At 71.0% G+C, this 50,576-nt stretch carries 40 protein-coding genes and 5 pseudogenes; 24 read left to right on the forward strand and 21 right to left on the reverse strand.

Going from position 1 to position 50,576, the window contains the following annotated elements; all coding sequences use genetic code 11:
- Positions 1-1,166: tyrosine-type recombinase/integrase (locus ACFYW5_RS34315; RefSeq protein ID WP_389421058.1), on the forward strand; the 1,166-nt coding region annotated here is incomplete at its 5' end.
- Between the two features lies 1 nt (position 1,167).
- Complete coding sequence (locus ACFYW5_RS34320) at positions 1,168-1,677, forward strand: hypothetical protein (protein ID WP_389421059.1); 510 nt, start codon at positions 1,168-1,170, stop codon at positions 1,675-1,677.
- 92 nt (positions 1,678-1,769) lie between these two features.
- On the opposite strand, the gene ACFYW5_RS34325 is transcribed toward ACFYW5_RS34320, so the two are convergent.
- Positions 1,770-2,018, reverse strand: coding sequence for a hypothetical protein (locus ACFYW5_RS34325; RefSeq protein WP_389421060.1), 249 nt, complete (start codon positions 2,016-2,018; stop codon positions 1,770-1,772).
- A 577-nt stretch (positions 2,019-2,595) separates the two neighbouring features.
- Between ACFYW5_RS34325 and ACFYW5_RS34330 the strand changes: the two genes are divergently transcribed.
- Entirely contained in the window at positions 2,596-2,829 is a 234-nt protein-coding gene (locus ACFYW5_RS34330) for a recombinase (RefSeq protein ID WP_389421061.1), read from the forward strand.
- A gap of 69 nt (positions 2,830-2,898) precedes the next feature.
- Here ACFYW5_RS34330 and ACFYW5_RS34335 read toward each other — a convergent pair whose 3' ends face one another.
- Positions 2,899-3,624 (reverse strand): dienelactone hydrolase family protein, encoded by a 726-nt coding sequence (locus tag ACFYW5_RS34335; protein ID WP_389421062.1) that lies wholly within the window; start codon positions 3,622-3,624, stop codon positions 2,899-2,901.
- A gap of 705 nt (positions 3,625-4,329) precedes the next feature.
- Here ACFYW5_RS34335 and ACFYW5_RS34340 point away from each other — a divergent pair.
- The 13 genes and pseudogenes from ACFYW5_RS34340 (at position 4,330) to ACFYW5_RS34400 (ending at position 28,609) form a co-directional block, all read left to right on the forward strand.
- Positions 4,330-4,686, forward strand: a complete 357-nt coding sequence (locus ACFYW5_RS34340; protein ID WP_389421063.1) for a phosphopantetheine-binding protein — start codon at positions 4,330-4,332, stop codon at positions 4,684-4,686.
- Between the two features lie 8 nt (positions 4,687-4,694).
- Complete coding sequence (locus ACFYW5_RS34345) at positions 4,695-6,146, forward strand: glycosyltransferase (RefSeq protein WP_389421064.1); 1,452 nt, start codon at positions 4,695-4,697, stop codon at positions 6,144-6,146.
- Positions 6,143-7,594: a glycosyltransferase gene (locus tag ACFYW5_RS34350; RefSeq protein WP_389421065.1), complete on the forward strand. Its 1,452-nt coding sequence runs from the start codon at positions 6,143-6,145 to the stop codon at positions 7,592-7,594. Before ACFYW5_RS34345 ends, ACFYW5_RS34350 begins: the two co-directional genes overlap by 4 nt.
- Positions 7,595-7,814: 220 nt before the next feature.
- Positions 7,815-9,851, forward strand: coding sequence for a dehydrogenase E1 component subunit alpha/beta (locus ACFYW5_RS34355; protein ID WP_389421066.1), 2,037 nt, complete (start codon positions 7,815-7,817; stop codon positions 9,849-9,851).
- A gap of 20 nt (positions 9,852-9,871) precedes the next feature.
- Positions 9,872-11,173: a 2-oxo acid dehydrogenase subunit E2 gene (locus ACFYW5_RS34360; RefSeq protein ID WP_389421067.1), complete on the forward strand. Its 1,302-nt coding sequence runs from the start codon at positions 9,872-9,874 to the stop codon at positions 11,171-11,173.
- A gap of 209 nt (positions 11,174-11,382) precedes the next feature.
- Positions 11,383-13,191 carry a condensation domain-containing protein gene (locus ACFYW5_RS34365; RefSeq protein WP_389421068.1) on the forward strand — a complete coding sequence of 603 codons (1,809 nt, stop codon included), beginning with the start codon at positions 11,383-11,385 and terminating at the stop codon, positions 13,189-13,191.
- Positions 13,184-16,534 carry an amino acid adenylation domain-containing protein gene (locus ACFYW5_RS34370; RefSeq protein ID WP_389421069.1) on the forward strand — a complete coding sequence of 1,117 codons (3,351 nt, stop codon included), beginning with the start codon at positions 13,184-13,186 and terminating at the stop codon, positions 16,532-16,534. Before ACFYW5_RS34365 ends, ACFYW5_RS34370 begins: the two co-directional genes overlap by 8 nt.
- The gene (locus ACFYW5_RS34375) at positions 16,531-22,539 is read left to right on the forward strand and encodes an amino acid adenylation domain-containing protein (protein WP_389421070.1); all 6,009 of its coding nucleotides are present in this window, start codon (positions 16,531-16,533) and stop codon (positions 22,537-22,539) included. The genes ACFYW5_RS34370 and ACFYW5_RS34375 overlap by 4 nt, the downstream gene beginning before the upstream one ends.
- Before the next feature lie 216 nt (positions 22,540-22,755).
- A complete protein-coding gene (locus tag ACFYW5_RS34380; RefSeq protein ID WP_389421071.1) occupies positions 22,756-23,874 on the forward strand; it encodes a glycoside hydrolase family 88 protein in 1,119 nt (372 codons plus the stop codon).
- A gap of 79 nt (positions 23,875-23,953) precedes the next feature.
- On the forward strand, positions 23,954-26,563 hold the full coding sequence (locus ACFYW5_RS34385; protein ID WP_389421072.1) for a discoidin domain-containing protein: 2,610 nt from the start codon (positions 23,954-23,956) through the stop codon (positions 26,561-26,563).
- Positions 26,559-26,769 (forward strand): annotated as a pseudogene (locus ACFYW5_RS34390) (ISL3 family transposase); the annotation flags it as partial. The gene ACFYW5_RS34385 and the pseudogene ACFYW5_RS34390, both read left to right, overlap by 5 nt.
- 331 nt (positions 26,770-27,100) lie before the next feature.
- Positions 27,101-27,667 (forward strand): DoxX family protein, encoded by a 567-nt coding sequence (locus ACFYW5_RS34395; RefSeq protein WP_389421073.1) that lies wholly within the window; start codon positions 27,101-27,103, stop codon positions 27,665-27,667.
- Positions 27,668-28,219: 552 nt separating this feature from the next.
- On the forward strand, positions 28,220-28,609 hold the full coding sequence (locus ACFYW5_RS34400) for a restriction endonuclease (RefSeq protein WP_389421074.1): 390 nt from the start codon (positions 28,220-28,222) through the stop codon (positions 28,607-28,609).
- Positions 28,610-28,827: 218 nt separating this feature from the next.
- On the opposite strand, the gene ACFYW5_RS34405 is transcribed toward ACFYW5_RS34400, so the two are convergent.
- Positions 28,828-29,535 (reverse strand): hypothetical protein, encoded by a 708-nt coding sequence (locus ACFYW5_RS34405; protein ID WP_389421075.1) that lies wholly within the window; start codon positions 29,533-29,535, stop codon positions 28,828-28,830.
- Between the two features lie 324 nt (positions 29,536-29,859).
- Between ACFYW5_RS34405 and ACFYW5_RS34410 the strand changes: the two genes are divergently transcribed.
- Entirely contained in the window at positions 29,860-30,510 is a 651-nt protein-coding gene (locus ACFYW5_RS34410; RefSeq protein WP_389421076.1) for a hypothetical protein, read from the forward strand.
- A 1,282-nt stretch (positions 30,511-31,792) separates the two neighbouring features.
- Here the strand turns inward: ACFYW5_RS34410 and ACFYW5_RS34415 are convergent.
- Positions 31,793-32,185, reverse strand: coding sequence for a MerR family transcriptional regulator (locus ACFYW5_RS34415; RefSeq protein ID WP_389421077.1), 393 nt, complete (start codon positions 32,183-32,185; stop codon positions 31,793-31,795).
- 61 nt (positions 32,186-32,246) lie between these two features.
- On the opposite strand from ACFYW5_RS34415, the gene ACFYW5_RS34420 reads away from it, so the two are divergent.
- A complete protein-coding gene (locus ACFYW5_RS34420) occupies positions 32,247-33,533 on the forward strand; it encodes an MFS transporter (RefSeq protein ID WP_389421078.1) in 1,287 nt (428 codons plus the stop codon).
- Here ACFYW5_RS34420 and ACFYW5_RS34425 read toward each other — a convergent pair.
- Positions 33,430-33,852, reverse strand: a complete 423-nt coding sequence (locus tag ACFYW5_RS34425) for a transposase (RefSeq protein WP_389421079.1) — start codon at positions 33,850-33,852, stop codon at positions 33,430-33,432. The genes ACFYW5_RS34420 and ACFYW5_RS34425 overlap by 104 nt on opposite strands.
- Before the next feature lie 68 nt (positions 33,853-33,920).
- Here ACFYW5_RS34425 and ACFYW5_RS34430 point away from each other — a divergent pair, with 68 nt between their 5' ends.
- Positions 33,921-34,301, forward strand: coding sequence for a hypothetical protein (locus ACFYW5_RS34430; RefSeq protein ID WP_389421080.1), 381 nt, complete (start codon positions 33,921-33,923; stop codon positions 34,299-34,301).
- Here ACFYW5_RS34430 and ACFYW5_RS34435 read toward each other — a convergent pair.
- Positions 34,285-34,584 (reverse strand): hypothetical protein, encoded by a 300-nt coding sequence (locus ACFYW5_RS34435; protein WP_389421081.1) that lies wholly within the window; start codon positions 34,582-34,584, stop codon positions 34,285-34,287. The two genes, ACFYW5_RS34430 and ACFYW5_RS34435, sit on opposite strands and share 17 nt — an antisense overlap.
- Before the next feature lie 668 nt (positions 34,585-35,252).
- On the opposite strand from ACFYW5_RS34435, the gene ACFYW5_RS34440 reads away from it, so the two are divergent.
- Complete coding sequence (locus ACFYW5_RS34440; RefSeq protein WP_389421082.1) at positions 35,253-35,756, forward strand: hypothetical protein; 504 nt, start codon at positions 35,253-35,255, stop codon at positions 35,754-35,756.
- A gap of 6 nt (positions 35,757-35,762) precedes the next feature.
- Here ACFYW5_RS34440 and ACFYW5_RS34445 read toward each other — a convergent pair whose 3' ends face one another.
- The 12 genes and pseudogenes from ACFYW5_RS34445 to ACFYW5_RS34500 all read right to left on the reverse strand — a co-directional run bounded on the left by ACFYW5_RS34445 (position 35,763) and on the right by ACFYW5_RS34500 (position 42,281).
- Positions 35,763-36,092, reverse strand: coding sequence for a DUF6248 family natural product biosynthesis protein (locus ACFYW5_RS34445; protein ID WP_389421083.1), 330 nt, complete (start codon positions 36,090-36,092; stop codon positions 35,763-35,765).
- A gap of 44 nt (positions 36,093-36,136) precedes the next feature.
- Positions 36,137-36,256, reverse strand: a pseudogene (locus tag ACFYW5_RS34450) (transcriptional regulator); the annotation flags it as partial.
- 141 nt (positions 36,257-36,397) lie between these two features.
- Positions 36,398-36,667, reverse strand: a complete 270-nt coding sequence (locus ACFYW5_RS34455; RefSeq protein WP_389421084.1) for a hypothetical protein — start codon at positions 36,665-36,667, stop codon at positions 36,398-36,400.
- A 20-nt stretch (positions 36,668-36,687) separates the two neighbouring features.
- Positions 36,688-36,837, reverse strand: coding sequence for a hypothetical protein (locus tag ACFYW5_RS34460; RefSeq protein ID WP_389421085.1), 150 nt, complete (start codon positions 36,835-36,837; stop codon positions 36,688-36,690).
- Between the two features lie 316 nt (positions 36,838-37,153).
- Positions 37,154-38,074 carry a zinc-binding dehydrogenase gene (locus ACFYW5_RS34465; RefSeq protein WP_389421086.1) on the reverse strand — a complete coding sequence of 307 codons (921 nt, stop codon included), beginning with the start codon at positions 38,072-38,074 and terminating at the stop codon, positions 37,154-37,156.
- Positions 38,075-38,117: 43 nt separating this feature from the next.
- A complete protein-coding gene (locus tag ACFYW5_RS34470) occupies positions 38,118-38,462 on the reverse strand; it encodes a hypothetical protein (protein ID WP_389421087.1) in 345 nt (114 codons plus the stop codon).
- Positions 38,456-38,854 carry a hypothetical protein gene (locus tag ACFYW5_RS34475; protein ID WP_389421088.1) on the reverse strand — a complete coding sequence of 133 codons (399 nt, stop codon included), beginning with the start codon at positions 38,852-38,854 and terminating at the stop codon, positions 38,456-38,458. The genes ACFYW5_RS34470 and ACFYW5_RS34475 overlap by 7 nt, the downstream gene beginning before the upstream one ends.
- A gap of 65 nt (positions 38,855-38,919) precedes the next feature.
- Positions 38,920-39,060 (reverse strand): hypothetical protein, encoded by a 141-nt coding sequence (locus tag ACFYW5_RS34480; RefSeq protein ID WP_389421089.1) that lies wholly within the window; start codon positions 39,058-39,060, stop codon positions 38,920-38,922.
- Between the two features lie 57 nt (positions 39,061-39,117).
- Positions 39,118-40,116, reverse strand: a pseudogene (locus tag ACFYW5_RS34485) (NADP-dependent oxidoreductase).
- A 162-nt stretch (positions 40,117-40,278) separates the two neighbouring features.
- Positions 40,279-40,575, reverse strand: a pseudogene (locus ACFYW5_RS34490) (NADPH-dependent FMN reductase); the annotation flags it as partial.
- Between the two features lie 121 nt (positions 40,576-40,696).
- Positions 40,697-41,566 carry a class I SAM-dependent methyltransferase gene (locus tag ACFYW5_RS34495; protein WP_389421090.1) on the reverse strand — a complete coding sequence of 290 codons (870 nt, stop codon included), beginning with the start codon at positions 41,564-41,566 and terminating at the stop codon, positions 40,697-40,699.
- Between the two features lie 124 nt (positions 41,567-41,690).
- Positions 41,691-42,281, reverse strand: a complete 591-nt coding sequence (locus tag ACFYW5_RS34500) for a helix-turn-helix domain-containing protein (RefSeq protein WP_389421091.1) — start codon at positions 42,279-42,281, stop codon at positions 41,691-41,693.
- A 96-nt stretch (positions 42,282-42,377) separates the two neighbouring features.
- On the opposite strand from ACFYW5_RS34500, the pseudogene ACFYW5_RS34505 reads away from it, so the two are divergent.
- Together ACFYW5_RS34505 and ACFYW5_RS34510 are read left to right on the forward strand one after the other, a co-directional pair.
- Positions 42,378-43,386: pseudogene (locus ACFYW5_RS34505) on the forward strand (NAD(P)/FAD-dependent oxidoreductase).
- 141 nt (positions 43,387-43,527) lie between these two features.
- Complete coding sequence (locus tag ACFYW5_RS34510; RefSeq protein ID WP_389421092.1) at positions 43,528-45,120, forward strand: MFS transporter; 1,593 nt, start codon at positions 43,528-43,530, stop codon at positions 45,118-45,120.
- A gap of 215 nt (positions 45,121-45,335) precedes the next feature.
- Here ACFYW5_RS34510 and ACFYW5_RS34515 read toward each other — a convergent pair whose 3' ends face one another.
- Positions 45,336-45,887, reverse strand: coding sequence for a hypothetical protein (locus tag ACFYW5_RS34515; RefSeq protein ID WP_389421093.1), 552 nt, complete (start codon positions 45,885-45,887; stop codon positions 45,336-45,338).
- A 171-nt stretch (positions 45,888-46,058) separates the two neighbouring features.
- Positions 46,059-46,421 (reverse strand): hypothetical protein, encoded by a 363-nt coding sequence (locus ACFYW5_RS34520; protein WP_389421094.1) that lies wholly within the window; start codon positions 46,419-46,421, stop codon positions 46,059-46,061.
- 1,293 nt (positions 46,422-47,714) lie between these two features.
- On the opposite strand from ACFYW5_RS34520, the gene ACFYW5_RS34525 reads away from it, so the two are divergent.
- Both ACFYW5_RS34525 and ACFYW5_RS34530 read left to right on the forward strand, forming a co-directional pair.
- Complete coding sequence (locus tag ACFYW5_RS34525) at positions 47,715-48,020, forward strand: hypothetical protein (RefSeq protein ID WP_389421095.1); 306 nt, start codon at positions 47,715-47,717, stop codon at positions 48,018-48,020.
- Between the two features lie 895 nt (positions 48,021-48,915).
- A complete protein-coding gene (locus tag ACFYW5_RS34530) occupies positions 48,916-49,590 on the forward strand; it encodes a restriction endonuclease (protein WP_389421097.1) in 675 nt (224 codons plus the stop codon).
- Positions 49,591-49,888: 298 nt separating this feature from the next.
- On the opposite strand, the gene ACFYW5_RS34535 is transcribed toward ACFYW5_RS34530, so the two are convergent.
- Positions 49,889-50,380 carry a DUF5949 family protein gene (locus ACFYW5_RS34535; RefSeq protein ID WP_389421096.1) on the reverse strand — a complete coding sequence of 164 codons (492 nt, stop codon included), beginning with the start codon at positions 50,378-50,380 and terminating at the stop codon, positions 49,889-49,891.
- Positions 50,381-50,576 lie beyond the last annotated feature (196 nt).

Below are 50,576 nucleotides of genomic sequence, written 5' to 3' on the forward strand. Positions count from 1 at the left end.
CCAAGCAGCAGAGTGCCGAGCAGCAGGTCTCAACGCATCAGCAACTGTCCCTTTTCATCCGTACGCGGGTGGGGACGTTCAGGTGTACGCCGACAGCTGGGCACATGACCTGGGCCGAGGAGACCTCGACCGGGCGGCGGCGGAACCTCACCTACGAGGAGGCTGAAGCCTTCTGGGCCTTCGCCGCGATCGAGGTCCTACGCCTGACCGGCATCCGCAACGAGGAGCTCCTGGAGCTGACCCACCACAGCGTCACCGAATACCGGCTCCCGAGCACCGGCGAAGTCGTGCCCCTGCTGCAGGTCGCCCCGTCCAAGACCGACAGCGAACGGCTCCTGCTGGTCAGCCCGGAACTGGCGGACGTCCTTTCCACCATCGTCCGCCGCCTGCGAGGAAGCAGCCGTGCGATCCCGCTGGTGACCTCCTACGATGTCCACGAACGGGTCTGGAACCCACCAATGCCGCTGCTGTTCCAGCGAGATATCGGCACCGAGCACCGTGCTTTCACTCCGACCGCGCTCCGCAAGCTTCTGATCAACGCGCTGGCCGCCACGGGCCTGACCGATGCCGGCGGAGAACCGCTCGTCTTCTCCCCGCACGACTTCCGCAGGATCTTCGTGACCGACGCCATCATGAATGGTCTGCCACCGCACATCGCCCAAGTGCTCTGCGGGCATCGGAGTCTTGATACGACGATGGGCTACAAGGCGATCTACCCGGCCGAGACCATCGAGGCCCACCGCGCCTTCATCGCCCGTCGCCGGGCCAGCCGACCCAGCGAAGAGTATCGGACGCCGACCGAGGAGGAATGGGACGCTTTCCTCGCACACTTCGAGAAGCGCAAGGTCTCCATCGGCACCTGCGGTCGCGCCTTTTCAACCCCTTGTGTTCATGAACACGCTTGCGTTCGTTGCTCGCTTCTCCGGCCGGACCCGGCCCAGCGCGGCCGGTTGGAGGAGATCCGCGACAACCTCGTCGCCCGCATCGCCGAGGCCGAGCGCGAAGGCTGGCTGGGCGAAATCGAGGGACTCCAGGTCAGCCTCACCGGAGCAGAGGAGAAACTTGCCCAGCTCGACCGCCGCCGCGGCAGTCACGCCGTCGTCGACCTCGGCATTCCCACCCCATCCAGAGGCGCGAAGGACTCAACAGCAAAGGGAGACTGCTGAAATGGCTTCTGCAATCTTCGGCTTCGTGGGGGTCCTACTCGGCTCCTTCATTACGTCCGTCTTGACGATCTACAAGGACAGGCTCGCCGCCAGGCACGAGATCAAGATCCGCGACGAGCAGTACGAGCGAGATCGCCAAGCCGCTCGGGATGCATTCCAAAGAGAGAGCACCCTCGCCCTGCAGACAGCGGTCTCGAACCTGTTCAAGGCCGTCTACGAAGAACTTGACCGGATGCTCATCGAGTTCCACGAATCAGGCTCGTGGCCTACCCGCGAGTGGGAGACACCAACGGCTGAAGGCTGGTCGGAGGCTCTGCTCCAACTTCAACTCTCGGCAGCTCGGGTCCATAACGAGGGTCTGCGTGAACTCGCCCAGGAAATTCAGCATGCCGCGGGTGACGCGATCTGGGCGGCCGACCTCAACACCGCGCGCCAGCACTCCGAGCGCCTAGAGCCGTTGCATGTCCGATTCAACGACACCGCTAGCAGGATCTTCGCTTCGCTCTTCTAAACCAATCCTGGCGGGGCTGACAGTGCGTGCCGACGTCGCAAGCACTCGAACCACGGTCTTGGCGGTGGTTCAGAGAAGCTTGTGTCAGATACTCACTCCTCCGACCAGATCCAGCCCAATGGGCACGGCTCGTCGACATCCGCGACAACCTTATCGCCCGCATCGCCGAAGCCGAACGCGAAGGCTGGCTCGGCGAAGTCGAAGGGCTGCGGGTCAGCCTCGGCGGCGCCGAGGACAAGATCGCCCAAGTCGATCGTCTCCGCGGCAACCACACAGCCGTCGACCTCAGCACGCCAATCTTCCAGCGAAGGGAAGTGACAGATGAATGACACTATCTTCACGAGCCGAGATTCTCGTTACAACGACTCCCAGGCAGAGTGAGGGCCAAGTGCAGCTGTTGATCGGACTCATAGGGGGTCTCATGGGATCCTTGGTCGGCGGTGTTCTTACATGGCTGACTACTCGTTGGACGCTTCGACAAGAGCTCGAGCACGGCTACGACAAGGAGCTACGAACGGAAAGACTTGCTGCCTACCGGAAACTTTGGCAACTAACCGGAGCACTGCCACGCTATCCCTGGCCCGCCAATCCGACACGGTCGGATCTTAGAGATCTCATCGAGCGATGCCATTCGTGGTATTTCGAAGTCGGAGGACTCCTTTTCTCGCAGAACACCAAGGACGCGTACTTCGAAATGATGGATGCTCTCGATAGGGCTGCGGGAAGGCAGGTTAGCGACGATGCCCAGGTCGCAGATCAAGTCTTTGAGGACCTCTTCATCGCTGGTGAGCGACTCCGCCTCCACTTGGCAGCAGACATCGGAACCAGCCTGCGGCCGAAGGTCCTTTCCCCGCAACTACGGCCAGCCGAAGCTCCCGAGTAGTTCCTGAACTGGTAGTTCAGAGAAGCCTGCATCCGGTGCCCGATGCTCCACGTCAATCCCAGATGCTCGCCCGACTTTCCGAGCTGGAAGCCGACCTTCTGCAACGAAGGACGCAGGCCGAGGAGGAAGGTGGGATCGGTGAGATCGAGGGTATCGACCTCGCCCTCACCTTCCTCCGCGCGGAGCGCGACGAGACCCGACGCAGAGCTCAGCGACCAGCCGTCCACCTCGGCATCCCCGCACGCCGCCGTCTGCAGGAATCCGAATGACGCTCCCCGGAGCGATGCCTTGAAGCAACGAGCTGTCAGACTCGCTGAACAAACCCCAGCCTGCCCAGATCACTCCGTGATGGGCAGGCACTCGGCGAGCAGGTCGACGACGTCCCGCCAAGCCCGCTGCGCGTGCTGAGGGTGGTAACCGACCCCGGGAAGCACGGTGTGGTCGACCGGTGGGTGATGGAAGGCGTGCAAGGCGCCGCCGTAGACCACGAGGCGCCAGTCGACGCCCGCAGCCTGCATCTCGGCGGTGAATGCGTCCCGTTGCGCGGGCGGCATGATCGGGTCTTCCGACCCGACCCCGGCCCACACCGGGCAGTGAATGCGCGCCGCCTCGCCTGGTCGGCCCGTGATCAGTCCGTTGACTGTCGCGATCGCGCGCAGGTCGACGCCGTCGCGCCCGAGTTCCAGCGCGACTGCGCCCCCGGTGCCGTAGCCGACGGCGGCGATCCGGTCCGGGTCGGTCCGCGGCTCGGCGCGGAGCACGTCGAGTGCCGCGTGGCCGATGCCTCGCATTCGGTCGGGATCGGCGAGCAGCGGCATGCAACGGGCCAACATCTCCTCAGGGTCGCCCAAATAGCGCCCGCCGTGGAGGTCGAAGGCCAGCGCCACGTATCCCAGTTCGGCGAGCGCATCGGCTCGGCGGCGCACGACGTCGCTGAGCCCCACCCCCTCGGGCCCGACCAGGACCGCGGGCCGGCGGCCGACACCGGCCGGGAGCGCGAGGTGCCCGATCATCGTCAGGCCGTCGGCCGCGTATTCGATCGTGCGCGTTGTAACTGTCGTCATGAGCCTGGACTGTAGTGATCGTCGAGCCCGGTCGGGCCGGTGCTCTGCTGTTGGCAGAAGGCAGGTCTTTGGCGTATTCCGGAACCACCGCATCAGCGGTTCAGCTCAGAGCATGGGTTGCAGGCCGAAGCAGGGTCGCGGCGTACGACGTCCTTTCGCATCGCGTCCGGGGGCGGAGGCGTACGCATGCCAGGCGAGTCAAAGTGGGGACGGTCGAACGTGCTCGTCCGGTGTGACCGTACGGTGTCCTGCCACCGAAGTGTCGCCAGCCGCCGGCGCAAGAAGGCCGCCTCCGGCGCCTGCCGCCCGCTGCTATGCCGCCTCCGTCGCCTGCTGGAATGCCGCCAGCCGCCCCCCGCGCCAGGGGACGTGGCGAGCGCTGCGAGCGGCCAATCGCGGTCGCCTGTGGCGCAATTCAACCTTGCGTATGCATTGACAGGTCCGTCGGGCCGCTGCTGAACTACCGTCGGGGACGGGGGGAAACAGCAGCTTTGGGCCATCGTGGGAGCGCTCCCACTCAAGGGAATGGCCCCGGGTGAGCAGTCGACTCCCCGGTCTCTCTTTCAATCTGCACGCATCGGTACGTCGCGGGCCCGGCCGGTTCCGGTGGCGGATCCCACTGTCAGTCATGTGCAAGTGCGCAAGGAGAACCACGATGGACGTCCCGTACGCCCGTGTCCGTTCCGTAGTGGGCGGAGGGGCCCGATGACGCCGACCGAGGAGTGCGTGGCGGCCCTGTGGGCCGAGGCGCTCGGCACCGCTCCCGAAGACGTCGGCACCGACTTCTTCGCGGCCGGCGGCACCTCGCTGAACCTGGTCCGGTTGCTCGCCGGGGTGCAGGACACCTGGGGTGTCGAACTGCCCCTCGATCGCCTGTTCACCGAGGGCTTCACCGTGCGCGGCGCCGCAGCCGCGGTGGACGAGCTGCTGCTGGGCGCGTTGGACGCCGACGAACTGCGCGCCCTGGAGGCCGAGTTGGACGGCATGAGCGAGGAGGAGCTCAGCGTCCTGCTGGCGGACTCCACCGGCGCCGGCGGTGGCGTCGGCGCCGAGTCGGCGTAGGTGGGCGGATGTCCCTCTTCCTGCTGGTGACGCACGGCAGCGACGGCGACGTGCTGCCCTTCGTGGCGGTGGGCGCCGCCCTCGCCGGGGCGGGCCACCGCGTGGTGCTGCTGACGCACGCGCCCTACCGGGACGCCGCCGTCGCGGCCGGTCTCGGCTTCCGGGCCATCGACGACGAGTCCGCTTTTGAGCGCACCCTGGCCGATACGCCGGGACTGCTCGGCTCCGCCCCCGGCCGCCTCGGCTGGGAGGCCTTCTACCGGCGCAACGGCATGTTCGAGCAGATCGCCCGGGAGTGCGCGATGCTGCGGGAGCTGTACCGTCCCGGCGAGACGGTGCTCGTCGGCCGTCACACCTCGGGGGTGTCGGTGCGCTTCGTCGGCGAACTGCTCGGCGCCCCGGCCGCGTGGCTGGCGCTGGCGCCGACCCAGGTGATGGCGGCGCCCGTGGCCGCCCACACCTACGGGACCGAACTGGTCGCCGGCTTCGCCGAGGTGCGGGCCGGTCTCGGGCTGCGTCCCGTCCGCGACTGGCGGCGTTGGTTCGACGCCTGCGACGCCGTGATCGGCCTGTGGCCGCGCTGGTTCGACGAGGCCGGGCCGCGCTCCCCGTACTGGGTGCGGCTGACGGGGTTCCCCCTCGCGGACACCGCGTCCCGTGCCCTCGGTGAGAGGGCCGGGGCGCAGGACGCGGCCGGGGGCGCCGACGCCCCGCCGCCCGGCTCCGTCCTCGCCACCGGGGGAACCGGCCGGATGCTGCACCCTCGCTACTACCCGGCGCTCGCCGAGGCCGCCGGGCTGACCGGTCTGCCCACCACCCTCGTGGTGCGCCACCGTGACCTGCTGCCGGACCGGCTGCCGCCCAACGTGTGCTGGCAGCCCGGGATCCGGTTCGCCGACGTGCTGCCGCAGGCTGCCGCGCTGGTCCATCACGGCGGCATCGGCACCTGTGCGCGGGCGCTGGCGGCCGGCTGCCCGCAGGTGGTGATGGCCGACGGCATCGACCGCCCGGACAACGCCGCCCGCCTGGCCCGCCGCGGTCTGGCCCGCGTAGCTCCCGCCGAGGGGTGGGGGCCCGGGGAGCTGGCGGAGGCCATCGTCGCGGCGGCGGCCGACGAGGGGTACGGCGAGCGGGCGGCCGGTGTGGCGGCCGGCGTCGGTCGTGGCGAGCGGGTGCCGGGCGCCACGGTCGGCGACGGCACGTGGGATCGCGCGTACGAGGTGCCGGTCCGCGGCGACGCAGCCGCCGTGACCGCCCGCACCCGTGATCACCGCGCGACGGACGTCCCCCTCGCGGAGGGGGGCGCCGTGGCTGCGGCCCGGCAACTGGCCGCGCTGGAAGGGCCGGTGGCGGGTGCCGTGGCCCGGCTGCGCACGCTGTCCGCACCGGACCGGGCCCGGCTGCACGCCCGGCTGCGCGCCGCCCGCGCCGCCGCGTCCCCCGACGGAGCGGCCCGGTGAAGATCCTGCTCGCCCAGAACCTCATCCACCTGCCCTCGCACGGCGGCGCGAACCGTTCCAACCGACTGCTGATGGAGGAGCTGGCCCGCCGCGGTCACACCTGTCTCGTGGTCGGTCCGCTGACCGGCGCGCTCGCCACCGGCCCGGTCACCGGCCCGGACGCTGCCGTGGCGGCGCTGCGCGAACGCGGCGTCACCGTGCTGGACGACGCTCCCGACGCCGTCGTCTACCGGTACCGGGGCGTGGAGGTGCACGCCGTGCGCTCGCCCTCCCTGCTGCCGGGCCGGATCCGCGCCGCCGCCCGTGTCCTCGGCCCCGACGTCACGCTGACGCCCAGCGACGACCCGGGCCTGATGGTGCTCGGCGCGGCCCTCGCGGCCACCCCCGACCGCGTCGTCTATCTCGTGCACACTCTGCAGCAACTGCCTTTCGGGCCGGGGGCGTTCTACCCCAGCCCGGCCGGGACGGCGCTGGTGCGCCAGGCCGCCGCGGTCGTCGCGGTCAGCCGTGCCGCCCAGCGGTACGTCGCCGAACACGCGGGCCTGGACTCGGTGTTGATCCACCCGCACGTCTACGGGCCGGGGCCCTTCCCCGACCACGGCGCCGCCGGTCCGCACGGCCGCGCGGTCACGTTGATCAACCCGTGCGGCTACAAGGGCATCACGGTGCTGCTGGGTCTGGCCGACGCACTGCCCGACGTGCCCTTCCTCGCCGTGCCGACATGGGGCACGCAGCCCGCGGACCTGGAGCAGCTGCGCCGTCGCCGCAACATCGAACTGACCGCGCCCGTCGACGACATCGACGACGTCCTGAGCCGCGCCTCAGTGCTGCTGATGCCCTCGCTGTGGGACGAGACCTTCGGCTACAGCGCGGTGGAGGCGCAGCTGCGGGGCATCCCCGTGCTGGCCTCTTCGGTCGGCGGACTGGCGGAGGCCGAGCTGGGCGTGGCCGGGACGCTGCCGGTGCGCCCGGTGACCGGTTACGCGGCACGGGCCGGCCAGGCGCGTCCGGAGCCGGTGATCCCGCCGCAGGACGTGACGCCCTGGCGGACGGCGCTGCTCGCCCTGCTGGAGGACGAGACGGCGTACCGCGCCAGGTCGGGGGCTTCCCGGCGGGCGGCGCACGCCTTCGTCGCCGGGCTCGACCCGGGCGCGCCGGAACGTTTCCTGACCGCTTTGTCCACGGCCCGGCGAGCCGCTCCGGCCGTCCCCGGAGCCGTATCGGGACCGGGGGCTGTATCCGCAGCGGGCACCGTATCGGGACCGGGGGGTGTATCCGGAGCGGGAACCGTATCGGGACCGAGTGCCGCACTACGGCCCGACCGGACCTCCGGTCTCACCGGCGACGTCGGCTCGTCGCCCGCGAGGGCGGCGGCGCTGCGCGCGCTGGCGGCCCGCCGGGCACGGACCGCGCCGCGGCCGGGGGACGGGGGAGCTCCCACCGGCTGACGGGCGGCCGTGATCTGCACGCTTCCGGCCGCTCCGCCGCGCCCTTTCCTTGCCGCGGGCAGCAGCCCACCAGACGCGACGGCGAGGGCGTCCGCCCCGTCCGTCACTGTCCGCCGCAGGACGCCGCCCTGCACCGAGCCGTCCGTCCGCGAACCGCCTATGCCGCCGTCCAGTACGCCGGCAGAACCGACACCGCACTCATCACCACATGGGGGAACCGATGACCGAGCCCGAAGACGACGATCTCGCCGCCCTGCTGCTGATCCGCCACTTCGAAGAGGCGCTGCTGCGGCTGTTCGGGGAGGGCCGGATCGCCGGCACCACGCACACCTGCCTCGGACAGGAGTACATCCCCGTCGCGCTCGCGCCGCTGCTGGGCCCCGACGACTTCGTGTTCAGCAACCACCGTGGCCACGGGCACTACCTCGCCCTCACCAAAGACGCCGAGGGACTGCTCGCCGAGGTGATGGGGCGGGCCGGCGCGGTGTGCGGCGGGGTCGGCGGCAGCCAGCACCTGTACACCGGCCGGTTCCTGTCCACGGGCGTGCAGGGCGAGAGCCTGCCCGTGGCCGTCGGCGCCGCCCTGCACCGGCAGGGTCTCGCGGCCGGTGGCCTCGCCCTGGCCTTCGTCGGCGACGGCACCTGGGGCGAGGGCGCGGTGTACGAGGCGCTCAACATGGCGGCGCTGTGGCGGCTGCCCGTCGTCGTGGTCGTGGAGCACAACGGCATCGCCCAGTCCACCCCGACCGAGGCCCAGCTGGCCGGCACGATCCGGGGGCGGGCGGAGGCGTTCGGCATCGCGTACCACCACTCGGCCACGACCGATCCGGCCGTGCTGCGCGCCGAACTGGCGCCTCTGCTGGCGGCCGTGCGGGACGGCGCGGGTCCGCTGGTGGTGGAGCTGGACACGGTGCGGCTGGGACCGCACAGCAAGGGTGACGACACCCGCCCCGTCGAGCGCGTCGCCGAGCTGCACCGCCGGGACTGGTACCGCCGGTACGCGCAGGCTTTCCCGGAGCGGTTCCGGGAGGCCGACGCGCGGCTCGCCGCCATGGTGGCACGGCTGGTGACCGAGGTCTCCGCCCGGCCGCCGTCGGACGGCCACGCCGCCGCCGTAGCGCCGCCGCCCGCGCCCGTACCCCTGCTGCGGACGACCGGCCCGGCGGACGCCGCCGGACCCGTGGCCCGTACGGCGGGACGGCCGGAGCGGATCGGCGAGCACCTCAACGACGCCCTGCACACGCTGATGGCCGCCGATCCCGCCGTGCGGCTGCTCGGCGAGGACGTCACCGATCCCTACGGCGGGGCTTTCGGCGTCACCCGGGGACTGTCCACCCGCTTCGGGGAGCGGGTGCGGTCCACGCCCCTGAGCGAGGGAGCGATCGTCGGCGCCGGGGCGGGGCTGGCGCTGGCCGGCGGCAAGGCCGTGGTCGAGATCATGTTCGGTGACTTCGTGACGCTGGCCGTCGACCAGCTCGTCAACTTCGCCGCCAAGTCGGTCACCATGTACGGCCGCCGCGTCCCGGTGCCGCTGCTGGTCCGCTGCCCGGTCGGCGGGCGCCGCGGCTACGGCCCCACCCACAGCCAGAGTCCGCAGAAGCACCTGATGGGCGTGCCCGACCTCGATCTGTACGAGCTGAGCCCGTTCCATGACGTCGCCGCGCTGCTGGCCCACGCGCTCGGCACGGGGACGCCGTCGGTGCTCTTCGAGGACAAGATCCTCTACACCGCCCGCCGTTGGACCGGGGGAGTGGTGGACGACGTCCTGGGGTTCCGCGTCACCGAGGCACCGGACGGCGGTCCGGGCGTCGCCGTGGTCGAGCCCGCCGGCTCTCCCGAGCCGGACGCGGTGCTGATCGCCCCCGGCGGCCTGGCGCACCGGGCGGTCGAGGCGGCCCGCGACTTGCTCCTGGAGGACGAGATCGGCGTACGGCTGCTGGTGCCCGCCCGGCTGTGGCCGGTCCAGGCAGACGAACTGGCGGCGCTGTGCGGGGCCGCCCCGGCCGTGTTCGTGCTGGAGGACTGTACGCCCGGCGCGGGCTGGGGCGCCGAAGTGGCCCACGGACTGCACACCCGTCTGTGGCACACACTGCGCGGGCCCGTGGAGCTGCGGTGCGCGGCGGACCGGGTGATCCCGGCCGCGCCGCATCTGGAGGACGAGGTGTTCCTGAGCGCCGGGGACATCCGGCGCGCCGTCGTGCGCCGGGTGACCGGTACGGCGGCGGGAGCCGGTGCACGACTGGAGGCGCACGTATGACCGGGGCCGCGGAAGTCCGCATGCCGAAGCTCAACAGCAACGACGCCGTTCATCTGCTGGTGGCGTGGGCCGTCGCGGACGGCGGCAAGGCCGTGGCCGGGGAGCCGCTGCTGGAGGTGGAGACCTCCAAGGCGCTGGAGGAGGTGGCCGCGCCGGCGGACGGACTGCTCGAACAGGTGGCGGAGCCGGGCCGGGAGTACCCGCCAGGCGCGCTCCTCGCCCGCCTGCACGCGGACGAGGAGGCGCTCGCCGCCGCCCGTGGCCGTACGGCCGCCGGTCCGGAGCCGGTCCGTGCCGCTGGTCCGGAGCCGGTCCGTGCCGCCGGTCCGGAGCCGGTCCGTGCCGCCGCCGGCGTCACTGCGGCGGCGCCCGGCCTGGTCGTCACCCAGCCCGCGCGGGCCCTGCTGGCCGAACTGGGTATCCCTGAGTCGCGGGCACGGGAGCTGGGCGTGCCCGTCGTCCGCCGGGCCGACGTGGAGCGCCTCGCGGCGGAGACCGGCCACCCCGGTGCGGACCTTGAAACGTCGACAACAGCCGCCCAAGCAGCGGTAATTGACGAGGCGTCATCCCGTGTGTCCGCCCCCGCCGCCGTGGTAACCGACGCGGTCCCGGCCGCCGACCCGCCCGGAACCGTCGTCACCCCCCTCACCCGAGTGCAGCGGGCCGTGGCCGCCACCGTCACCGTCTCTCACCGGACGGTGCCTGCCGCGTTCACCGTCGTGGAGGCGGACCTCACCGACGCGCTCGCCGCCGGACGGGAGTTGAGCGCCGCCGTCGGCTCCCTCGTCGGACCGGCCGAGCTCACGCTCGCCGCCCTGGCCGTACGGCGTGCGCACGACCCCGCCTGCTTCGCCTCGCTCACCCCCGACGGCGCCGCCACCCGCCTGCTCCCCGGCGCCCACATCGGCGTCACCTTCGACGTCGGCACGGGACTGTACGTGCCCGTCGTACGGGACGCCGACCGGGCCGGGCTAGGCGAGATCTCCCGCACGCTGATGACGTTCCGCATGGCGGCAGTGCGCGGCGCCTTCCGCGAGAGCGACCTGAACGGAGCCAACATCACCCTCACCCTGCACACCGAACCCGGCGTGGTCTTCGCCGTGCCGGTGGTCTTCCCCGGGCAGGCCTGCGCACTGTCGCTCGCGGCGCCGCGAGCCGTGGCGGTCCCGGACGGCGCCGGAGGCTTCCGCGAGCGCAGCCTCGTGCAGCTCGGTGCCGCCTACGACCACCGCCTGGTCAACGGCCGGGACGTGACGGCACTGCTCACCGGAGTGCGCGACCTGCTCCAGGACCCGGCACGGCTGGCGGAGGCGACGGAATGAGCGACCAGGACACCGCCGTACCCGGGACCGGGACCGCCATCGGGGCCGCGCCCGGCAGTGGAACCGCGCCCGGCACTGGAACCGCGCCCGGCATTGGAACCGCACCCGGCACTGGAACCGCACCCGGCACTGAAACGGCACTGGGCACTGGAACCACGCCCGCCGACACAACCCGCACCGCCCCCGGCACCCCACCCGACCGCCGTGAGATGGCCCTCCGCCTCCTCGCCGCGCGCCGGCGCACCACCGCCCCCGGCGGTTCCACGGGGCTGCCGCGGGCGCCGAGGGACGGCCGTCCGCTGGTGTGCTCGGCCGAGCAGCGGCGGATCTGGCTGGCCGAACTCGTCGCCGGACCGGGCGCGGTCCCGCCGGTGACCGCCGGGCTGGCGCTGGACGGGCCGCTCGACCCGGACCGGCTCACCGCGGCGCTCGCCGCCGTCCTGGGCCGCCACCCGGTGCTGCGCGCCCGGTTCGCCGCCCGCACCGGCCCGGACGGCCGGCCGGACGCCGAGCCGTGGCAGACCCTGCCCGCAGATCCGCCCACCGCGGCCGAGACGGCCACCCTGGTCGAGACGCTGGACCTGACGCCGTTCCCGGAACCCGAGCGGGAGGACATCGCCCGCGGCATGGCCGTATCTGCAGCCGGACAGCCCTTCGACCCGACCACGGGCCGGCTGGTGCGGCTGACCGTCCTGCGCCTGGCGGGGGACCGGCACCGGCTCCTGCTGGCCTGCCACCACCTCGTCGCCGACGGCGCCTCCGTCGCGGTCCTGCTGGACGGGCTCGCCACCGCCTACCGGGCCGGGCCGCACACCGTGCCGCCCGGCCCGGAGATTCCCGACTACGCGGACTACGCCCAGTGGTCCAGGGACCGGCTGGAACGGGTGCTGCCCGACCGGCTCGCCTACTGGCGTCACCAGCTCGCCGGCGCCCCGCCGCGCCTGTTGCCGGACCTCGCGCCCCCCGCCCGTCCGGTTCGGGCGGGCGGACGCAGCACCGCCACGGCCGTCGCCCGGGTGGACGCCGCCACGCTGGAGGCGCTGCGCGGGGCCGGCGGGGGAGTGCCGCTGACCGCGCACACCGCCCTGCTGACCGGCTACCTGATGCTGCTGGCGCGTGCCGCCCGCACCGCCGAGGCGACCGTCGGCGTGGTCTCCGGAGGCCGCCCGCACCCGGAACTCGCCACCACCGTCGGCTGTTTCACCGACCTGCTGCCGTTGCGGGTCAAGCTGCACGGCGACCCCGACTTCCGCACCCTGGCGCACCGCGTCCGCGACGCGCTCGCCGCCGCGCTGACGCACGCGGCGCCCTTCGACCGGATCGTCTCCGCGGTCGCACCGCGCCGCGCTCGGGGCGTGCACCCGCTGTTCCAGGCGCTGTTCGTGGAACGGGAGGAGGGCGCCCGCGCGACCACGGGCGCGGCCGGAAGCGGCTGGGGCCCCGGACTGGCCTCCCGCCCGTGGGGCCAGGAGGTCGACGGCACCGCGTACGACCTCACCCTGGCCGCGACCACCGGCCCGGGCGGCGCCGAACTGGTGCTGACCTACCCGCGCGACCGGTTCGCCCCCGGGGCCGCTGGCGCTTTCACGGCCGAACTGGCCGATTTGCTAAGCCTGTTGGCGGAGGATCCGGATGCTCCCGTGAGCCGGCTGCGCACCCCGGAGGCGTGGCGGCCCGCCCCGGCCCCCGACGACGCCCGGCCCGAGCACCGGCCGACTCCCAGCTCGGACACCGCCGCCGTGGACGCCGCCGACGCGTTGCCGCAGGCCCCCGCGGCCGGGTCGGTCACCGACGCGGTGTGCGCGCTGTGGGCCGAGGTGCTGGGCCGCCCCGGGATCGGCCCGGACGACGACCTGTTCGCGCTCGGCGGCGACTCCCTCGCCGTCGTACGGATCGCGGCCCGGACCGAGGACCGCTTCGGCGTGCCGGTGCCCGCCGGCCTGTTCTTCGAGACTCCCACCCCGGCCGCGTTCAGCGCGGCCCTCGCCCGGCTCGTCGAGGAGCACCACCATGGCTGACCGCGAGTACCCGCTGACCCCGGTACAGGAGCGGATGTGGTTCCTGCACCGGCTCGACCCCGACGACACCTCGGAGAACCTGACCACCGTCCGCCTGCTGCGCGGGCCCCTGGACGCGAGCGCGCTGCAGCGCGCCCTCGCCGCCGCGGCGGACCGTCACGAGCCGCTGCGCGCCTGCGTCACCGACACGGACGGAACACCCGTGCAGCGCGTCACCGCGACCGGCCCCGTCCTGGTCCGGCACGACCTGCGCGGCACGCCCGAGGCCCGCCGGGAGGCCGTACGGCGTGCGGAACTGCGCGGCGCCGAGCCCTACCGGCTGGAGCGCGCACCGCTGGTCCGCGCCGAGCTGTACCAGGTGGCCGACGACGAGCACGTGTTGCTGCTCGGCGCCCACCATCTGGTCTCCGACGGCTGGTCCATCCAGCTGCTGCTGCGCGAACTGGCCGACTGCTACGCCGCGTTCGCCGCCGGAGGCGAGCCGCGGCTGCGCCCGCTCACGGCCGGCTACGGCGATCACGTCATGTGGCGGCGTTCCCGGCTGGCCGGTCCCGAGGCGGACCGCGCCCTCGCCCACTGGACGGCCGAACTGGCCGAGCCGCCCGGCCCGGGACTGCCCCCTGGCTCACCCGTCCTGCCCGGCACCGCGGAGGTCGGCGCGCAGCGGCTGTACGGCGGAACGGAGCCCGGACCGTGCGCCCCGGCCCGCGCACGGGTGGACGCCGCGACCGCGGACGCCGTCGCCGCACTGGCGGGGCGGCACGGGTGCACGCCCTTCATGGCGTGGCTGGCCCTGTTCCAGGTCCTCGTCGGACGGCACACCGGGCAGGAGGACGTCGTCGTCGGCACGGCCTTCGCGGGTCGAGAGCGCGCCGAGGACGAGGAACTGGTCGGCTGCTTCACCGCCGTACTGCCGCTGCGCGCCGACCTCGGCGGCGAGGTGACGTTCGCCGGGCTGCTGTCGCGCACCCGGCGCACGGTCACCGGCGCGCTCACCCATCCGCACGTGCCGTACGAGAAGCTGCTCGGCACTCTCGGGACCGCGCGCGGGGCCGGTCAGCCGCGGCTGTTCCGCTCCTGGTTCAACCTGCACACCGAGAGCGCGGCGCCCGGAAACGGCGACGGCGGCGAGGAGTTCGGGGCGGGGACCGGGCTGCGCATCGAGCCGCTGCGCACCGACCCGCCGCCGACGCCGTTCGACCTGTCCCTGGACGCCTGGCCCGCACCGGACGGCATCGACCTGGTCCTCATGCACGACCCCGCGCTGCTCGCGCCCGAGGCCGCCCAGGCGCTCCTGGACCGGCTGCCGCTGCTGGCCCGTGCCGCGGTCGCCGACCCGGACACGCCCGTGGACCGGCTGCCGCTGCTCGCCCCGGACGAGACCGGCGCCCTGCTGCGCGGACCGGACGCCCCCGGGACGGCCGCCGGGGAGACCGTGGTGACGTGGCTGCTGCGTCAGGCCGCCGCCACACCCGACGCGCCCGCCCTGGAGGACGAGGCGGCGGGCCTGGTGCTCGGCTACGGCGACCTGCTCGCCGCCGCCGACCGGGTCGCCCGGCTGCTGCGCGCGGCCGGCGCGCTACCGGGCACTCCGGTCGGCCTGGCCGGCGCCCGGTCGGCCGAGACCGTGACCGGACTGCTGGGGATCCTGCTGGCGGGCTGCGCTTATCTGCCGCTGGACCCCGGCCTGCCCGAGGCCCGGCTGGCCGCCATGCTGCGACAGACCGGCGCGACGGCGGTACTGGCGGGCGCGGGGAGCCGTACGGTCCCGGGCGGCCCGCCCACGGTGGAGCTGCCCTCCCTCACCGCGGCCCCGGACCGGACGGCCGACCATGCCGGGGACCGGGCGGCCGAGCCCGCCGGGAACCGGGCTGCCGACCCCGCCCCGGAGCAACTCGCCACCTCCGCGCCCGGCGACCCCGCCCCCGCGCCCACCGACCCCGCCTACGTGCTGTACACCTCCGGCTCCACCGGCGAGCCCAAGGCGGTCGTGGTGCCGCACCGGGCGCTGGCCGTGCGGGTCGGCTGGATGCGCGAGGCCTACCGGCTGGGGCCGGGGGAGCGCGTGCTCCAGTTCGCCTCGCTCGGTTTCGACACCCATGTCGAGGAGATCTTCCCGGCGCTGTGCTCCGGCGCGACCGTCGTCCTACTGCCTGTGCCGTCCGCCGAACTGCCGGACTGGCTGGCCGGACCCGCGGGCGACCGCATCACCGTCCTCGACCTGCCCACCGCCTACTGGCAGGAACTCGTCGCGGCCGGCGACCGCATCGCCTGGCCCTCCGCGCTCCGGGCGGTCGTGCTCGGCGGCGACCAGGTGCACTCCCGGGCGGTCGCCGCCTGGCGGGAGCGCTTCGGTGACCGCGTCGAACTGTGGAACACCTACGGCCCCACCGAGGCCGCCGTCATCGCCACCGCCGCCCGCCTCGGCCCCGACGACGCCCTGGTACGGCCCGGCATCGGCCGACCGATCACCGCGACCGGCGCCTATGTACTCGACCCGGCCCGCAGACCGGTGCCCCCCGGCGTACCCGGCGAACTGTGGCTGTCCGGCGACGGGCTGGCCGACGGATACGCCGGCAGCCCTGAGCTGACGGCCCGTCGGTTCACCGAGGACCCGTTCGGCCCGCCCGGCGCCCGCATGTACCGCACCGGCGACCTGGCCCGCCAACGACCCGACGGCGCACTGGAGTTCCTCGGCCGCACGGACCGTCAGCTCAAGGTGCGCGGGCACCGGGTGGAACCCGCCGAGGTGGAGGCCGCCCTGCTCGGCCACCCGGCGGTCGCCGAGGCGGTCGCCGGACTGCACGACGTCGCGGGTCGGCAGAGCCTCGTCGCCTGGGTCGTGCCGCGGCCCGGCGCCGAACCGGAATCGGCGCAGCTCCTGAACCACCTGCGCGGCCTGCTGCCCGGCCACCTCGTGCCCAGTGCCGTCGTGGTACTCGCCCGGATGCCGCTGACCTCGCGCGGCAAGATCAACCGCGCCGCGCTGCCCGCGCCCGGTTCCGCTGCCGCCCCCGCCGCCGGGCGCACCGGTTCCGGTACCGCGCCGCGCACCGAGGCCGAACAACTGGTGGCCGAGGTGTGGGAGGAGGTGCTCGCGGTCCATGGGATCGGCGCCGACGACGACTTCTTCGCCCTCGGCGGGCACTCCCTGCTGGCCCTGCGGGCCGTGGCCCGGCTGCGTGCCGCCCTCGGCGTCGACGTCCCGGTGCGCACCCTGTTCACCGCGCCCACCGTCGCGCAGACCGCCGTGGCCGTGGAGGACCTGCTGCTCGCGGACATCGCGGCGCTGAGCGACGCCGAGGTCGAAGAGATGATCAAGGAAGGGGATCCGGCCGTATGAGCATCGTCGACGACAGGCCGCAGCCGGAGGACCGCCACGACGCCCGCGGTACGTCCGCCGCCCGCGCGGAACTGCTGGCCCGCAGACTGAGCCGGGCCCGTACCGCCGCCCCGGTGCTCACCGTGCCCCGGCGTCCCGAGGGCACCGAACCGCCGCTGTCCTTCGCTCAGGAACGCCTGTGGTTCATGGACCGCTTCGTCCCGGACACCACCGCCTACACCGTGCCGCAGGCGGTTCGGCTGCGCGGGCCGCTGGACCCGGAGCGGCTGGAGCGCGCGCTGCGCCGGGTGGTGGCCCGCCATGAGAGCCTGCGGATGCGTTTCCCGTCCGACGCCGACGGCCGCCCCCGCGTCGAGGTCACCGCGGACGGCGGCGTCCGCCTGAACGTGCGCACCACACCCCCGGAGGCCGACCCCGCCCGGCGCGAGGCCCTTCTCGCCCGCTGGATCGACGAGGAGATCTCCCGCCCCTTCGACCTGGCCACCGGCCCCGTGCTGCACGCCGCGCTGCTGCGCGCCGCACCGAGCGAGCACGTGCTCGTCCTCGTGCACCACCACATCGTCTCCGACGGCTGGTCCAGCGAACTGTTTCTGCGTGAACTCCTCGCCGCCTGCGCCGACGACGCCCCCGAACCGCAGGCCGACCCCGAACCGACTGTGCGCTACGGCGACTTCGCCGCCTGGCAGCGGGAGCGCTACCGGGGCGAGGTGCGGCAGGCGGACCTGGACCACTGGCGCGCCCGGCTGGCCGGAGTACGACCGCTGGACCTGCCCGCCGACCTGCCCCGCCCCGCCGAGCCCACCTTCCGCGGTGCCGGGCGGGGCATCGCCCTCGACGCCGACCTCTCCCGCGCGGTGCTCGACCTGGGGGCCGCGCACGGCGCCACCCCGTACATGACCCTGCTCGCCGCCTACCAGGCGCTGCTGGGCCGCTGGTCAGGCCAGGACGACTTCGCCGTCGGATCCACCGTCGCCGGCCGTACCCTGCCCGAACTGGAGCCGCTGGTCGGCCTGTTCGCCAACGTCCTGGCCCTGCGGGCCGATCTGTCCGCAGACCCCGACTTCGTCACCCTGCTCGGCCGGGTCAGAGACGGCTTCCTCGCCGACCTGGCCCACCAGGAGATGCCGTTCGAACAGCTCGTGGGCGAGCTGGCGCTGCCCCGCGACCCCAGCCGCACCCCTGTCTTCCAGACCGCCTTCACGCTGCTCAACTACGAGCGCGCCGAGCACGGCCGCGGAGAGCACGGCGGCGGAGACCACGACCGGACCGAGCACGACCGGTCCGAGCACGGCCGGACCGCCGGGGCAGGCGCGGACGTGCCCGAACTCGAGGTGGACCACCAGCCGTTCGAGATTCGCGCCACCCGCTTCGACCTGGAGCTGTATCTGCGCCAGACCCCCGACGGGCTGCACGGCTTCTTCACCTACAGCACCGACCTGTTCTCGCCCGCCACCGCCGCCCGCCTGCCGGTGTTGTTCGAGCGGCTGCTGCGGCAGGTGGTCCGCCACCCCGACGTGCCGCTGTCCCGCCTCGACCTGCTGGACGAGGCGGAGCGCGAGACCGTGCTGCGCACCTGGAACGACGTCCCGCAGGAGGTGCCGGGCCCGCACACCCTGCACGGCCGCTTCGAGGAGCGCGCCGCCCGCACCCCCGGCCAGGTGTGCCTGGTCGTCGACGGCCCCGCCGGACCGGACGGCCGGCCCCGCACCGAGGAGCTGACGTACCGCGAACTCGACCGCCGCGCCACCGCGTTGGCCGGCCGGCTGCGCGGCGCGGGCGTCGGACCCGGCACCGTCGTCGCCGTGTGCGCGGAGCGCTCCGCCGCCCTCGTCGCCGCGCTGCTCGGCGTGCTCAAGGCGGGCGGCGCCTATCTGCCGCTGGACCCCGACAACCCGGCCGAACGGCTGGCCGGCCTGCTCGCCGACGCGGCGCCCCCGGTGCTGCTCGCGGCCGACGCCGTCCATGGCCGGCTGCCGCAGCCGCCCGAGGGCACCCGTGTCCTGTCCCTGGACGACCCCGAACTGTGGCGCCCGGACCCCGCCGCCCCGCCCGCGCCGCACATCGCTCCCGACAACCCCGCCTACGTCATCTTCACCTCCGGGTCCACCGGCCGCCCCAAGGGAGTGATCTGCACCCACCGCGGTATCGACAACCGGCTCGACTGGATGCAGCGCGCCCACCCGCTGCACGCCGACGACGCCGTGCTCCAGAAGACGCCGACCGGCTTCGACGTCTCGGTGTGGGAACTGTTCTGGCCGCTGCGCGAGGGCGCCCGGCTGGTCATGGCCCGTCCCGGCGGCCACCGCGACGGCGGCTACCTGCGCGACGCCGTACGCCGGCACGCCGTCACCACCGTCCACTTCGTGCCGTCCATGCTGGCTGTCTTCCTCGCCGAGGACGGCGTCGAGCAATGCACCACGCTGCGCCGGGTGATCTGCAGCGGCGAGGAACTGCCCGCCGACCTCGCCCGCCGCTTCCTCGACCGCTTCCGCGACTGCGAACTGCACAACCTCTACGGCCCCACCGAGGCCTCCGTGGACTGCACCGCCTGGCCCTGCGCCCGCGAGTCGCTCGCCGGCGCCCACCGCGTGCCCATCGGACGCCCCGTGCAGAACATGCGCACCTACGTCCTCGACCGCAACCGCCGGCCCGTGCCCGTCGGCATGCCTGGCGAGCTGTACATCGCCGGCCCCGGCGTGGCCCTCGGCTACCTCAACCGGCCCGGCCTCACCGCGCAGCGCTTCGTCCCCGACCCGTGGGGCGAGCCCGGCGCCCGCATGTACGCCAGCGGCGACCTCGCCCGGCACCGGCCGGACGGCGCCCTGGAATACCTCGGCCGCACCGACGACCAGGTCAAGCTGCACGGACTGCGCATCGAACCCGGCGAGATCGAGGCCGCCCTGCGCGCCCTGCCCGGCGTCGGCGCGGCGGCGGTGGTGGTGCGTGAGGACCGCCCCGGCGACCGGCGCCTGGTCGCCTACCTGGTGCCCGAAGCACCCGCTGACCCGGCCAAAGCACCTGGCGACCCGGCCAAAGCACCCGGCGACCCGGCCAAAGTACCCGCCGACCCGGCCGAGGCACCCGGCGCCCCGGCCGAAGCGCCCAGCAGCCCCCCGGAACGAGGCCTGTCGGACGACGTCCTTGAGGCCGGTCCGGACGGCATGGCCGCCGACCCGGGCGCGCTGCGCCAGTCGCTGCGCCGCACCCTGCCCGACTCCATGCTGCCTTCCGCCTACGTCGTCCTGGACGCCCTGCCCATCGGTCCCAACGGCAAGCTCGACCGGCGGGCGCTGCCCGCGCCGGTGCGGGGCGCCGGGGGCGGCGGCGGGGCGCCGGCCACCGACGCCGAACGCGCCGTCGCCGAGGTGTGGGCCCGCATCCTCGACGTCCCCCTGCCGGAGCGCGACGACGACTTCTTCGCCCTCGGCGGGCACTCCCTGCTGGCCATCCGGATCATCGCCGCGCTGCGCAGGGCCCTGCCCGAGGCGGCCGGGGTCACCCTGATGGACCTCTTCCGGCAACCCACGGTCCGCGGCCTGGCCGCGCACCTCACCACCCCGGAGGCCGAGCGCGGCCCCGCCCGGGTCCTGCACGAACTGACGCCCACCCCGCCGCCGGGCCGCACACCGGAGCTGACCGTGGTGGCGGTGCCGTACGGCGGCGGCAGCGCCGTCGTCTACCGGCCGCTCGCCGAGGCGCTGCCGCCCGGCCACGCCCTGTTTGCCCTGGCGGGCACCGGTGAGGAGATGGGACTCCAGGGCCGCCGCACCGCCCTTCCGGACCTGGTGGACGCGGCCGTCGCCGAGATCCTGGAACGCGTGCACGGCCCGCTCGTCCTCTACGGCCACTGCGGGGTCGGCGGCGCCCTGGTGATCGCCCTCGCCCTCGCCCTGGAGGCGGCCGGCCGGCCGGTGGAGGCCGTCTACGCCGGAGGCATCTTCCCCTTCGCCCGGCCCCGCGGGCCCGTGGTGCGGATGCTCGACAGGCTGGAACGATTCGGCAGCGACCGCCGCTACCAGGACTGGCTGATCTCGATCGGCCTGAGCATGGACGACGTCGAACCGGCGCAGGCCCGCCGCATGGTGCGCGACATGCGCGCCGACAACCGGGACGCCGAGGAATACTTCACCGCGCTGCTCCAGGACCGGGTGGAACCGCTGTCGGCGCCGGTGATCTCGGTGGTCGGCGAGCGCGACGACATCACCCTGTACCACGAGGAGAGGTTCCGGGAGTGGCACTTCGTCACCAACGCCAGCGCCCTCGTGGTGCTGGACGAGGCGGGGCACTACTTCCTGAGCTACCGCGCGCCCGAACTGGCGGACATCATCACCAGCGTCCACCCGGCTCTGACCGCGCCGACGGACGCGGGCCCGCAGCAGGCGGAGTCCGGCACACCGCGGCCGACCGCCCCTGCCGCATCGCGGCCGGGGGCGCGGACGTGGCGACTGGCGGACGTGTCACACGGCGAGGTGCCGCTGCCCGGCGGCGGGCCCGATGAAGAGGAGGGCTCCGATCCCGTCGAGCGGACCCCGTCGCCGTCCCGCGGCCCCCGCCGGCGACGGGACCGCCGTCCGCCCGAACCCGCGATGCCCCGCTTCCTCGCCGTCGCCGCCGGGCAGCTCGTCTCCATGGCCGGCACCTCCATGACCGAGTTCGCGCTGCCGCTGTGGGTGTTCATCGGCAGCGGTTCGCTGCTCCAGCTCGGGCTGCTGTCCTCCCTGGCGCTGGTGCCGGGCCTGCTCGTGGCGCCGCTGGCCGGGGCCGTGGCCGACCGGTTCAGCCGACGACGCGTCATGATCGCCGCGGATGTCGCCGCTCTGCTGATCCAGGGCCTGATGCTGACGCTGCTGCTGGCCGGGGCGCTCACCGACGCCGCCCTGTACCCACTGATGACCCTGCTGTCCGTGGCCCTGACCTTCCAGCGCATCTCCTGGGCCTCGGCCGTCCCGCAGCTCGCGCCCAAGCAGTACCTCGGCCACGCCAACGGCCTGGTGCAGGCCGGCGCCGGTGCGGTCCAGTTCGCCGTTCCCCTGCTCGCCACCGCCGTACTGGCGACCGTGGGACTGCGCGGCATCCTCATCATCGACGTGTGCAGTTACGCCGTCGCCATCGCCGTCACCGCCTCCTTGCGGTTCCCGGCCCGGCTGGGCTGGCGGCGCCGCGAGAGCGTCGGCGAGGAGATCCGGGCCGGCTTCCGGCTGGCGATGAGCACGCCCGGCTTCCGGGCCATGCTGCTGTTCTTCGCCGTGACGAACCTGCTGCTGGGGCCGCTGCTCATCCTCTTCCAGCCGCTGGTCCTCGGCTTCACGGACCTGGGCGACGTGGCCCGGGTATCGCTCGCGGGCGGGGTGGGCATCGCCGCGGGCGGCGCCCTGATGGCGGTCTGGGGCGGGCCGAAGCAGCGCAGGATGACCGGCGTCCTGCTGGCGTTCCTCGTCCTGGCCGCCTGCTGCGCGGTCACCGGACTGCGCCCGTCACTGCCGCTGGTGGCCGCGGGGGTGTTCGGGATCTTCGCCGGGCTGACGGTGATGAACGCGATCTACGCCACGATCATCCAGGTCAAGGTGCCCGCCCGCTTCCACGGCCGGATCTTCGCGGTCAACACGGTGTTCGCCTGGTGCACCATGCCGGTGGGTTTCCTGCTGCTCGGTCCCGGCACCGCCGCGCTGCTCGAGCCCGCCATGGAGGCGGACGGGACGCTGGCGGGCACCGCCGGCCGGATCCTGGGCACGGGGGAGGGCCGCGGGCTGGGCCTGATGTACGTGCTGTTCGGTCTGGCGCTCGTGCTCGTGGTCCTGTGCGCCCGGCGGATTCCGGCGCTGGCCCGTTTCGACGCCGAGGTGCCGGACGCCCGGCCGGACGACCTGGTCGGCCTCCAGTCCCTGCGCGCCCGCCGGTTGCCGGACCCGTCGCCGGACGGACCCTCGGCAACGGACGGATCTGCGGCCACGGACGGACGCGACGCGCAACCGGTCAGCGCGTCGGCGCCGCACACGGGAGGCTGACGGACGGCGGCGAAGGAGCGGACCGGCGGCGAGGGGAGCGGACTCCGTGACGGGTTCCGCGCCCTCGCCGCCGGGGCTGCGGTCCGGAGCAGTGGACGGTGGCTTGAACCATGGCCGGATTGCTGCCGGTTGGTGCGAATTGGTCCAGACTCCTTTCACGGGTGGCGCGTGCATGCCATTGTTCTCCCGACGTCTGGACGAGGGGATCCAAGCAGAATGAATCGTCGCGGGTTTCTTCTGGGGGCCACGGCCGGCGCGGCTGCCGTCGCCGCCGGCCCGGCATCCGCCGCCGAGGCGCTTCCCGGACGCCAGGAAGTGCTGAACGCCATGGAGTTGGTGAACGACTACTGGATCGCGGGCCATGCGGACCCGGGCAGCAACGCCTGGGACCGGGCGACGTACCACAGCGGAAACATGTATCACTTCCGCGCCACAGGCGATCAGAGGTACCTGGATTACACGAAGAGGTGGGCCGACAGGCACAGTTACGGCCTGGCCGGTGGCGCCGGCACCCGCAACGCCGACAACCAGTGCGCCGGTCAGGTGTACCTCGACCTGTACGAGGAGCTCGGCGGTGAGGGGAAGCTGGCGGCACTGGACAGCTCGCTCACCGCAATGACCAACTCCACCCAGCGCACGGACTGGTGGTGGATCGACGCCTGGCACATGGCCATGCCGCCCTTCGCCCGGATGGGCCGGCTGCGCGGCGACTACCGGTACTGGGTCACGATGTACGAGTTGTACCACCACACCAAGCGCCTGATCCCGGACCGGCAAGGCCGCATCACGGGCCTGGGTGCCGAATGGACCGGTTTGTTCTACCGGGACAGCGACTACGTCATCGACGCGGCCAAAGCCTCCTCCCCGAACGGCAAACCCGTGCTCTGGTCACGTGGCAACGGCTGGGCCGCCGCCGCCCACGCCAAGACCCTCGCCGCGATGCCCGCGAACGACAAACGCACCCCCGAGTACGCCCACACCCTGCGCTCCATGGCCGAGGCTCTCAAGCCCCTGCAGCGCACCGACGGCTTCTGGAACGTCAACCTCGCGGACCCGGCGCACTTCGCAGGACCGGAAACCAGCGGCACCGCCTTCTTCACCTTCGCCCTCGCCTACGGCATCGACGCCGGCTGGTTGGACCGCGCTGTCTTCCTCCCGGTGGCGACCCGGGCTTGGAACGGCCTCACCGGCATCGCCGTTCGAGAGGACGGTTTCCTCGGTTACGTCCAGGCCGTCGCCGCGGCTCCCGGGCCCGCGAGCGCCACCGCCACCGCGGACTTCGGAGTCGGCGCCTTCCTGATGGCCGGCTCCGAGATGGCCAGACTCGCTCTTTGAGCTCCGCCCTTCTCTCCCGGCCGCGAACTCCGCACCAGGCAGGGGGCCGTGGAGCCGGCTCTTCGTCACCTCCCGTCAGGTGGCAGGAACATCCCGTTTCCCGCTCGCCGGGCATCCGCAGCACCAGCCCCTCGACTGCAAGGGCAACCCCATGCTGGACAATTACGTCTTACGGAACGTCTCCCGGCTCAGATCGCCGGCACTGATCCTGTGGGCCTGCACCGCGGCCTTGGCGGCGCTGCTGCCGCTGGCCGGTGTCGCCGACGGCAGCAGCGCGTCGCCCGGTGCCCCGCGGCCCACCGGGCCGATCGAGCCACTGTCGGCGCCCCATCACCAGGCCGCTCCCGCCTCGGCCATGCAGCCCCTGGCCGCCGTACTGCCCAGGGACGGCTGGACGGCCACCGCCAGCGACGAGGAGACCGTCGGCGACGACGGCCGCGCCCTCCACGTCCTGGACGGCAGCGCAAGCACCTTCTGGCACAGCAAGTGGTCGGGCACCGCCACCCCGCTGCCCCACCACATCACCATCGACATGCACCGAACCACGGTGGTCTCCGCCCTCGTCTACCAGCCCCGTACCGACAGCGCCAATGGCCGGATCGGCCGGTACACCCTCCACCTGAGCACCGACGGCAGCACGTGGGGCTCGGCTGTGGCCACCGGCACGCTGGCCGACGACGCGACGACCAAAACCCTGAGCTTCGCGCCGAAGGGGGCACGCTACATACGCCTGACCGCCCTCAGCGAGGCGGGCAACCGCGGCCCATGGTCCACCGCCGCCGAGATCAACCTGCTCGGTGACCCGGGTGTCCCGGCCGCGGTGGTGGACCTGCCCCGGGACGGCTGGACGACCACCGCGAGCGACCAGGAGACCTCGGCGGCCGACAACCGCGCGGCCCTCGTGCTCGACGACGATCCCGACACCTTCTGGCACAGCAAGTGGTCCGGCACCGCCACCCCGCTGCCCCACCACATCACCATCGACATACAGACCGCCCGGGCCGTCTCCGCGCTGCGATACCAGCCCCGCAGGTCGGGAAGCAACGGCCGGATCGGTGCGTACACCATCACCACGAGCACCGACGGCACGACGTTCGGCTCCCCGGTGGCAAGCGGTACGTGGAAGGACGACGACACGGTCAAGGGCGCCACCTTCACGCGCACGGTCACCGCCCGCTACATACGTCTTACCGCTACCTCCGAAGCGGGCAACCGCGGGCCGTGGTCCTCGGCCGCCGAACTGCACCTGAGCGGACCGGCCGACCCGGCCGCCCACGGCGCGTGGAACAGGCCGACCGGATTCCCGCTGGTTCCCGTAGCCACCGCCCTGCTGCCCAACAACAAGCTGCTGGCCTGGTCCGCCTACGGCACCGACCGTTTCGGCGGCAGCAACGGCTACACCCAGACCGCCCTCCTGGACCTCACCACCGGACAGGTCTCGCAGCGCCGCGTCGACAACACCGGCCACGACATGTTCTGTCCCGGCACCGCCGTGCTGCGCGACGGCCGAATACTGGTCACCGGCGGCAGCAACGCCGAGCGGGCCAGCATCTACGATCCGGCCACCGACCAGTGGACAGCGGCCGCGGACATGAACATCCCCCGCGGCTACCAGGCGATGACGCTGCTGTCGAATGGAGACGCGTTCGTACTGGGCGGTTCCTGGAGCGGCGGCAGCGCCCCCAAGGGCGGCGAGGTGTGGTCCGCCACCACCGGCACCTGGCGCACCCTGCCCGGCGTTCCCGTGACCACCACCATGACCGCCGACCCGGCCGGACCATACCGGGCGGACAACCACCAATGGCTCTACGCGACTTCAGGCGGCCGTGTCCTGCACCTGGGCCCGAGTCGGCAGATGAACTGGATCACCACCAGCGGCGACGGCACCATCACCCCCGCCGGCACCCGGGCCGACAGCGCTGACGCCATGAACGGCAACGCCGTCGCCTACGACATCGGCAAACTGCTCACCCTGGGCGGAGCCCCGGCCTACGAGAACACCCGGGCCACGCGACGCGCCTACACCGTCGACGTGAGCGGCGGCGCCCAGCCCGTCACGGCCCGCACCGGCGACATGGCGTATACCCGGTCCTTCGCCAACAGCGTCGTGATGCCCGACGGAAAGGTCGCGGTCTTCGGCGGACAGTCCTATCCGGTGCCGTTCAGCGATGCCACGTCGGTGATGACGCCGGAGATCTGGGATCCGACCACGGGGAAGTTCGCCCGCATGGCCACCATGGCTGTCCCCCGTAACTACCACAGCGTGGCCAACCTCCTACCGGACGGGCGGATCTTCTCCGGCGGCGGAGGTCTGTGCGGCGACTGCGCCACCAACCATGCGGACGGCGCGATCTTCACTCCGCCCTATCTGCTCAACGCTGACGGAACCGAGAAGACCCGTCCCGCCATCACCGCAGGCGTCCCCTCCCGGGCCGGCAACGGCACGAAGCTGACCGTGACCACCGGCTCCGCCGTCACATCGTTCGTCCTTGTGCGCACCGGAGCGGTGACGCACTCGACGGACAACGACCAACGCCGGGTACCGCTGACGTCCCGTCAGACAAGCCCCAACGTTTACGAGATGACGATCCCGGCCGACCCAGGCACAGCGCTGCCCGGCACGTATATGCTCTTCGCCCTCAACGCGCAGGGTGTTCCCAGCCGGGCGAAGATGCTCACCATAGGTTGAGCTTCAGTGGCGGCGTCTGGTGTGCCCCCACGCCAGGCTGCCGCCACACCTTCCGCGAACAGGTGCCCGGGGCGCTGAAGCGATACCAGCGACGCACCGCTCGTACGACCTCACAGGTCGAGGCCGCGGTCGAAGAGTTGGCGGACCGGGCGGGGCAGATGCCGGGCCACCGCACCGGACACACCCATCTGCGGCGGGCCATACGCCCAAACCACCCTGGAACGCCGACGCCAGGCTGATGACCTGCTCAACCAGGGGGTGGGCTGTCCGATCCGCGGCGGGAGCGCTCCCATGAACGCGGGAACAGTCTGCGCAGCACGTCTTGTCATGCCTGCGCACCTAACCGTACAGTCCGATTCAGCAATACATGGGAGCGCTCCCATGACCTCCGCCCATCCCAACCCACGGAGGCGCCATGAGGTCCTGCCTGTGTCCCACCGCGCCCGAGCCGCCTGTACACCGGTCCGGCGGGCCGAGGCGGAGCCGCGTCAGCCCGTCGACGACGTTCCGTCCGACCCGTCTCTTAGGACGGGCCGCATGAGCCGTAGGCGAAGCGTCACTACCGCTGACGAACTGTCGGGCAGCAGCGTCCCGAAGGTGCCGCTTGGGACGGTGATGTCCGGCCCCGGCAGCCGGGACACCTCTCTTCGGCGCGGCCTGAGCGGTTTGCGCGCCCTCCCCGCCGCCTACCGAACGCACAGCTTCACCGTGCTGAGGGTGTCCGTCGGGCTGTTGTTCCTGTGGTTCGGAGCGCTCAAACTCCTGCCGAACGTCAGCCACGCCGAGGACATGGCCACCCGGGTGATGCACGAGCTGACGTCCGGCCGCGTACCGGCTGACGTGTCCCGGCCACTGCTGGCCATGATGGAGATGCTGATCGGGGCCGGGCTGGTCACCGGGCTGCTGCTGCGGCTGACGTTGCTGGTGTTCTTCGCGCACATGGCTGGGACGTTCACGACTCTGATCGTCCTGCCCGCCGAGATGTGGGACGGGAACATCGCATCTCCCACCATGGCCGGGCAGTACGTGATCAAGAACGTGGTGCTGGTGGCGGCCGGCCTAGCCGTCGCCGTCCACCTGACTCCGCCAAGTCGATCCGATTGAGCCACGAGCTGTCGGTCAGGGCATCGAAGGTCGTTTTGAGGAGCGGGTGCTGCGCACCCGGATCGGCACCACCGAGACGATGTCCGGCCGGCTCGCGCACCGTGTGGCCGCTGGAGGCGTACACCTCTACGACGACCAGCGCGCCGTGGGGTAGACACGGACCGCGTCGATCAACGCCCGTCAGCCCCGCCAACACGCCAAGTAGGCCCGCGCCTTCACCGCCCTCGCTATGCACGCGACGCCGCATGCGCCCGCATCCGACGCCCTGCAATGAAGGCCGCACAACTGTCCGCAACTTCGGTGAGACCAATCCGGCCACACCCGTAGCTTCGAATCACTGACACCACCAGCCCCTGGGAGGCAGGGACCTTTGATGCCCACCCTCACCACCACGGCCGATGCCCTGGCGGACAGCCGCGGCCCCCACCAGTCCGGTTATGGCGTCCCCTCCCAGGCCCTGATGGCCCGCGCCGACCGAGGCTTCGCGCGGTTCCTCGCACGCACCACTCAGGCCGAGGCTCCGACCGAGCGCGATGCCCCAGCGAGCAACCGATGAGCAGGCACACCGTGCTGTACGACCCCGACGGACACATCGAGGCTCAGCTCCCGCTCGACCGCACCACCCACCAGAGCCTCGTCAAGGCCGTCCTGGCGTGGCACGGCGACCCCGGCCTCCAAGCTGCGGACTACCAGCAGATCGCCCTCCAACTCACCGGCGCCGCCCGCTCCGTGGCCACCGACGTCCGCCGCGCCGCCGGCCGTCTGCCCGAGCGCCGCGCTGCCCGTGTCCTGGCCGAGTACGTCCTGAACGACGCTGACCATCGACTTGCCGTCCCGCTGGAGGGGACCGCCCACTGCACCCAGGACCGCGCCCGACTTGTCCGCGCTCTGTACGAACGGCTCGACCGCCTCACGGAACTGGACCCCGCCGCGGCCTCCTGAGCCGCCGTCCTGCGCCGCACTCGTCACGACGGCGACGGCAGCGCACCCCCCGCCGCCTGGCTCACCGGCACTGGCGTGGCCAGGTGGGCTGGCCTGGCTGTCTCCGAAGGCCTCGCAGGACTGCCAGGAAGGGTCACGGCAGCCGCCGGATCGGGCGGCGGCGAGGGGGCGGCTGGGCTCTTCGACACCCCTCGCCTGCCTCGTGTGAATTCTGCGTCCTACGACGAGGCGCCCACGATCTCCTCGATGCTCACGCTGTCCCCGGCCGCGGGCTGTTCGGGCTTGACCTTGTCGCCGTAGTTGCTGAAGGTCGTAGTCTGCGGGGCTTCGCCGCCTTCTACGACGGACTTGAGGATGTACGGCTCGCCTTCGGCGGCGACAAACAGAGTGTGTGTCTCGTCGCCGGACTCCTTGGTGAGTTTGACGGCCTGCGTCCCGTCGACCTCGGCGGTGCCGTCCTTCTTCATGCCCTGACGCTCATCCTTGTCCTCGTCCAGTGCGGCGACCAGCTTCTGCTTGTCGCACATGCCGGCCATCTCGTCGTCCTGGCCGGGCACCTTGACCCACTTGCCGGCCGCCTTGTCCGCGGCCTTGTCCGATCCCGGCTGGCCCTTGAAGCTCGTCTGCCAGTACTTCTCGTCGCCCTTGAGATAAAGAGTCTCGCCCGTCCGTCGCACCTCGGCCTTCGAGCCGCCCTGGGTGATGGTCCCCTGGCAGTTGCTCTGGTTGTCCACCGCCATGTCGATGGAGATGCTCTGGCCGGACTCTGCGACCTGGCCCTTGATGCGCATGGAATCGGCATCCCTGGTCGCCTCGACGGCCTTCGCCGCGATCGCATCCGCGCTCTCACCCTCGAACGCTTCCTCGGCGCTGTCGTCCGAGCTGCAACTGGCCGTGCCCAGGGCGCATATGCCGGCCAGTGCCATCGTTGCGACCCGCCTGTTCAAACGCATTCTGTGCTCCTCGTCCGCTCTATGGGCTCATCTGTCGGGCGCGCCACTCCAGTGGTGTTGGCAACGCCGTGAACGCGCGCGTACCCCGCACTTCACGCCGAAAGCCTGGAACGGCACATTCCAGAAAAAGCTACTCGTTGCAGGGGCGGGTCCGGCGAGACCGCCCCTGACGTATCATCAGCCCACTAAACTCCACACGACGTCTCTGGCCAGGTCAGATAGCGAAACGCTGCCGGAGTATTAGGCTGTGCGCCGGTTGGGCCCAGGTCTAGGGTCTCAGGGGGGCGGGGAATCAGGATGTCCGTGGAACGTCACATAGCGGGGATGCTCCGGCAGATCGCCCGTCAGCAGGACATCGTTGAGATCGCCCCTCAGGGCTCCACGCTGAAGGCGGCCGCCTTGGCATATGTGGCGGAGCAGTACGGCTACACGTACGGCACGGCATACCGGACCGGGTTCAAGAACTCGCTCGTGCAGGTCCGGATGTACCGGGACCCGCGGCCCGACGCGCGCGTCCGTGAGGCGGCCACCATCACCACCCATCCGCAGGCGGGTAACGGCGGGACAGTGCCGGGGCTGGAGCAGGGCTCGCTGAAGCCGCTTCCCGAAGCGGTCGGTGCCGTGGCCGTGCTGAAGGATCTCGTCACCTTCGACGTCATGGCCCTGTACATCGCCGACCGGACCCAGAAGGTGCTGTGCTACCTCGCCTGCGCGGTCCTGACCGTCCTCCTGCTCATCGACAGCTCGCCGGTCGAAGCGGTCGCCTCCGGCGGGGCGGTCGCGCTGCTCTTCACCGTGGCGTTCACGGTGGGCGCGGTCCGCCGCGGGAAGATCGCACAGCGGCTGACGGACGCCGGGTTCCGCGCGGTACGCGACGAACAGGGCGCCCAGCGGTTCCTGCGCCCGGGGCAGCAGTTGCCCGGCCACACCCACCCCTTCGCCGCCTGAGGCCCTGGCCTGCGGCGCAGCCAGGCCTGAGACGCCGCTGGGCAGTTGCATCCGGCTGAGCCCGCCCGGCTGCTCGGCGTGTACGCCTCCCGGAGAGTGACGCAGCGCGCCCCATCATCACTCAAGTACGCCGGGAATGAGGACGGCGCCGCTGTCCGCCGACACTGACGCGGCATCATCCCGATGTTCAACAACATCAGCACGAACAACACCATCGACAGCTTGGGCGCGACGAACAACAGCAGCCATGCCCTCCACGTGAGCGGCCGCGACGAGCCGCCCCAGGTGTAGAGCACGAGCGTTGTCAACGCAGGCCGGGCTTGATCATGGCGAGGGCCTTTTCACGGCAGGCGACTGCTGGTCGAGCGCCTCCGCTGTGGCCCGGATACCGTGGATGGGCTGACGCTGGCTTTGTCCCTGGAGGGCGTGCGAGGGGAACGCTGGATCCGTGCCGCTGCGCACGGTGCAGGGGCGTGACCCCGCAGGAGCGGGAGACCTTCGCACGGGTCCGTCCCGAGAGAAAGTACCCGACAAGAAGGGGCGTCGGGTTCTCACCGGTACGAAGGCCCGGTAGCGGTGCTGCCGTTGGCGCAGCTGTACGCGTCCGACATACCCGCTCTGCCCGCGCCCGCCGGGGCAGAGTCGTGGCCGAGGCGGCGGGCGTCTGGACCTGGAACGGTGAGGGCGGCGGGTGTGGGGCGGGGGCCGGTTCGGGTGCCCTGCGGTGGCAGGTTGGTTTGATGTTGGTGCGATGGGGCGATGCCGCGTAGGCGGCCGAGGGCTGTCCGTACGGGGCGGTGGCGGCCACGATGGCAGGGTCCGGTTGTGAGGGTGCGGGGTGTGTCTGCGCGGACTCGTGCGGCGATCAGCCGGGTCGAGGATCAGGAGTTGTGGCCCAACGCGGTTGCTGATGCGTTTACTCGTTTCGAATGGGTTATGTGGGGCGGTTGATCGCGCGTATCGATGCGGAGTTCGGGCGTCGTACCCTGCCGGAACCGAGCAACGTCCAGTTGGCGGTGTTCGGCTGGTGGTGAACCAGAATGCGGGAACGCTGACGTGTCCGGGCTCGCGCCCCCTGCCATCGAAGGACAACGTCCCCCGGCGACCGCTCCCCGAGATCTGTGCCAGAACCACTTTCCTCTGCTCAGCCGGAGGGTTGTCGAGAGGGTCGGCTCCTGGGCAGTGGCGTGTAGGCGGTGAAGACGTCGTGGCCCAGCTGGCGCAGCATGCGGGCGGGCGTTGGTGTTTCGGCGGGTGCAAGGCCGTCGTCAGGGCCGGTCGGTCAGGGTGTCGCGTCGGTGGTATCGAGTAGTACGCACTGATCGAATTTCATGCAGCCGCACTCCAGGCAGTCCGCTACTGCCTGTCGCAGGGCCTGGGCTTGGGCGATGTGTTGGTCGAGTTCGGGCAACTTGCGCGTGGCCATGTCCCGCCACTGGCGGGTAGCGGATGGTGTGGTGTCGTCGGCCAGCAGTTGCGTGATCTCGGCGAGGGTGAACCCGGCCCGCTGTGCCATCTTGATCAGGGCGACCCGGCGGACGGTGGTCGCGGGCCATACTCGGCGTCCGCCTTCGCGGCGCGCGCCGGGCAGCAGACCGCGCTCCTCCCAGTAGCGCAGTGCTGAAGCGCGCACGTGGGCTTTGGTCGCGATCTCACTGATGGGCAGATATCGCATGCCCGCCCCTTTCCGATCCGGCCTTGACTTCAAGCGTGCTTGAAGGACGACTGTGATCTGCATGTTCTCAGCAGCACCGGGACGCCTGATGCCCGGCCCCTACCGCTCCTTGTTCGCCGACCGTACCTTTCGGCGGCTGATGCCAGTCTTCGCGCTGTCCGACCTGGGCGACGGCATGACCGTCGTCGCCATCGCGTGGCTCGCGCTCGCTCTGGGGCCCGAGGGCGGCCAAGGCGCGCTGGCCGGCATGGCTGTCGCCGCCTACGTCCTGCCCGGCGTCCTGGGCGCACTGGTCCTGGGCCGATGGATGCGGAGGCTTCCCGCGCAGCGGCTCCTGGTCATCGACTCTGCGCTACGGGCCGTGCTGCTGGGGGCGGTCCCGGTCGCGCACGTGGCGGGAGTACTCACACCGGCCGTGTACGTCGGGCTCCTGGGTGCTTCCTCGCTGCTTCACGCCTGGGGCAAGGCCGGCAAGCACGCGCTGTTCGCCCCTCTGCTTCCCGACGACCAGCGTCTGGCGGCCAACAGTGTTCTCAGCACCAGTCTGTGGAGTGCGATGATCGCTGGCCCGGCTCTCGCGGGTTTGCTCGTGGGAGTCGTGTCCCCGGTATGGATCATCGGTTTGGATGCTGCCACGTTCGCCGTGCTCGCCTTCCAGACCGGCCGCATCACCCTGCCCTGGTCACCGGCATCAGAGCCGGTGACTGGTGGCACACGGCAAGGGCTGAGCATTCTGCGGCGTCAGCCGGAACTCCTCGGCCTGCTCGTCGTGACCTGGGTGTTCAACCTCGCCTTTGGCCCCGTCGAAGTCGCCCTTCCCTTGTTCGTCTCCGACAACCTTGATGCCGGCGCGGGGCTGCTCGGCGCCTATTGGGCCGCCTTCGGTATCGGAGCCGTCATCGGCGCTCTCGCGCTGGGCGTGGCCAGACGGCTTCCCCTGTGGCCGGCCATGCTCGGCATCATCGCGGGTCACGGCGTCGGGATGCTCCCCTTCGCCCTCACGGACACCGCCCTCCCTTCTCTGATCGGTTTCGCTGTCGCCGGACTCGTCTACGGCCCCTACTCCGCGCTCTCCTTCACCCTGCTCCAGGACCGCGCGCCCGCCGACTTGCTCACCACGGTTCTGGCTGCACGCAGCGCCGTACTCCTGACGGCCTCCCCCCTTGGAGCGGCGCTCGGAGGTTTCCTCCTCGACCGGACCAGTGCCCCCGCCATCCTCGTCGGCTGCGGTGCACTGATGATCCTCATCGCCGCCACCAGCACCGTTGCATTGATGCTCCACGGAAATCATCGACGCCGGCATCGGCCCTCACACACCCCCGCCGGGCGAGCAAAGCGCACCGCCTGAGACCTGCACGCGCGCCTCGGGCTCCAATCTCGTCCAGGATCACCCGGTGCAGGCAACGCCACCCTCCGGATGCGGTGCAGACGGAACACCTTCGGTGAGCCGTCGCCGGTGATACTCCGAACGTCGGTGGCAGACACCGCCCTGCGCACCCGCTGGCCAGCACGTACACGACGGCCGTGAACACGGCACGTTGGTCGATCGGCACGGTGCCACCGTCCTGCGGGCGCGAACGGGAGGACGGCAGTACCGGCTCGACCAGGCCCCATAGATCATCCGGAACAAAGCCGCTGCCACAGTTCCCCACCCATGAAACGATCATGATGCCGTTGCCGGGCGGTGGTTGCTGTCGACGTTGGGCTGATTGCCCCTCCGCTACAGAATGGGCGCATGGCTCCTCTTTCCATCGACCCGCGCTCGTTGAACGCCGATGAGCGCACAGTGCTTGAACACGTCCTGTCCGCGGAGTTTGTGGGCGCGTCACAACTGCGGCGTCAGCTGGATCGCACCGAGGTGATCGCCGTCTGGGGGCCCGACTCCGTGAGCGTCGACCTGCAGGTCCGGGAGCTTTGCGAGCATGCAGCACTGACCAAAACGCTCGTGCCCGTGGACGCACACGTGCATGACCCGTCCGGCGCCTACGCCGGCGAGATCCTTGTCTGGACGGACCGGGGAGCCACGCTCGCAGCCCTGGAGTTCGCCTGGGTCACCGACGAGATGCCCATGTCTCTCCCGGCTGTCGTGGACAACCGCCTCAGCTGGCGGCCCTGACAGGCTGCCCCCTTGAGCCCTCATGACACTGCAGCAGGATCACCTCGTCGCGGTCCTGCGAGCCCTGACACTGCACACCGGCCCTTTCCGCGACGCACATCAAATCCTCAGTCGTCAGCCCGCCCAGGTGCGCTGCCACCTGACGGTGCAGGATGTGCAGGCCCTGCTGGTAGAGCTCGTTCGCCTCGACCAGGAGCAGCGCCAGGTCCTCGCCTGCGGCGTTGTACAGCAGCTCGCCCGACCCGGTGCGGGCCTTGGACTCCCACGTGGGCGGCTTGCGCAAGGCGGCGTGGACATCGCCGCGAGTGGACCACGTGGCAGTCGACCGACCCGGGCTCGCCGCGCCGTATCCGCCTCGTGCGTGCTGATCTACGGCCTGATTCCGAAGGTCAACCAGGGTGCCATCGTGTATCCGTCCCTCCCGCAGGCCCCGGCAGCCGGGGTGGTCAGCCGGCCCAGCTCGGCGAGCAGTGCGGCAGCCGTCCACGGGCGCCGGACTGGGAAGTGAGGGTGCGTCAGGGTGTTCACGCACGGCGCGAGGATGGGCAGTAGGAGCTGATGGCGTGTCATGTGACGGCTCCGCACGGCTGTTGGGCAAGTCCGGTCCTGGCGGATTGCGTGATCAATCTCGCCGATCCGGTCCCCGATGGATGATGGCTCCGGTCAGAACACGAACGTCACCCATAGGCAACTGTTCGCATTTCAACTGCCGTTGATCACCTGGTTCCTGTCGGCATATGAGTGCCGGCCGCACACCGAGCGGCCGCGGGAGCAGTTTGCGGGTGCCCCGGCTGCGGAAGGCGAGGGGTTTGAGACCCGCACCGTCCCTGAGATGCAGTGCTCGCGGGTGGGAGGTCTAATGAAAAAGGGGTGATTCCACCCTAAATCCGGCGGAGGTGCAAGATGAACTCTCCAGCAGGGTCTCCACGGAAACTCAGGCGGGGCAGGAGGGTGCCTGCTCTGTCGGCCGCTGTCCTCTTGGCGACGGCCGCCCTCGCAGCAACCGCTCAGCCGGCGCAGGCCCAGGTGAACTGGACGGTGACCGGCAACGTCACGATGCGCATCATGGACTACGAACCCTGGCCCGAGAGGAACCAGGTGTGCCATCACAGCTTCCCGATCACCAACACCGGATTCGGGCAACTGCCCAAGGACTTCTGGTACTTCGGAAAGTGCGGCGGGGAAATCCGCGCTGAGATCCATTACCAGCTCAGCGGATCGCATGACGGGGCGGTGAGCCTCTACGGCGTTGGTAGGGTCGACCTCTTCGAAGGTACCAGCGAGGATACGCGTGACCTTGACGGGCAGGCCCACTTCGGGAGTGCGGGAGCATTGGGGCCGAAGATCTTCAAGGGCTCGTCGATGACCAGGAGCTTCCACGTCTTCAACGCCATGGAAGGTGAACGAGACGACAAGGTCGATCTCACCATTACATGGCGCAACGTTACCCCTTGACCAGCCTCAGGGAGTAACGGCCTCCAGGAGTGCGCGCGCCCCTGCCACCGCTGGGCACCAGGGCGACGCGGTCGGCATCTCGGGCAGGTCCTCACACGGCAGGGTGAGTTGGCCCTCGGGGTCCGGTGCGGACCCGCGCGCGACAACTCGTGGGACGCCCCTGGATTCTCCGGGGCCTCTGGTGCTGGCGGTCTCCGCCCCGGGGTTGTCCGCCGAGTGTGTGCAGGGGCAGGGCCGCTGGCCCGGCCTGTGCCGGATCACGGCGACGACGACGCCGCCGTGGTCCGTGATGATGCAGGCGTGCTCGTCGAAGCGGGGACGTTGCGGCTCATGCACTGGTCACGGTGGCCCGTACGGCAGGGGGCTGGCTGTGCCCAGGGTCAGTGCAGTGCTTCGGTCGCCCGCAGGATCAGGGCGCGGGCGACCGCCCCGTACACGGCCATGCTCCGCAGCCGTTCGAAGGTGTCCGGGTACTGGGTGATCTCGCTGGGCTGGGTCATGGCTCCAGATCTCCCCGCTGGTTGGCCGCCAGTGGGGAGATCCAACAGGCCGCCATCGCCTGAGGGCGGGGAGCATCGATCACAGGAGAGGCCGCTGGGTGCCTGTTCAAGTCGTCTTGCGGCACCGGCCCTTGGTGCTGCTCACCTCTTCTGCGCCGCCCGGTCGCGGAAGACCGTGCCGTTCGGCCAGAGCTTCACCGTCCGCGCGGTGGCGCGGCCGGCGTGCATGGCGTTCGACGCGGCGTAGATCCTCGGTGCCGCACCGGTGTAGATGCGTTCCAGGCCGGGTGGGGAGATCAGGCCCCTGGTGAAGGTGGCGGTGTCGGCGTGGAAATGCCCGCGCCGGGGGTGCGGCAGGACGTAGGCGCGCAGGGCACCGATGCCGTAGACCTCCAGCGTGCCGTCGAGCAACGCGTCGCGCTGCTCCCCGGCTACGTCCGCTCCGTACTTATTGAACTGCTGTCCACGACGAAGGCGACGGCGGGGTTGAGGTCGTCCTCGATGGGGCCGAACATGCGGTGCCGGTGGGCGAGGTCGGTAATGGCCTCGGCGCGGTTCGCGCGAGTGCTGCGGTAGCGCACGGTGTCGTGGTGGTCGGAGAGAACTGGAAGGGCTCGCCGTCGACGAGTACGGGATGGCGCTCCGTGCAACGGCCCCTGCCACGTCACGGCTGCCAGCCGATGGCCAATGGGTGTGGCTCTTCTGGGGAACTATCCGCGCTGGGAACTTTCCTGCGGACGGGCAAACGCAGCCGGCGAAGAAGCATCGACTCGAGCGTCAGGGGGTCCAGTGGCGCTACCTCCGCACGACTTACCGCGCTGTGCTGGCCGGGTCCTTGGGTGTAGCCGCCGTTGGTGGAGAGCGCGTGGTGAGCGGGGCCGGCGGGTGGATTCAGGCTCAGGCAGCCTGGACGTCCAGTACCGCCTTTCCGCGGACCTGGCGGTTCATCAGCTGCACGATGGCTTCTTCGTAGGAGTGCCAGTCGCCGCGCCAGCCGACTGGGACCACCAGCCGACCCTGCTCGACGAGGCGGACGAGGTACTGCAGGTCGCTGTTGAGCGGTACGGAGAAGTTGAACGTCTCGACACGCCCGCGATCGTGGCTCATCCGAGCCTCCTCGAAGTCGATCGTGGTCGGCTCCTTGGACGCCATGCCCACTGCTACGACGACACCGCCGGATGAGAGCCGCTGATACGCCTCGGCCAGCTGTGCCCCGCCGACGTTGTCCACCACGCCGTCGACCCGTCCGGTCATGGCTTGCGGGCCGATGACGACTTCCGCCGCGCCGAGGTCGAGCAAGCCCTCGCCGCGTTCGGGTGAACCGACGGACGCGACGACCTCTGCCCCGGCCAGGCTCGCGAGCTGTACGGCGTACCTGCCGACGCCGCCGGACGCCCCGGTGACCAGCACACGGCTGCTGAGGATGGGGCCGAGCCGCCGGACGGCTTGCAGCGCGGTGACGCCGGCGACCGGCAGCGCCGCCGTGGATTGGAGGTCTACCCCGTCCGGGACGAGCGCGAGCTCCTTGGTGTCGACCGCGCGGAACTCCGCCCACGCGCCTGCCCAGCCGAAGGTGACCACGCGCGATCCGGCCGCCGGGCCTGAGCCGTCGGCGGCGGGAGTGACCACGATTCCCGCCGCGTCCCATCCGGGGATCGTGCCGTCCGGCAGGTCCGGTGGCCGGAAGGCGACCTCCCCGAAGTTGAAGGAGAACGCGACGACTTGGATGAGTGCTTGCGATGGGCCGGGCTCCGGGGTCGGCGCGCTGTCCATGGTCAGCATGTGCGTGCCGACTTGGTTGTGAACGAGGGCTTTCATGCTGTGTCCGATCTTCATGTGTGCGGAGTCCGTTGTGCGCGTCTCAGACGCGCCACTGGTCGGCGTGCTCGGCGATGAACTCCTTGAACCTGCGCGGCGAGCGCCCCGTGACCTTGTCGATGGTGTCGCTGACCGCGGCGAACGTCCCATCGTGCACCCGGCCGAACATGTCGCCGACGGCCTCGGCCAGCCACGGATCCGCTCCGGTGAGGGTCTGCGACAGCGGCGGGACCACGGCGGTGAACTCGGCGCTAACCGCGGCGGAGATGTCCGCCGCGGTGTCGATGGTGGTGACCGCCTGCGGGCCGGTCACGGTGTAGGCCTTGCCGTGGTGGGGGGCGGGGCCCACGCGGATCGCGTTGGGGAGGCAGCGTGGATCGGTCAGCATCTGCTGAAACCACGACGGGCAGAGGATCGTCCAGCGGCTCGCGTTGCCGGTGACGGCGGCTTCGGCCGCTGAACCCAGCCGTCGGCAGCGACCCGCTCCGCGCCCTGCTCGGAGATGAGGACGACATGAGCGCCCGGTGCGGCGGCGATGAGCTGCGTGATCAGCTCAGGGGCGTCCTGGACATCCGGGTGTCCGCGGCAGATCGCATCCACCCCGTCCAGCGCCTTGTGCCAGTTCGGCTGGTCTCGCCAGTGGAAGGCGACCGTTGTCGGCTGCTGCGAGCTCTGCGAGGATCCGCCGCGGACCTTGGTGTCACCGCGTTCGGCGAGTTGCGCCATCACTTCGCGCCCGGTCTTTCCGCAGGCTCCGGCGACAAAGACGGTTCGGGTCATGTTGATCGGTCCCTTCTCAAGCTCTGTGGCCTTGCCACGTCCTTGGACGCGAGGGCTTCTTGGCCTCATGCCGCGACGGCAGTGGGCGATACCACCTCGCCCACTCCTGCCCAATGGGGCTCGGCGAGGGTGTCGTACACCAGGTGAACGGTGGCGTCGGTGATGCCGCACAACTCGGGGTGCGCGCAGACGACGAATGCGTGCATGATCTGGCTTCCTTGGCATGGGAGATCGGTCAGGGAGATCCGTCAGCGAGGACGGTTCTACGCGAGGCGGACGGGCATCTTGCCGGTGTTTGGCACCGCGCAGCAGGGCCAGGAAGGCGGCTGGCGCCTGGTCGATGCCTTCGATCACGGTCTCTTCGGTGTACAGGGAGCCGTCGGCGAGCCAGCCGATCGCCTGGGGGATGTACTCGTCGAACAGGTGGAGGAAGGAGGTGATGAGCATGCCGCGCAGGGTGAGTTCCTTGGCGTAGGCCTGGAAGAGGTTGCCGGGCCCGGGCACCGGCTCGTTGTAGCCGCTGATCGCACCGACCAGCGCGATCCGTCCGCCCGGACGGCTCGCACCGATCGCCGCCTCCAGGTGCGAGCCGCCGACATTGTCGAGGTAGACGTCGATGCCCTCGGGAGCGGCTTCGGCGAGTTGCGCGGGCAGCGACCCGGCCTTGTAGTCGATCGCCGCGTCGTAACCGAAGTCGGCGATGAGCCGCTTGCCTTCTCCGGCCCGCCTGCCGAGCCGATCACCCGGCTCGCGCCGAGCTTGCGGGCGATCTGCCCGGCGATGCTGCCGACCGCCCCGGCCGCACCGGAGATGAAGACCACGTCGCCTTCCTTGACCGGGGCCACCTGGGTGAGCGCCGTGTAGGCGGTGAGGCCCGTCGTGCCCAGCGCTCCCAGGAAGGCCTGGGCGGGAACGAGCGTCGCGTCGATGACCGTGGCGGCAGCGGCGTCCACCACCGCGTACTCCCGCCAGCCCAGGAAGTGGACGACCGTCGCACCGACTCCGATGTCCGCCGAGCGGGACTCGACGACTTCACCGACCGCGCTGCCCTCCAGCGCCGCACCGAGCGGGAACGGCGGGATGTAGGACTCCACGTCGTCCATCCGGCCCCGCATGTACGGGTCCACCGAGAGCCAGGTGTTGCGGACCAGGACCTGCCCTTCGCCCGGCTCCGGGATCGCGGTTTCGACCAGCTTGAAGTCGGACAGTGCGGGCTCTCTGGCGGGACGGGAGACGAGGTGGATTTCGCGGCTCACGGACATGATTTCTTCCTTTTGCGTTCTGGCGCTCTTCAGCGCACGGGCCCACCAGACGAGCTGGCCGAGCAGGTTTCGAGCGGTCGCGTTGCAGCGCTCTGGATCAAGGGGACGGCCGGCTTCGGTGAGGCTGCCGCGGTGGTCGTGGAAAATGCCGGTGTCGGGGACGGTCATCGCCTGCAGGTCGGCGAAGGCCAGGCGGAGCTGCTCGACCGTCCGCAGGCCGCCGGCCTCATCGCCGTAGGAGACGAAGGCGACCGGCTTGGCCTTCCATTGGTCCCGGTACCAGTCGATGGCGTTCTTCAGGGAGGCCGGGAAGCTGCGGTTGGGCGTCACGATGACGAAGGCGTCGGCCTCCGCCAGCCACGGCGCCAGATCTTGCACCGCCCGCGGCACCCGGCCGCCGATCACGGGGAGTGCCTCCGGCAGCCAGGCCTCGGCCAGATCGATGATGTCGACCTCGATGTCATCGTGCTGAGGCCTAGTTGAGCAGGGGCCGGTGGAGGTCGACGGCCTTCTCGGCCGCGTGCATCGCCTCGGCGTGGCCCAGCGCTTCGATGAGGATCGCGAGTGGAACCATCCGTGGTCAGATGCGGCGGGCGGCCCAGACGGTGCGTTCGGTGCGTACGGTCAGGTCGTCGCGGCGCAGGATGCTGTGCGGGCCGCTGGTGTCGAGGAGTTGGTCGAGCGCAGTGCGGTCCCCAGGGGTGAGTCTGTCTGCTATAGCGTGGCGGATGCGCTGCAGGACGCCGGTGGCGTAGCGGCCGATCGTTTCGCTGCGCGAGCCTTCGATGTCGACGGCGATGGTGCGTTCGCCCTCGACGGTGAAGCCGGCGGCGGTCAGCAACGGGCCCCAATCGGCGCCGCGGTGGGGCATGTGTTCAGCTTGGCGGCGGTCAGCTGCGGCGTGGACGCGTTCCTCCAGGCCGGGCCTGTCCTCGGGGGCGTTCTCGGGCAGGAAGCGGGGGTGGCCGGCCAACTCGACGACGGCGAACAGGCCGCCGGGCGCGAGCGCGTCGTGGACGGTGCGTAGTGCGCGGTCAGGGTGGGCAATGTGGTGCATCGAGGCCGACGCCCAGATCAGGTCGGGTGAGCCGAGGTCGGGCCAGGTGTCGTCGTCGAGGTCGGCCTGCAGGGTGCGTACGCGTTCTTCGACGCCGCGGGTGCACGCCTTGGTACGCAGGCGCTGCAGGTGTTCGGCGGAGGCGTCGACGGCGGTGACATGCGCGTGGGGGAAGCGGTCCAAGAGGGCGAAGGTGCCGGCGCCCGTGCCGCAGCCCAGGTCCACGATGTCGTGCGGGGCGCTCTGCAGCGGCAGCCACGCGGTGATGGAGGCGGTGTGCTCGGCGAGGACCTCGGCGTCCAGGTCGAGGATCTCCGCCTGGCCGTCCATTGCGTGCTCGTGGTGCCCCTGTGAAGCGCCGTGGTGGGGGGAGTGGGTGCGTGCGTTGTTCATGCCCTTCACGCTATGGCGAATATGCTCCTGTGGCACGAAGCATCCCCGTTTACGCAAGATGATGGTCGAGAGGGCTGCCCGACGCGCAAGACGCCCTCGGGAAGGCCGTCGCGCGGCCTCACGGTCACCCGGGAGCGCCTTGGGTGTCGTCGTCGCTGTCACCCTGGTGGCCGCGGCGGGCGTCGCGGTCGAAGATGCCAAGGATCTCGCAAGGTCCGCCGTCGGCGCCGATCGCGTGCGGCATCATCGTGGGGAACTCGGCGGCCTGGTTGGTCTCCAGGCGGAAGCGGCGGTGGCCGAGCATGAGGATCGCGGTGCCGGACAGGACGACGAGCCATTCGCGCCCCGGGTGGGCGCGCATGCGTGCCGGGTTCTCGGGGGGCGGTTCGGTCATACGCTGGCGTACCACGCTCATCCCGGGATCGGCTTTGATCGTCCAGCGCATTCGGCCGTGGGTGCTGTCGATGGTCGGGCTGGTGACGACGTCGTCGGTGGCGGTCTCCACGAGCTGATCGAGCGTGGTGTCCAGGGCGCGGGCGAGGGTGACCAGCTGGTCCAGTGCGAGGCGGCGCTGGCCGTTCTCGATGCGGCTCAGTGAGGACTGGCTGAGGTGGGCGCGTGAGGCCAATTCTTCCAGTGACCAGCCCTGCGCGACCCGTAGTGCGCGGATGCGTTTGCGTACGAGGCTGTCCAGATCTCCATCTTCTTGCGTCATGAGCAAGAGTGTATGTCTCCTACGCAACCTCGGCTTAGCGTCGTGTGCAGAGGGTCCGCAACGACTGGGGCCGTGCACGAGGAAAGGCAGAAGGCCATGGCTGTGACAGCTTCTCCGTACGCGAGCGACGCACTGCCCGGGGGGACCGTCGACGCGGTGGTGATAGGCGGGGGCGCCGCAGGGCTGAACGGCGCGCTGATGCTGGCCCGCTCCCGCCGCTCGGTCGTCGTGATCGACAGCGGCTCCCCGCGCAACGCGGCCAAGGCCATGCACGGATTCATCGTCCTGGACGGCACCCCGCCGTCCGAGATCCTGCGGCGGGGGCGGGAGCAGGTGCGCCAGTACGGCGGGCGCGTCGTCTCCGGTGAGGTGGCCTCGGCCGAGTCCGCCGACCCGGCGACAGACGGGGATCTGCGGTTCACCGTCACCTTGGCCGACGGCCGGAGTATCAGCGCGCGCCGGGTCCTGGTCGCCACCGGCCTGAAGGATGTACTGCCCAAGGTCCCTGGGCTCGCCGAGCACTGGGGACACAGTGTCGTGCACTGCCCGTACTGCCACGGCTGGGAGGTGCGCGACAAGCCCATGGGCCTCCTTGCCACCGGAGCGGCCTCCGTCCACCACGCCCTCCTGTTCCGCCATGACCGAGGACCTGACCTACTTCACCCACGGCACCTGCCCGGACGAGGACACCCGAGCCCGGTTCACCGCCCGTGGCATCCGCATCGTCGACACCCCAGTGCAGGAAGTCGTCAACGACCAGGGCGGCACCCTGGCCGGGGTGCGCCTGACCGACGGCCAGGTGGTGACCCGCCGCGTTCTCGCGGTCGCGACCAGGATGGAGGCCCGCACCGAGGGCCTGGACGGGCTGAAGCTGCCGATGCAGGATCTGCCCGACAACATGGGCCGCGGCTTCGCCTCCGGCATGGCCAGCACCACCGAGGTACCGGGCGTATGGGTGGCGGGCAACGCCACCGACCTGGCCGCCCAGGTCGGCGCCTCCGCAGTGGTCGGCGCCCTGGCCGCCGCCCACATCAACGCCGTGCTGACCACCGCGGACACCGACGCCGCGCTCGCCGCAGCACAGGACGAGACCCCCACCGCCTGACATCCCGGCACGGGACCGGCCCCGCGCGACCGCACCCTGCGATGCGCGCGGTGACCCAGGCTCCACCCATCCCCTTCACTCGCGTTCGGCGACCGGCACTGTCCCGGCGCTGACTCACCATGCCCATGTTGAGAGGAATCCATGAGTACGAACCGGCCCGTACAGGCCGCACCGGCCGACGGCGAGGGTCTCCCTGACGCGCATCAGCTGCGCACGATCCTGATCACGGTATCCGTCGCCCTGATGGCGGTCATCGCCTCGGTAACCGGGCTGAACGTCGCGCAGACCCACATGGCCGTCGAATTCGAAGCCTCCCAGAGCACGGTCCTGTGGATCATCAACATCTACACCCTCGCCCTGGCCGCGCTGCTGCTGCCGCTCGGCGCCCTGGGTGACCGACTGGGCCGCAAGCCCATGCTCGTTGCCGGGCTGACAGTCTTCGGCATCGCCACCGTAGTCGCGGCCCTGGCCCCGACGGCGGAAGTGATGCTCGCCGCCCGGGTGGTCAGCGGTATCGGCGCCGCAATGATCATGCCGATCACGCTGGCCGTCATCACCTCCACCTTCCCCGAGGAGCAGCGCGGCAAGGCGATCGGCGTGTGGACCGGCGTCGCCGGAGGCGGCGGCATCCTGGGCATGTTCCTCGCGGCACTCCTCGTCGACGTCGCCGACTGGCGCTGGCTGTTCGCCCTGCCGGTGGTCCTGGTCCTGGTAGCGCTGGCCATGACGCTGAAGTCGGTTCCCAATTCCCGGGAGACCTCGGCCCACCCCTTCGACACCGTCGGCGCCCTCGTCTCCGTGATCGCCGTGACCGGCCTCATCTTCGTCCTTCAGGAAGGCCCCGAACAAGGCTGGACCGCGCCCGCGACGCTGATCAGCCTCGCCGTCGGCCTTGTCGCAGCCATCGGCTTTGTGGCCTGGGAGCTGCGCCGCCGCGACGCCTCACTGCTGGACGTGCGCCTGTTCCAGGAGCGCGGACTGTCCGGCGGCTCGCTCACGCTGCTGGTGGTCTTCGGTGTCCAGGCGGGCATCGGCGTGGTCCTCTTCCCGTTTTTTCAGGCCGTACTCGGCTGGTCGGGACTGCTGTCCACGGTCGCGATGCTGCCCATGGCCCTCATGATGATGATGTCCTCCGGCCTTGCCCCCAAGCTCGCCGCACGCATCGGCGCCCGCTCGACCATGGTGGCGGGCATCGCACTGGCCGGCGTCGGCATGGCCCTCATGGCCCTGTTCGTCTCCGTCAGCGGCGGCTACCTGTCCGTCCTGCCCGGTCTGCTCGCCATGGGCGTCGGCATGGGCCTGTCGATGACCCCGTCCACAGAGGCCATCACCGGCTCCCTGCCGCGCGAGAAGCAGGGCGTCGCCTCCGCCCTCAACGACGTCACCCGCGAATTCGGCACCGCACTCGGCGTAGCCCTGCTCGGCGCACTCGTATCCGCCGGCTACCGCAACGCCATCGACGACAAGCTGCACGGCATTCCCCACAACGCCGCAGACACCGCCCGCGAAGGCGTCGCCAACGCCATCGAGGTGGCCGGCAGCACCGGACCACACGCATCGGATGTACTCCTCGCGGCCCAGCAGTCCTTCGTCGACGGCTGGCAGCAGGCCATGTGGGCAGGCGCCGTCATCATGGGGGTCCTGTTCGTCTACGTCGCCGTCCGCGGCCCCAAGAACACACACTCCGCGGCCACCACCGAGACCGACCCCGCTGAGGCTGTCTCCGTCAGCTGACCGGACAAGAGCCGGGCTGCAGTCAGCAGACCGCTCCACGAACACCGCGTTCGCCAATCACTCGCCGGGAACCAGAATGCCGCTGAAGCCGAGCTGCCCTGCAGCCGATGTCGCTGTCGGTGGGCGCGCGGTGTTGCTCGGGCTGTCGGTGCGGCGGTTGTTCTGTGACGGCCCGAGTTGCGGCCGGCGGACGTTCGCCGGGCAGGTCGAGGGGCTCACGGTGCGCTACCAGCGCCGCAGCCCGCTGCTGCAGCACCTGGTGGAGATGGCCGGGGTGCTGCTCGCCGACCGGGGCGGCGCCCGGCTCCTGCAGATCCTGCAAGCGCCGCTGTCGCGGACAAGCGTCCTGTTCCACTTGATGCGCTTGCCGCTTCCGTCGGCAGCGGCTCCGCGGGTGCTGGGCGTGGACGACTTCGCGCTGTATGCGGACGTCTACGGAACCCTTCTGGTGGATGCCGAAGGACCCTTACGCGGTCCAGGCACCAGTCGTCGTCATTGTCGTTGCCTTCGAAGCGGAGGTAGACGGGAAAGCGGTCGGCGTCGATGGTTTCGAGGCGGGGCAGGCGTGGGTCGTTGCGCGCGGCGTCGAGCACGTTCGCGCTGTCGCCGAAGATGTACGCGTAGTTGTCGCCGGGTTCGAAGTCGTTGCGGGTGGAGTCCACGTGGAACTCCCGGCCGGCGACTCCGGCGTAGACGAAGCCGCCGGTACCGGCTCCGGGGTCGGCTGCGGTTACCAGCTGAACGGTGATCTTGGTGATGTCCGGCATGAGTGCCTCCATGCAGCAGATGCGGCCCGCTCACGTCCGAGCGGGCCGTGCGCGAGCCGGTCCCCGTCAGGCAGCCGTGGAGGCCGGGGACCCCGACGGGAACGAGCACGCGTTTTGGCTGGCCGGCGCCCGTGGCTTGGTTCAGCGGATCGAGGGCGCCGGTGGAGCGGGTCAGGTGCCGAGGTATTCCAGGAGCACGCTGACCGGCAGGTCGTCCGCGGAGTCCGCGGCGTTCTTCTTCATCCGTCCGATGAGGATCTTCTGGGTTCCGGGGGGAAGTTTCTCCCCGAGACGGCCGCCGTTGTCGGGCACGTTGCGGGGCTGCACACCGCCCCAGCTGCCGTTGGCGAAGATGCTCACGCCGAGCTTGGTGTCGCCGTAGGCGCAGCCGAAGCTGAGCCACGCATCACCCCACGGGCCGGCGTTGGGCGGAGGCACGGACAGGATGATCGTGTACTTGTAGTGGATCAGTCCGTTGGTGTCGGTGAACGCGAAACCGTGCGGGACCTGGTCGATCTGGAAGCTGTTGGACACGCAAGCACTCCTCGGCTCGGCAGGGGCGGGAACACCTCTCACGATATGAAGTTGCTTATCTGATTTGGCACTTGACGGTGGCAAACCCCCGGTTTGAGCGGACCCGTAGCACACTGGACGCCTCCCCCGCACGCCCCGCGTGCCCTTGCCAACCAGTTGGTGCGGACGCGCCCCCACCACACACCAGCAAAGGGACCACCGGGCTGGGCGGGACACCGGGGACTCCAGGCATCCGCGAGGCCGGCAGGCGCGCACCGCCATGGGATGAAGCCCCCCGAACCTGGCTCTCCGGGACGTCATGACCGTTCGCCGCGGGGCCCGTGGTGCGACCGGAACCGGTCGGGATCCGGGCAGGAGGCCGTTCTCTGACTTCCCGCGCCTGCGGGTGAACTCCGCCCCGGACACGGCGTTTCCAGGCACCGCCACCTGCTAAGAAGATCGCTGTTCCTGCCGCATCTTCCGGTAGAGGTGACCGTGCGTAGCCTTGCCGCCTTCGCGGCCGCCGGCGCGGCACTCGCTGCCCTGGTCGGCCCCGCCTATGCCGGCACCACCGCGAGTACGCTGCCTGTCCGGGCCCTGCTTGACGTCCTGCCCGTGGAGGACGAGACGCGTGCCGGCTCTGAGCGGGAGGCGTTCCGGCATCTCCATGAGGCGGCGGCGCCCAGGAGCCGGACGCTCACCGTGAGTTGGTGCGGAACTCGGGATCCGACCCCCACAAAGCACGGCATCCGACCCGCGATTTCCGCTGCAGAGACTTCGGTTTCCCTGCACCCGCGGGCCACGCGGGCGGGGGACTGGCAGGCCCGCATGTTCACCGAGTCGCGTATTCGCCGGAGCCGTCGGCCGACCGTCATCCTGTGTCGGTGCTCTGCGGCATGATGATCGGCGTGGACACCGAGGTACTGATAGACGTCTGGCAGCGGCTTCTCGCCGATCCTCGCAAGTCGTGGAACTCAAGCCGTGAGACCAGCCCTGCCTTCGCCGGATTCCTTGCGCCCAGAAATCAACGCTGACGGCCAACTCCCCTCGCCGTAACGTCGCCACCGGAGCTGGTGCGACAAGCCGGCGCACCAAGAGACACGCGAAGGCTTGCCTCTGACTCGACGGCCGCGAGCTACCAGTGCCGGGGTGTACGAGCGACTCCGGGCGAGGCGGAAGCAGGCGGGCAGCCGTTCAGGCTGGGAGCGCCTGGGGGCGCCTGGGAGCGTCGCCGGTGACGAGGTTGCCTTGACCCTGCTGTTGTCGCCCGTCTGCGTGAACTCGCCGTGCCGGCTGGGGCGGTAGCCTGCGGGCATGTCGGTCAACATCAATCTTCACTTCACCGTCTCGCAGCTCACGGACGCGGCACAGGCCGAGGCGGTCGCCGAATCGATCGGCGAGCTGCTGCGCGACGAGGGCATCGAGGACCAGGTCAGCTACGGCGCGGTCTGTGACAGCGGCGTCCACTATGTATCGGGTGAGACGCAGTTCCCGCTCAGCATTACCCGCTTCGGCCACTGGCAGCCGGAGTTCGAGAGCTCGTTCGCGTTTGCGGTGGCCGAGGCTGCCCCGGCGGCGAAGGGCGTGATCGAGTGGGGTTACCCGGACCAGGAACGCTGACGGTCTCGCGCGCTGGCGGGACGCAGCCACACACTGTCCAGGTGGCCCGTCAGGTCATCCAGGCTCAGCCTGTCACAGTGTCCGACCGGCCCTTGGGAAAGCAGCGGGAGCGCGGTGGCCGGTGTCTGAGCGTCCTCGACGCCGGAACGGGATAGTTCACCCTCTGCAGCCCCGACGACCACACCCAGGTCCTGAGGGCAGCCGGCATGTTTCTGACCGTCCTGGCGGACCAGGGCCCCCTGGTGAGCGCCTGCTGCTGCCGCTGCGTCCAAGCGTCTGAGCAGCAACGCGGGAGCAGACGCAGATCATGCGCCGGACAGCGACCGCCAACAGCGCGGGGTGTCGGTGGGTGGGCTGCTTTTACGCCAACGCGCGTGCGTGGGATGGGTTGCGGGCGGCTTCGTGGGTTGATTGTGGTGGTGGCGGGGCTGCGGGTTCGGCTCGTGGGTGGGGTGCACCTGGTCCGCTGCCGCAGGGAATGTGTGCAGGTCAGGGGTCGTGGACCACGGGGATTTGGCTTGGTGCTGTTTGTGTTGGTGCCGTAGCGGCTTGTTCGATGCTGGCGTATGCGGTGGCCGGGGGCTCAGCGGGGCTGGTTTGTCAGTGCCAGCTGCTAAACCGATTCCCAGTGCACAGACCGCAGTCGGCGGTCTGGCGGGCTGGGGAGGAAAGCTGTGGCGAAGCCGCCTGAGGGATATCACGTCGTGCGCCGTCATCTTCGGCGCAACCCGTCTGCGCCGGGGAAGAAGTTGAGCGGCTGGACGATTGCCGCGCTGGTGGCGGGGGTGTGGTTATGGAGTCAGCTGTTCGGCTTGGGTGAGGCATCCCCGGCCCAGCCGCCGGCTCCGCAGCCGTCGGTGTCGGTGGGGGCCGGCCGGTGAGGGCGGGCTGGCGCGTGTGCGGGCTGCGCCCGCCCCGCACCCGTGGGGAGCGTATTGCGGCCGCGGTCGTGGCCTGCGCTCTTTTCTGGCTGGGAGCGCGACTGGTGGCGGCAGCGTGGCATGCGGCCGTGCGCGGCTGGCCGTGGCTTGTCGCGGCCGCGGCCGCGGCGGGCCTTTGGGCGGGGTGGCAGTGGTGGCGGGCGGTGTGTGTGCGTCGGCTGCGGGTGCAGGCGCTGGCCCGGCTGCGGCTGACGCTGGCCGAGATCGATGCCATGGACGACATCACATTCGAGTACGCGCTGCGCGATCTCCTCATCCGCGACGGCTGGAGGGCGTTCAGGGTGGGCGGGCAGGGCGACCAGGCCGCCGATGTCATCGGAAACGACCTCCAGCGCGGCCGCATCGTCGTCCAGGCCAAACACACCCAGGTCCGGGGCAAGGTCGGCTCATCGGTGATGTACCAGGTCAAGGGAACCGCCGGCCCCGTCCACAACGCCGACATCGCCGTGGTCGTCACCAACGGCTCCTTCACCCGCGACGCCAGAGTCTGGGGCGAACGCCACCGGGTGTACTGGGTCGACCGCGACCGCCTCCACACCTGGGCAACACTGGGCACCCCCCTGCACGACGTACTGCGCTTGCCACGCCGCACCACCACGCGCCGGGCAGCCCTGCGGCACGCCGCGTGAGACAAACACCGTGCCCGTCGCTCACTGCTGCGCGGTCCTGAGGTAGAGGGTGTCGCTGCGCTCGGCCCCCGGGCAAAGAACCCTGTGACGGGGCCGTCGCCCGCTCGGGCGTGGCGAGGTGCTCGAGGGCTGAAGCACCGGGGGAGCGGAGGGCTCTGGCCCGGATGCTGAGGGCATGGCATTCCTCGTCTTCATGACCTTGCCCGGGCTGGTGATCCTTTTGACGGTGTTGGCGTTCGTGGATCAGCTTGTGTTGCGTGCCGGCAGGGCTGGTGTCCTGCCGCGGCTGGTGGCCGGGTCAGCGGTCGCGGAGTTTGCGGGCTGGCAGGACGACCTTGGCAGACAGTTTCAGTGTCTCCTCGTCGTTGGCGAAGGCGGCCAGTGCGTCCGTGTCGTTCAGTTCTCCGCCCGGCCACGTGCGCGTCGTGATCAGGAGACAGGCGTACCCGCGCTCGGCGACATCCGCGAGCCATTGGTTTGAGGGGACGATTGGTGCGTTGATCTGCGGCATGGACAGGACCACAGATCCGTCCACGACGAGGAGGCTGATCGGCATGCTCGGCCGCAAGCTGCCGTCGATGAGGCCGTCGTCGGGGGTGAGCTGGCAGTTGTGGATCAGCTGCTCGACGGCGGCGGCGGAGCTTTCGGGACCGCCGTCGCCGTCGCCGAGGGAGAAGGCGAGGATGTAGGGGATGGCGCCTTGTGGTGTTTCGCGGCTCCATGACATGGCGACGAAGGTCCCCACCTCGGCGGAGCGTACGGGGTGCGTTTGTGTTGAGTTCGAGGTCACGGCGTGACCGTATCGGCGCCGTGGCGGCAGCCTTTGTCCCTGCTCACTCGACCGGGTGACACCTGACGGGTTCTGTACCCGAACGAAGGACGACTGGGGCGGTCAGGCTGCTCTACCTTCTTGATCGGGTTGATCGAGCCATTCGTAGGGTTGGATCGCCCAGGGGTGCCGGGTGTGGCTATCAGGCTGCTGCCAG

Source organism: Streptomyces sp. NPDC002779 (assembly GCF_042888685.1).
GTDB lineage: Bacteria > Actinomycetota > Actinomycetes > Streptomycetales > Streptomycetaceae > Streptomyces.

Coding starts and splice junctions, on each gene's coding strand:
- ACFYW5_RS34320 (WP_389421059.1), top strand. CDS start 1,168: ATGGCTTCTGCAATCTTCGGCTTCGTGGGGGTCCTACTCGGCTCCTTC.
- ACFYW5_RS34335 (WP_389421062.1), bottom strand. CDS start 3,624: ATGACGACAGTTACAACGCGCACGATCGAATACGCGGCCGACGGCCTG.
- ACFYW5_RS34340 (WP_389421063.1), top strand. CDS start 4,330: ATGACGCCGACCGAGGAGTGCGTGGCGGCCCTGTGGGCCGAGGCGCTC.
- ACFYW5_RS34345 (WP_389421064.1), top strand. CDS start 4,695: ATGTCCCTCTTCCTGCTGGTGACGCACGGCAGCGACGGCGACGTGCTG.
- ACFYW5_RS34355 (WP_389421066.1), top strand. CDS start 7,815: ATGACCGAGCCCGAAGACGACGATCTCGCCGCCCTGCTGCTGATCCGC.
- ACFYW5_RS34360 (WP_389421067.1), top strand. CDS start 9,872: ATGCCGAAGCTCAACAGCAACGACGCCGTTCATCTGCTGGTGGCGTGG.
- ACFYW5_RS34365 (WP_389421068.1), top strand. CDS start 11,383: ATGGCCCTCCGCCTCCTCGCCGCGCGCCGGCGCACCACCGCCCCCGGC.
- ACFYW5_RS34370 (WP_389421069.1), top strand. CDS start 13,184: ATGGCTGACCGCGAGTACCCGCTGACCCCGGTACAGGAGCGGATGTGG.
- ACFYW5_RS34375 (WP_389421070.1), top strand. CDS start 16,531: ATGAGCATCGTCGACGACAGGCCGCAGCCGGAGGACCGCCACGACGCC.
- ACFYW5_RS34380 (WP_389421071.1), top strand. CDS start 22,756: ATGAATCGTCGCGGGTTTCTTCTGGGGGCCACGGCCGGCGCGGCTGCC.
- ACFYW5_RS34395 (WP_389421073.1), top strand. CDS start 27,101: ATGAGCCGTAGGCGAAGCGTCACTACCGCTGACGAACTGTCGGGCAGC.
- ACFYW5_RS34400 (WP_389421074.1), top strand. CDS start 28,220: ATGAGCAGGCACACCGTGCTGTACGACCCCGACGGACACATCGAGGCT.
- ACFYW5_RS34405 (WP_389421075.1), bottom strand. CDS start 29,535: ATGGCACTGGCCGGCATATGCGCCCTGGGCACGGCCAGTTGCAGCTCG.
- ACFYW5_RS34410 (WP_389421076.1), top strand. CDS start 29,860: ATGTCCGTGGAACGTCACATAGCGGGGATGCTCCGGCAGATCGCCCGT.
- ACFYW5_RS34415 (WP_389421077.1), bottom strand. CDS start 32,185: ATGCGATATCTGCCCATCAGTGAGATCGCGACCAAAGCCCACGTGCGC.
- ACFYW5_RS34420 (WP_389421078.1), top strand. CDS start 32,247: ATGTTCTCAGCAGCACCGGGACGCCTGATGCCCGGCCCCTACCGCTCC.
- ACFYW5_RS34425 (WP_389421079.1), bottom strand. CDS start 33,852: ATGATCGTTTCATGGGTGGGGAACTGTGGCAGCGGCTTTGTTCCGGAT.
- ACFYW5_RS34430 (WP_389421080.1), top strand. CDS start 33,921: ATGGCTCCTCTTTCCATCGACCCGCGCTCGTTGAACGCCGATGAGCGC.
- ACFYW5_RS34465 (WP_389421086.1), bottom strand. CDS start 38,074: ATGAAAGCCCTCGTTCACAACCAAGTCGGCACGCACATGCTGACCATG.
- ACFYW5_RS34470 (WP_389421087.1), bottom strand. CDS start 38,462: ATGCTGACCGATCCACGCTGCCTCCCCAACGCGATCCGCGTGGGCCCC.
- ACFYW5_RS34475 (WP_389421088.1), bottom strand. CDS start 38,854: ATGACCCGAACCGTCTTTGTCGCCGGAGCCTGCGGAAAGACCGGGCGC.
- ACFYW5_RS34480 (WP_389421089.1), bottom strand. CDS start 39,060: ATGCACGCATTCGTCGTCTGCGCGCACCCCGAGTTGTGCGGCATCACC.
- ACFYW5_RS34495 (WP_389421090.1), bottom strand. CDS start 41,566: ATGAACAACGCACGCACCCACTCCCCCCACCACGGCGCTTCACAGGGG.
- ACFYW5_RS34500 (WP_389421091.1), bottom strand. CDS start 42,281: ATGACGCAAGAAGATGGAGATCTGGACAGCCTCGTACGCAAACGCATC.
- ACFYW5_RS34510 (WP_389421092.1), top strand. CDS start 43,528: ATGAGTACGAACCGGCCCGTACAGGCCGCACCGGCCGACGGCGAGGGT.
- ACFYW5_RS34515 (WP_389421093.1), bottom strand. CDS start 45,887: ATGCCGGACATCACCAAGATCACCGTTCAGCTGGTAACCGCAGCCGAC.
- ACFYW5_RS34525 (WP_389421095.1), top strand. CDS start 47,715: ATGTCGGTCAACATCAATCTTCACTTCACCGTCTCGCAGCTCACGGAC.